Source organism: Streptomyces sp. UW30, assembly GCF_008042075.1.
GTDB lineage: Bacteria > Actinomycetota > Actinomycetes > Streptomycetales > Streptomycetaceae > Streptomyces.
Window position 1 is genome coordinate 1,670,518 of sequence record NZ_RDBN01000037.1, and the last position, 56,667, is coordinate 1,727,184.

At 71.6% G+C, this 56,667-nt stretch carries 53 protein-coding genes, 1 pseudogene and 1 riboswitch; of the genes and pseudogenes, 33 read left to right on the forward strand and 21 right to left on the reverse strand.

The window, feature by feature from the left end:
- Window positions 1-170 precede the first annotated feature (170 nt).
- Together EAO75_RS26370 and EAO75_RS26375 are read right to left on the reverse strand one after the other, a co-directional pair.
- On the reverse strand, window positions 171-1,958 hold the full coding sequence (locus EAO75_RS26370; protein ID WP_147997499.1) for an ABC transporter ATP-binding protein: 1,788 nt from the start codon (window positions 1,956-1,958) through the stop codon (window positions 171-173).
- Window positions 1,955-3,829, reverse strand: a complete 1,875-nt coding sequence (locus EAO75_RS26375; RefSeq protein WP_147997500.1) for an ABC transporter ATP-binding protein — start codon at window positions 3,827-3,829, stop codon at window positions 1,955-1,957. The genes EAO75_RS26370 and EAO75_RS26375 overlap by 4 nt, the downstream gene beginning before the upstream one ends.
- A gap of 190 nt (window positions 3,830-4,019) precedes the next feature.
- Between EAO75_RS26375 and EAO75_RS26380 the strand changes: the two genes are divergently transcribed.
- The 3 genes from EAO75_RS26380 (at window position 4,020) to EAO75_RS26390 (ending at window position 8,156) form a co-directional block, all read left to right on the forward strand.
- Window positions 4,020-4,772, forward strand: coding sequence for a L,D-transpeptidase family protein (locus tag EAO75_RS26380; protein WP_147997501.1), 753 nt, complete (start codon window positions 4,020-4,022; stop codon window positions 4,770-4,772).
- A 51-nt stretch (window positions 4,773-4,823) separates the two neighbouring features.
- A complete protein-coding gene (locus tag EAO75_RS26385) occupies window positions 4,824-6,524 on the forward strand; it encodes a peptide-N4-asparagine amidase (protein WP_147997502.1) in 1,701 nt (566 codons plus the stop codon).
- Window positions 6,525-6,698: 174 nt separating this feature from the next.
- Window positions 6,699-8,156, forward strand: a complete 1,458-nt coding sequence (locus EAO75_RS26390; RefSeq protein WP_147997503.1) for a cation:dicarboxylate symporter family transporter — start codon at window positions 6,699-6,701, stop codon at window positions 8,154-8,156.
- Between the two features lie 72 nt (window positions 8,157-8,228).
- Here the strand turns inward: EAO75_RS26390 and EAO75_RS26395 are convergent, their stop codons facing one another.
- A complete protein-coding gene (locus tag EAO75_RS26395) occupies window positions 8,229-8,678 on the reverse strand; it encodes a MarR family winged helix-turn-helix transcriptional regulator (RefSeq protein ID WP_147997504.1) in 450 nt (149 codons plus the stop codon).
- Between the two features lie 112 nt (window positions 8,679-8,790).
- On the opposite strand from EAO75_RS26395, the gene EAO75_RS26400 reads away from it, so the two are divergent.
- A complete protein-coding gene (locus EAO75_RS26400) occupies window positions 8,791-10,602 on the forward strand; it encodes an ABC transporter ATP-binding protein (RefSeq protein ID WP_147997505.1) in 1,812 nt (603 codons plus the stop codon).
- A gap of 43 nt (window positions 10,603-10,645) precedes the next feature.
- Window positions 10,646-11,497 carry an endolytic transglycosylase MltG gene (gene mltG, locus EAO75_RS26405; RefSeq protein WP_147997506.1) on the forward strand — a complete coding sequence of 284 codons (852 nt, stop codon included), beginning with the start codon at window positions 10,646-10,648 and terminating at the stop codon, window positions 11,495-11,497.
- Window positions 11,498-11,545: 48 nt separating this feature from the next.
- Here mltG and EAO75_RS26410 read toward each other — a convergent pair whose 3' ends face one another.
- The 5 genes from EAO75_RS26410 to EAO75_RS48665 all read right to left on the reverse strand — a co-directional run bounded on the left by EAO75_RS26410 (window position 11,546) and on the right by EAO75_RS48665 (window position 15,630).
- Window positions 11,546-12,631 (reverse strand): NAD(P)-binding domain-containing protein, encoded by a 1,086-nt coding sequence (locus tag EAO75_RS26410; RefSeq protein WP_147997507.1) that lies wholly within the window; start codon window positions 12,629-12,631, stop codon window positions 11,546-11,548.
- A gap of 96 nt (window positions 12,632-12,727) precedes the next feature.
- The gene (locus tag EAO75_RS26415; RefSeq protein WP_147997508.1) at window positions 12,728-13,744 is read right to left on the reverse strand and encodes an ABC transporter substrate-binding protein; all 1,017 of its coding nucleotides are present in this window, start codon (window positions 13,742-13,744) and stop codon (window positions 12,728-12,730) included.
- Between the two features lie 26 nt (window positions 13,745-13,770).
- Window positions 13,771-14,544 carry an ABC transporter ATP-binding protein gene (locus EAO75_RS26420; RefSeq protein WP_147997509.1) on the reverse strand — a complete coding sequence of 258 codons (774 nt, stop codon included), beginning with the start codon at window positions 14,542-14,544 and terminating at the stop codon, window positions 13,771-13,773.
- Window positions 14,517-15,404 carry an ABC transporter permease gene (locus tag EAO75_RS26425; RefSeq protein WP_147997510.1) on the reverse strand — a complete coding sequence of 296 codons (888 nt, stop codon included), beginning with the start codon at window positions 15,402-15,404 and terminating at the stop codon, window positions 14,517-14,519. The genes EAO75_RS26420 and EAO75_RS26425 overlap by 28 nt, the downstream gene beginning before the upstream one ends.
- Window positions 15,405-15,546: 142 nt before the next feature.
- Window positions 15,547-15,630 (reverse strand): putative leader peptide, encoded by an 84-nt coding sequence (locus tag EAO75_RS48665; protein ID WP_313884353.1) that lies wholly within the window; start codon window positions 15,628-15,630, stop codon window positions 15,547-15,549.
- 134 nt (window positions 15,631-15,764) lie between these two features.
- Between EAO75_RS48665 and EAO75_RS26430 the strand changes: the two genes are divergently transcribed.
- Together EAO75_RS26430 and EAO75_RS47620 are read left to right on the forward strand one after the other, a co-directional pair.
- Window positions 15,765-16,187: a secondary thiamine-phosphate synthase enzyme YjbQ gene (locus EAO75_RS26430; RefSeq protein ID WP_147997511.1), complete on the forward strand. Its 423-nt coding sequence runs from the start codon at window positions 15,765-15,767 to the stop codon at window positions 16,185-16,187.
- 48 nt (window positions 16,188-16,235) lie between these two features.
- On the forward strand, window positions 16,236-16,358 hold the full coding sequence (locus tag EAO75_RS47620) for a hypothetical protein (RefSeq protein ID WP_261989410.1): 123 nt from the start codon (window positions 16,236-16,238) through the stop codon (window positions 16,356-16,358).
- Window positions 16,359-16,382: 24 nt separating this feature from the next.
- Here the strand turns inward: EAO75_RS47620 and EAO75_RS26435 are convergent, their stop codons facing one another.
- Entirely contained in the window at window positions 16,383-16,943 is a 561-nt protein-coding gene (locus EAO75_RS26435; protein ID WP_261989411.1) for a hypothetical protein, read from the reverse strand.
- Between the two features lie 373 nt (window positions 16,944-17,316).
- Between EAO75_RS26435 and EAO75_RS26440 the strand changes: the two genes are divergently transcribed.
- On the forward strand, window positions 17,317-18,537 hold the full coding sequence (locus EAO75_RS26440; protein WP_261989412.1) for a PP2C family protein-serine/threonine phosphatase: 1,221 nt from the start codon (window positions 17,317-17,319) through the stop codon (window positions 18,535-18,537).
- A gap of 18 nt (window positions 18,538-18,555) precedes the next feature.
- Here EAO75_RS26440 and EAO75_RS26445 read toward each other — a convergent pair whose 3' ends face one another.
- The gene (locus EAO75_RS26445) at window positions 18,556-18,756 is read right to left on the reverse strand and encodes a hypothetical protein (RefSeq protein ID WP_147997512.1); all 201 of its coding nucleotides are present in this window, start codon (window positions 18,754-18,756) and stop codon (window positions 18,556-18,558) included.
- 92 nt (window positions 18,757-18,848) lie between these two features.
- On the opposite strand from EAO75_RS26445, the gene EAO75_RS26450 reads away from it, so the two are divergent.
- Entirely contained in the window at window positions 18,849-19,316 is a 468-nt protein-coding gene (locus tag EAO75_RS26450; protein ID WP_147997513.1) for a hypothetical protein, read from the forward strand.
- On the opposite strand, the gene EAO75_RS26455 is transcribed toward EAO75_RS26450, so the two are convergent.
- A complete protein-coding gene (locus EAO75_RS26455) occupies window positions 19,303-19,773 on the reverse strand; it encodes a hypothetical protein (protein ID WP_147997514.1) in 471 nt (156 codons plus the stop codon). The two genes, EAO75_RS26450 and EAO75_RS26455, sit on opposite strands and share 14 nt — an antisense overlap.
- Window positions 19,774-19,989: 216 nt before the next feature.
- Between EAO75_RS26455 and EAO75_RS26460 the strand changes: the two genes are divergently transcribed.
- The 14 genes from EAO75_RS26460 (at window position 19,990) to EAO75_RS26530 (ending at window position 34,644) form a co-directional block, all read left to right on the forward strand.
- A complete protein-coding gene (locus EAO75_RS26460) occupies window positions 19,990-20,607 on the forward strand; it encodes a DUF998 domain-containing protein (protein WP_147997515.1) in 618 nt (205 codons plus the stop codon).
- A gap of 64 nt (window positions 20,608-20,671) precedes the next feature.
- Window positions 20,672-20,932, forward strand: coding sequence for a hypothetical protein (locus EAO75_RS26465; RefSeq protein ID WP_147997516.1), 261 nt, complete (start codon window positions 20,672-20,674; stop codon window positions 20,930-20,932).
- A complete protein-coding gene (locus EAO75_RS26470; RefSeq protein WP_147997517.1) occupies window positions 20,932-23,259 on the forward strand; it encodes a heavy metal translocating P-type ATPase in 2,328 nt (775 codons plus the stop codon). The genes EAO75_RS26465 and EAO75_RS26470 overlap by 1 nt, the downstream gene beginning before the upstream one ends.
- Window positions 23,256-23,798 (forward strand): copper chaperone PCu(A)C, encoded by a 543-nt coding sequence (locus EAO75_RS26475; RefSeq protein WP_147997518.1) that lies wholly within the window; start codon window positions 23,256-23,258, stop codon window positions 23,796-23,798. The genes EAO75_RS26470 and EAO75_RS26475 overlap by 4 nt, the downstream gene beginning before the upstream one ends.
- Window positions 23,799-23,955: 157 nt before the next feature.
- Entirely contained in the window at window positions 23,956-24,648 is a 693-nt protein-coding gene (locus EAO75_RS46070; RefSeq protein ID WP_187284580.1) for a hypothetical protein, read from the forward strand.
- Window positions 24,649-24,897: 249 nt separating this feature from the next.
- Entirely contained in the window at window positions 24,898-25,572 is a 675-nt protein-coding gene (locus tag EAO75_RS26490; RefSeq protein WP_410092478.1) for a sigma-70 family RNA polymerase sigma factor, read from the forward strand.
- A gap of 113 nt (window positions 25,573-25,685) precedes the next feature.
- Window positions 25,686-26,756, forward strand: coding sequence for an ABC transporter substrate-binding protein (locus EAO75_RS26495; RefSeq protein WP_147997522.1), 1,071 nt, complete (start codon window positions 25,686-25,688; stop codon window positions 26,754-26,756).
- A gap of 2 nt (window positions 26,757-26,758) precedes the next feature.
- Entirely contained in the window at window positions 26,759-27,826 is a 1,068-nt protein-coding gene (locus tag EAO75_RS26500) for a FecCD family ABC transporter permease (RefSeq protein WP_187284581.1), read from the forward strand.
- A gap of 19 nt (window positions 27,827-27,845) precedes the next feature.
- Window positions 27,846-28,697 carry an ABC transporter ATP-binding protein gene (locus EAO75_RS26505; RefSeq protein WP_261989413.1) on the forward strand — a complete coding sequence of 284 codons (852 nt, stop codon included), beginning with the start codon at window positions 27,846-27,848 and terminating at the stop codon, window positions 28,695-28,697.
- A gap of 29 nt (window positions 28,698-28,726) precedes the next feature.
- Window positions 28,727-28,951, forward strand: coding sequence for a hypothetical protein (locus EAO75_RS26510; protein WP_147997523.1), 225 nt, complete (start codon window positions 28,727-28,729; stop codon window positions 28,949-28,951).
- A 112-nt stretch (window positions 28,952-29,063) separates the two neighbouring features.
- A complete protein-coding gene (locus tag EAO75_RS26515; protein WP_261989414.1) occupies window positions 29,064-30,416 on the forward strand; it encodes an MFS transporter in 1,353 nt (450 codons plus the stop codon).
- A 13-nt stretch (window positions 30,417-30,429) separates the two neighbouring features.
- The gene (gene asnB, locus EAO75_RS26520; RefSeq protein WP_147997524.1) at window positions 30,430-32,256 is read left to right on the forward strand and encodes an asparagine synthase (glutamine-hydrolyzing); all 1,827 of its coding nucleotides are present in this window, start codon (window positions 30,430-30,432) and stop codon (window positions 32,254-32,256) included.
- A gap of 15 nt (window positions 32,257-32,271) precedes the next feature.
- A complete protein-coding gene (locus EAO75_RS26525; protein WP_147997525.1) occupies window positions 32,272-33,516 on the forward strand; it encodes a cytochrome P450 family protein in 1,245 nt (414 codons plus the stop codon).
- A gap of 99 nt (window positions 33,517-33,615) precedes the next feature.
- Window positions 33,616-34,644, forward strand: a complete 1,029-nt coding sequence (locus EAO75_RS26530) for an L-tyrosine/L-tryptophan isonitrile synthase family protein (protein ID WP_147997526.1) — start codon at window positions 33,616-33,618, stop codon at window positions 34,642-34,644.
- Here EAO75_RS26530 and EAO75_RS26535 read toward each other — a convergent pair.
- From EAO75_RS26535 to EAO75_RS26545, 3 genes are read right to left on the reverse strand one after another with little or no spacing between them, the layout of a single operon-like run.
- Window positions 34,557-35,561, reverse strand: a complete 1,005-nt coding sequence (locus EAO75_RS26535) for an ABC transporter substrate-binding protein (protein WP_147997527.1) — start codon at window positions 35,559-35,561, stop codon at window positions 34,557-34,559. The two genes, EAO75_RS26530 and EAO75_RS26535, sit on opposite strands and share 88 nt — an antisense overlap.
- Window positions 35,546-36,328, reverse strand: a complete 783-nt coding sequence (locus tag EAO75_RS26540; RefSeq protein WP_147997528.1) for an ABC transporter ATP-binding protein — start codon at window positions 36,326-36,328, stop codon at window positions 35,546-35,548. Before EAO75_RS26540 ends, EAO75_RS26535 begins: the two co-directional genes overlap by 16 nt.
- A 2-nt stretch (window positions 36,329-36,330) precedes the next feature.
- On the reverse strand, window positions 36,331-37,305 hold the full coding sequence (locus tag EAO75_RS26545) for a FecCD family ABC transporter permease (RefSeq protein ID WP_410092487.1): 975 nt from the start codon (window positions 37,303-37,305) through the stop codon (window positions 36,331-36,333).
- Between the two features lie 224 nt (window positions 37,306-37,529).
- Window positions 37,530-37,613: riboswitch (cobalamin riboswitch) on the reverse strand.
- A 121-nt stretch (window positions 37,614-37,734) separates the two neighbouring features.
- On the opposite strand from EAO75_RS26545, the gene EAO75_RS26550 reads away from it, so the two are divergent.
- From EAO75_RS26550 to EAO75_RS26590, 9 genes and pseudogenes are all read left to right on the forward strand, one after another.
- Window positions 37,735-38,460: an ankyrin repeat domain-containing protein gene (locus EAO75_RS26550; RefSeq protein WP_147997529.1), complete on the forward strand. Its 726-nt coding sequence runs from the start codon at window positions 37,735-37,737 to the stop codon at window positions 38,458-38,460.
- 213 nt (window positions 38,461-38,673) lie between these two features.
- Window positions 38,674-40,071 carry an FAD-binding oxidoreductase gene (locus tag EAO75_RS26555; protein ID WP_187284583.1) on the forward strand — a complete coding sequence of 466 codons (1,398 nt, stop codon included), beginning with the start codon at window positions 38,674-38,676 and terminating at the stop codon, window positions 40,069-40,071.
- Window positions 40,072-40,278: 207 nt separating this feature from the next.
- A pseudogene (locus EAO75_RS26560) lies at window positions 40,279-40,728 on the forward strand (cytochrome); the annotation flags it as partial.
- Between the two features lie 198 nt (window positions 40,729-40,926).
- Entirely contained in the window at window positions 40,927-42,405 is a 1,479-nt protein-coding gene (locus EAO75_RS26565) for an MFS transporter (protein WP_147998085.1), read from the forward strand.
- A 61-nt stretch (window positions 42,406-42,466) separates the two neighbouring features.
- Window positions 42,467-43,660 carry an esterase-like activity of phytase family protein gene (locus EAO75_RS26570; protein ID WP_261989415.1) on the forward strand — a complete coding sequence of 398 codons (1,194 nt, stop codon included), beginning with the start codon at window positions 42,467-42,469 and terminating at the stop codon, window positions 43,658-43,660.
- A 96-nt stretch (window positions 43,661-43,756) separates the two neighbouring features.
- Window positions 43,757-44,185: a hypothetical protein gene (locus EAO75_RS26575; RefSeq protein ID WP_147997530.1), complete on the forward strand. Its 429-nt coding sequence runs from the start codon at window positions 43,757-43,759 to the stop codon at window positions 44,183-44,185.
- A 131-nt stretch (window positions 44,186-44,316) separates the two neighbouring features.
- Window positions 44,317-44,508: a putative ATP-grasp-modified RiPP gene (tgmA, locus tag EAO75_RS26580; protein WP_261989416.1), complete on the forward strand. Its 192-nt coding sequence runs from the start codon at window positions 44,317-44,319 to the stop codon at window positions 44,506-44,508.
- 14 nt (window positions 44,509-44,522) lie between these two features.
- Window positions 44,523-45,473: an MvdC/MvdD family ATP grasp protein gene (locus EAO75_RS26585; RefSeq protein WP_147997531.1), complete on the forward strand. Its 951-nt coding sequence runs from the start codon at window positions 44,523-44,525 to the stop codon at window positions 45,471-45,473.
- Window positions 45,474-45,569: 96 nt separating this feature from the next.
- Window positions 45,570-46,796, forward strand: coding sequence for a cytochrome P450 (locus EAO75_RS26590; RefSeq protein ID WP_147997532.1), 1,227 nt, complete (start codon window positions 45,570-45,572; stop codon window positions 46,794-46,796).
- Window positions 46,797-46,802: 6 nt separating this feature from the next.
- On the opposite strand, the gene EAO75_RS26595 is transcribed toward EAO75_RS26590, so the two are convergent.
- From EAO75_RS26595 to EAO75_RS26610, 4 genes are read right to left on the reverse strand one after another with little or no spacing between them, the layout of a single operon-like run.
- Window positions 46,803-47,669 carry a sugar phosphate isomerase/epimerase family protein gene (locus EAO75_RS26595; RefSeq protein ID WP_147997533.1) on the reverse strand — a complete coding sequence of 289 codons (867 nt, stop codon included), beginning with the start codon at window positions 47,667-47,669 and terminating at the stop codon, window positions 46,803-46,805.
- Complete coding sequence (locus EAO75_RS26600) at window positions 47,666-48,682, reverse strand: Gfo/Idh/MocA family oxidoreductase (RefSeq protein WP_147997534.1); 1,017 nt, start codon at window positions 48,680-48,682, stop codon at window positions 47,666-47,668. The genes EAO75_RS26595 and EAO75_RS26600 overlap by 4 nt, the downstream gene beginning before the upstream one ends.
- 57 nt (window positions 48,683-48,739) lie before the next feature.
- The gene (locus EAO75_RS26605) at window positions 48,740-50,164 is read right to left on the reverse strand and encodes a sugar porter family MFS transporter (RefSeq protein WP_147997535.1); all 1,425 of its coding nucleotides are present in this window, start codon (window positions 50,162-50,164) and stop codon (window positions 48,740-48,742) included.
- A gap of 11 nt (window positions 50,165-50,175) precedes the next feature.
- Window positions 50,176-51,138: a TIM barrel protein gene (locus EAO75_RS26610; protein WP_147997536.1), complete on the reverse strand. Its 963-nt coding sequence runs from the start codon at window positions 51,136-51,138 to the stop codon at window positions 50,176-50,178.
- A gap of 214 nt (window positions 51,139-51,352) precedes the next feature.
- Here EAO75_RS26610 and EAO75_RS26615 point away from each other — a divergent pair, with 214 nt between their 5' ends.
- Complete coding sequence (locus EAO75_RS26615; RefSeq protein ID WP_147998088.1) at window positions 51,353-52,357, forward strand: LacI family DNA-binding transcriptional regulator; 1,005 nt, start codon at window positions 51,353-51,355, stop codon at window positions 52,355-52,357.
- Window positions 52,358-52,426: 69 nt separating this feature from the next.
- Here the strand turns inward: EAO75_RS26615 and EAO75_RS26620 are convergent, their stop codons facing one another.
- The 3 genes from EAO75_RS26620 to EAO75_RS26630 form a co-directional block, all read right to left on the reverse strand.
- The gene (locus EAO75_RS26620; protein ID WP_147997537.1) at window positions 52,427-53,431 is read right to left on the reverse strand and encodes a sugar ABC transporter substrate-binding protein; all 1,005 of its coding nucleotides are present in this window, start codon (window positions 53,429-53,431) and stop codon (window positions 52,427-52,429) included.
- A gap of 308 nt (window positions 53,432-53,739) precedes the next feature.
- Window positions 53,740-55,155, reverse strand: a complete 1,416-nt coding sequence (locus EAO75_RS47625; RefSeq protein WP_261989417.1) for a C40 family peptidase — start codon at window positions 55,153-55,155, stop codon at window positions 53,740-53,742.
- Window positions 55,156-55,559: 404 nt separating this feature from the next.
- Complete coding sequence (locus tag EAO75_RS26630) at window positions 55,560-56,618, reverse strand: NAD-dependent epimerase/dehydratase family protein (protein ID WP_147997538.1); 1,059 nt, start codon at window positions 56,616-56,618, stop codon at window positions 55,560-55,562.
- Window positions 56,619-56,667 lie beyond the last annotated feature (49 nt).

The window sequence follows — 56,667 nt, forward strand, 5'->3', positions numbered from 1 at the left end:
CCTCCAACCGGGTCGGCCAAGGCTCTCCATCACCCAGTCATGGCAGTCGTCGGCTCCGGCGCCCCCGCCACCGAGGCGGGCACCAGCCCCGCGTCCGGCTCACGCGGCGCGTCGCGGTGACCGCCGGTGTGGTGGGGGCGGGGCCGGCGGCGGCGCTGATCGCCCCCCACTCACCCGTGCCACGACCGCCACAGCGCCGCATAGGCCCCGTCCGCCTCGACGAGTTCCTCATGGCTGCCCAGTTCGCTGATCCGGCCGTTTTCCACGACGGCGATGACGTCCGCGTCGTGAGCGGTGTGGAGGCGGTGGGCGATGGCGACGACCGTGCGGCCGTCGAGGACGCGGGCCAGGGAGCGCTCCAGGTGACGGGCGGCGCGCGGGTCGAGGAGGGACGTCGCCTCGTCCAGGACCAGGGTGTGCGGGTCGGCCAGCACCAGGCGGGCGAGGGCGATCTGCTGGGCCTGGGCCGGAGTGAGCGCGAAGCCGCCCGAGCCGACCTCGGTGTCGAGGCCGTCGTCGAGGGCACGTGCCCACGCGTCGGCGTCCACCGCGCCCAGTGCCGCCCACAGCTCGGCGTCGGTCGCGTCCGTGCGGGCCAGGAGCAGGTTGTCGCGCAGGGAGCCCACGAATACGTGGTGCTCCTGGTTGACCAGGGCCACATGGGAGCGGACCCGCTCGGCGGTCATCCGGGACAGTTCGGCCCCGCCGAGGGTGATCCGGCCGTCCCGGGGTGCGTAGATGCCGGCGAGCAGCCGGCCCAGCGTGGACTTGCCGGCGCCCGAGGGGCCGACCAGGGCCAGCCGGGTGCCGGGCGCGACCTCCAGGGAGACCTTGCGCAGCACGTCCACGCCCTCCAGGTAGCCGAAGTGCACCCGGTCGGCGTGCACGTCTCGGCCGTCGGGCGCGAGTTCGGTGTCCCCGGCGTCCGGCTCGATGTCCCGGACGCCGACCAGGCGGGCCAGCGACACCTGGGCCACCTGGAGCTCGTCGTACCAACGCAGGATCAGTCCCACCGGATCGACCAGCATCTGCGCGATCAGCGCACCGGTCGTCAGCTGACCGACCCCGATCCAGCCCTGAAGGACGAAGACACCGCCGATCATCAGGACGGACGCGAGGACGGTCACATGGGTGACGTTGACGATGGGGAAGAGCACCGACCGCAGCCAGAGGGTGTACCGCTCCCACGCGGTCCACTGCTTGACCCGCAGCTCCGAGAGTTCGACCCGGCGCCCGCCCAGGCGGTGAGCCTCGACGGTGTGCCCGGCGTCCACCGTCTCGGCGAGTGCGGCGGCCACGGCGGCGTACCCGGCGGCCTCCGAGCGGTAGGCGGCCGGTGCCCGCTTGAAGTACCAGCGACAGCCGATCACCAGCAGCGGCACGGCGAGCAGCACGGCGGCCGCGAGCGGCGGCGCGGTCACGATCAGCCCGCCGAGCAGCAGGGCCGCCCACACCACGCCGATCGCCAGCTGGGGCACCGCCTCGCGCATTGCGTTGGCCAGCCGGTCGATGTCCGTCGTGATCCGGGAGAGCAGGTCGCCCGTCCCGGCGCGTTCCAGGACACCGGGCGGCAGCCCGACCGACCGGACGAGGAAGTCCTCGCGCAGATCGGCCAGCATCCGCTCGCCGAGCATCGCCCCGCGCAGCCGTACCTGCCGTACGAACACGGCCTGGATGACGAGCGCGACCGCGAACAGCCCGAGGGTGAGCTCCAGATGGAGTTCGCGCTCGGGGACTGGGTCCGACACCCGTTCCACCAGTGCGCCCAGCAGCCAGGGCCCCGCCATCGAGGCCACCACGGCGACCGTGTTGACGGCGATGAGGAGCAGGAGGGCGCGGCGGTGCCGTCGGAACAGCTCCGCCACATAGGCGCGTACGGTCGCGGGAGCGCCGACCGGCAGGGTGTTCGCCGTCGTCGGGGCCGCCGGGTCGTACTCCGGTGGCGCAACGCCGATCATGCCGACTCCTCGATCTCTTCCAGTTCCTTCAGTACGTCGTCGAGCGCGGACCCCTTGGGCGGTCCGTCCTTGTGGGCGGTCTTCTCACCCGGAGCCTTGCGTAGAGACTCACCGAGAGCCTCGCTGCGGGCCGCCTCCTCCTCGGTCTCCCGGGTCACCACGGCCCGGTACCGGGGTTCGGCGTGCACCAGCTCGCGGTGCACGCCGACCGCCGCGACCTCGCCCTCGTGGACGAGGACGACCCGGTCGGCGAGGTCCAGGAGCAGGGGAGACGAGGTGAACACCACCGTCGTGCGCCCGGCCCGCAGGTTCCGCATGCCCTGCGCGATCCGTGCCTCCGTGTGCGAGTCGACGGCCGAGGTCGGCTCGTCCAGGACGAGCACACCCGGGTCCGTGATCAGCGACCGGGCGAGTGCCAGGCGCTGGCGCTGGCCCCCGGACAGGGACCGGCCGCGCTCGGTGATCCGCGCGTCCATCGGGTCCTCGGCGTCGAGCGACCCCTGGCCCAGTGCGGCCAGGACGTCCTCGCACTGTGCGGCCGACAGCGCCTCCTCGGCGCCGATGTCGCCCGACCTGGGCACGTCGAGCAGTTCGCGCAGCGTGCCGGAGAGCAGCACCGGATCCTTGTCCTGCACGAGGACGGCCGTACGGGCGCGGTCGAGCGGCAGCTCGTCGAGCGGGACGCCGCCCAGCAGTACCGAGGTGCCCTCCTCGGAGGGGTGTCCGCCCAGCCGTTCGGCCAGCCGCCCCGCCGCGTCCGGGTCGCCGCACACCACAGCGGTGAGCCGGCCCGCGGGCGCGAGGAGCCCGGTGGCCGGGTCGTACAGGTCGCCGGTCGGTACCTGCGCCCCGTCGCGGGATCCGCCGGTGTCGGTGGCCCGCTCCAGCGACAGCACGCGGGCGGCGCGCCGGGCCGAGGGCCGCGAGAAGGAGTAGGCCATGGCGATCTCTTCGAAGTGCCGCAGCGGATAGGTGAGGATCATGATCGAGCTGTAGACGGCGACCAGTTCACCGATGCTCACCCGGCCGTCGCGGGCCAGGTGGACGCCGTACCAGACCACCGCGATCAGCAGCAGACCCGGCATCAGCACCTGGATCGCCGAGATCAGGGACCACATCCGGGCGCTGCGCACGGCCGCGTGGCGTACCTCCTGGGAGGCGCGGCGGTAGCGGTCGAGGAAGAGTTCCTCGCCGCCGATGCCGCGCAGGACGCGCAGGCCGGCGACGGTGTCGGAGGCCAGCTCCGTGGCGCGGCCGGCCTTCTCGCGCTGGAGGTCGGCCCGCCGGGTCGCGCGGGGCAGCAGCGGCAGCACGGCGAAGGCGAGCACGGGCAGGCCCACGGCGACGACCGTCCCGAGAGCGGGCTGGTAGAAGACGAGGCCGACGCAGACCACCACGATGGTGACGGCCGCCGCTGTGAACCGTGACCAGGCCTCGACGAACCAACCGATCTTCTCGACGTCACCCGTGGAGACGGCAACCACCTCACCGGCCGCGACGCGCCGGGTCAGAGCCGAGCCCAACTGCGCGGTCTTGCGGGCCAGCACCTGCTGGACGCGGGCGGCGGCCGTGATCCAGTTGGTGACGGCGGTGCGGTGGAGGAAAGTCTCGCCGATCGCGTTGCCGGCGCAGCACAGGGCCAGGAGCCCGCCCGCGAGGGCGAGTCGCGTGCCCGAACGGTCGATGACGGCCTGCACGGCGACGCCGACACAGAACGGGAGCGCGGAGACGGACAGGAAGTGCAGGAGTCCCCAGGCCAGGGCCTTGAACTGGCCGCCCAGTTGGTTCCTGAAGAGCCACCACAGGAATCGGGGACCCGAGCGTGCGTCCGGCACGCCTGGGTCGGGGTACGGAAGGTCTTGAATCTGCATGACGTCCCAGTGGCTCGTGTCAGTGGGGGGAGGGATGGGGGTCGGTTGACGGACGCCTGCGCGGAACGGGCAGCGCACGGCGGCAGCAAACCGTGACAGGTTCGCGTCGCAGCGTGGCAGGACGCAAACGGTTTTCCATGAGGCCGCTCAGTTCCGGCCCCCGCGCCGAACGCGGTGCGACCATGGACCGATGCGGAGCGGCGGAACATGGCGCGCGACGGTCGCGACGGCGGCCCTCGGATCCCTGCTGGCGATCGCGACCCTGACCGCGTGCGACGGCGCACGGGACGGAGCGCGCGACGGCGCCGGTGCGGAGGCCGGCAAGTCCGCGCCCAAGCGCTCGGCCGCCGCCGATCCGACGCGCATCCCGGGCGTGGGCGACCGCTGGCAGCGACGCATCCCCGCCGACTCGCGCCAGGTCCTGGCGGTCTACGGCGAGGCCAAGGACTCCCCGGACGCCACCGCCGTGCTCTACACGAAGCACGGCACCACCTGGGAGCGCGTCCGCTCCTGGCCCGCGCACAACGGCAAGAGGGGCTGGACCACCGACCACCACGAGGGCGACAACCGCAGTCCCGTCGGCGTGTTCACGCTCAGCGACGCGGGCGGCGTACTGAAGAACCCCGGGGCCGGACTGCCGTACACGCGGTCGGCCGCCCTCGCGGCGCCGCGCTGGTGGGCGAAGTCGTACTGGCACGACTTCGATTACGTCATCGCCATCGACTACAACCGCGTCAAGGGCACGCCGCCCAACGACCCCACCCGCCCCGAGGGATACGACAAGGGCGGGAGCATCTGGCTGCACATGGACCACGGCAGCGGTACGTCGGCCTGCGTGAGTCTGTCCGAATCGGCGATGGAGCATCTGCTGCGCACGCTCGATCCGGACCGGCACCCGGTGGTGGTGATGGGGGACAGGGCCGACCTGAAAGCCTCACGCTGACGCGGAAGGCCGCATTGCGTCGGATGCACGACTCCCCGTAGAACACCGCCCATGAAGAGACGGATAGTCATGTCCATGCTTGCAGGGGCCACCCTCCTGGCGAGCACCCTCCTCGGAGCGGGCCCGGCCCCCGCGGCCCAACTCGCCGACATCCCCGCAGAGTTCGGCACCGACTGGCACGACCCCATCACCGCCGCCCCGCCCGTCACCAAGCCCGCCGGCACGTCCTGCCAGGTCACCGTCGCCGAGGCGCAGTTCCGCGACTTCACGCCGTTCAAGGGCACCTACACACCGCCCGACGGCTGCGGCGATCGCTGGCGCAAGGTCGTGCTGCGGATGGACGGCAAGGTCAAGGGCCGTCAGTACGACCGACTCGGCCATCTGCAGATCGGCGGGGTCGAAATCTTCCGCACGTCGACCCCGGAGCCGTCGCCCGACGGCATCGAGTGGTCCGTGGAGAAGGACGTCACGCGCTACAGCGACACCCTCCGCCGCGGCCAGGACGTCGAGATGCTCATCGGGAACGTCGTCGACGACACCTACACCGGAGTCATCGACGTCAAGGTCACGTTGACGTTCTACACCGGCCGCCCGGCGGCGACAGCCGACCGTCCCGCCGCCACCACGGACCGCCTCAACTCCTCGCCCGTGCCGCCGTCTCCGCCGACGTCGTCTCCGTCTTCGTCTCCGGCTCATGCCGCCACCCCCGACCGCGTCCTCACCCTCCACGACGGCACGCTCACCACCCCGCGCAACAGCGAACGCATGGTCGCCGAGGTGTACGCCACCGGCTCCGGCGGAGGCTGCGAGGAGTTCTGGTACCTGTCGGCGCCCGACCCGGCGCCCTACTCCTGCAAGGCGGCCGGCGGACCCTACCGCGAGGTGCAGATCAAGGTCGACGGCCAACTCGCCGGAATCGCCGCGCCGTTCCCGCACGTCTGGACCGGCGGCTGGTCCAACCCCTTCCTCTGGTACGTCACTCCGGGGCCGCGCGCCTTCGACGTCAAGCCGATCGAATACGACCTGACGCCCTTCGCCGGGCTCCTCAACGACGGCCGCCCGCATCGCGTCGACGTCTCCGTCGTCGGCGTCCCCGAGGGGCAGAGCGGCTGGAGCGCACCCGTGAACGTCCTCGTCTGGCAGGACGCGAAGCGCGCGCACGTCACCGGGACGCTCACCACGCACCAGGCCGGCGACCTCGCCAACTCCTCGACCTACAAGCCCGGTTCGGAGCACCGGGTGGACACCGAGGGCGGTCACGAGCTGACCGTCGCCGGGTACGTCGACACCTCGCACGGCCGGGTGACGACCACCGTGCGCCGCTCGCTCACCAACGGATCCGTGCACCGCTGGACCGACGGCGAGAACCTGGACGCCCTCGACGCGACCTGGACGGACGACCAGTCGGTCACCGTCGACGGACGCGGACCCGCCCGCACGACCCGCACCCAGCGGACGTACACGATGGACGGCTCGATCACGATCGGCGCGGGCGACCGACTGCGCACCGTGCTGACGCTCGGTGATCGTGTTGCCCTGGTGACGACCCAGGACGGGCGACGGACCGCGTGGTCGCGGCTCGACGACACCGTGGAGGGCGACGCCTCATGGACGCTGAACGTGCCGCGTGACCAGCGCCGCGCGGTCGGTACGACGAGCGAGCGCTACCGGTCGTACGGCTCAAGCGGTTGCTATGACCGTGCCCTGACCAGCGTTCAGGGAGTGCTCACCGAGGATCGAAGCCGCTGCTGAGGCGCGTTGTGTGCGACGCGTCACGCGGGGCGTGATTTACACGGAAGCAACACGGCGGTCTTGTGCGGGATCAACGTCACCCGCAGAGTGTTCGGACGGAATGCGCTTTCCGTATGGCAGAAGTCCCGGCTGTCCCAGGGGACTTCTGTGTGCCGTCGTCCCCAAGGAGTGCCCGTGCCGCCGTCCGTACCGTCCCTGCCGCGACGCGTCGCACGCATGCTGCGTACCTCTCTCTTCGCGCAGGTCGCCTGCGCGCTCGTGCTCGGAATCGTCGTCGGGAAGCTGTGGCCCGGGTTCGCCTCGGATCTGCAGCCTCTCGGCGACGGTTTCATCCGGCTCATCAAGACGATCATCTCGCCGCTCGTGTTCTGTGTGGTCGTCGTCGGCATCGCCAAGGCCGGTGATCTGAAGGCGTTCGGGCGCATCGGGCTGAAGGCCCTGATCTGGTTCGAGGTCGCCAGCACGCTCGCGCTGGTCATCGGCCTCCTCGCCGCCAACGTGGTCCAGCCCGGGGCCGGGATGCACGTCGACCCCTCCACGCTCGACGCCTCGGCCGTCGACGCGAAGACGGGGGGCGGACATCTGCCCTCGACGACCGAGTTCGCGCTGGAGGCGATCCCGACCTCCTTCATCGGTGCCTTCGCGGAGAACTCCCTGCTCCAAGTGCTCGTCCTGGCCTGCCTGGTGGGTGCGGCGCTGCTGCACCTCGGCCACACCAAGGTGCCGCAGGTCCTGCCCGCCATCGAGCAGGCCCAGGAGATCATCTTCGCGATCGTCGGCTTCGTGATGCGGCTGGCCCCGATCGCGGTGTTCGGCGCGATGGCCGTCCTGATCGGCAACTACGGACTCGGCGTGATCGAGACGTACGGCAAGCTGATCGTCCTGTGCTACCTGGCCGCCGCGCTGTTCATCGCGCTCCTCGCGCTCGCCCTGAAGGCGGTCACCGGGCTCAGCCTGTGGAAGTTCCTGCGCTACATCCGTGAGGAGATGCTGCTCGCGCTCGGCACCGCGTCCACCGAGTCGGTCCTGCCGCGGGTGATGCAGAAGCTGCGCAAGGCGGGGGCGCGTGACGACGCGGTGGGCCTGGTGCTGCCGACGGGCTACTCCTTCAACCTCGACGGCGCCTCGCTCTACCTGTCCATCGGCACGCTGTTCATCGCCCAGGCCGTGGGGGTGGACCTGAGCCTCGGTCAGCAGATCACCGTGGTCCTGGTGCTGATGCTGACCAGCAAGGGCATGGCGGGCATCCCCGGCTCGGCGTTCCTCGCCCTGTCCGCGACCGCGTCCTCGCTGGGCGCGATCCCGGCCGGCGCCGTCGCCCTGCTGCTCGGCGTGGACCGCATCATGGACTCGATGCGCGTCGTCACCAACCTGCTCGGCAACTGCGTCGCGGTCTTCGCGGTCGCCCGCTGGGAGGGCGCGCTGGACAGGGAACGGGCGAAGAAGGTCCTGGACGGGGAGATCGTGGTCGACCTGGAGGACGACGAGCCGGTCGGGAGCGAGGGTGGCAAGCCGGTCGGCGGCGAGGACGGGCAGCCGGTCGGAAGTGAGGACGAGCAGCCGGTCGGGGGTCAGGGCGGGCAGCCGGAGAAAGCGCAGCTCAAGAAGAAATCGGCCGCCGAAGCCGGCTGACGTCCGGCACAACCAGGGCCGCGGCCACCCCTCCAGCAACACGGAGCGGTGGCCGCGGCCCTTCGCGCTCGCTCAGCACCCCCGCGCACCGCCCCCGTCGATCAACGTGTCCAGCAGCTCCCCCAGCACCGACCGCTGTTCATCCGTCAGCGGCGCCAGGATCTCCTCGGCGGCCGACCGTCGCGCCCCGTGCAGCTCCCGCAAGGACTTGCGCCCGTCCTCGGTGAGCTCGATCCGGATCACCCGCCGGTTCGTCGGATCCGGCACCCGCCGTACCTTCCCGCTCGCCTCAAGACCGTCGACCAGCGTCGTCACCGCACGCGGGACCACCTCCAGGCGCTCGGCGAGGTCGGCCATCCGCGGCGGCGAGTCGTAGTGCGCGAGCGTGCGCAGCAGGCGGGACTGGGCCGGTGTGACGCCCAGGCCGCAGTCATGGAGGTGCCGTTTCTGGATCCGGTGCACCCGGCGGGTGAAGCGCAGCAGCTGCTCGGCGAGCGGGCCGTCGGGATCGGAGGTGGTCATGCGGGAACAATATCAGGACCATGTTCATTGTGAGCATAGGTAACAATGAGCTAAGCTCCGTCAGCGGCCCCGGGGGCCGTCTGCCCGCATCGCCACACCTCCGTAGGAGCCCATGCACCCCGACAGCGAACCCACCCTGACGCCACCCGCCGCGAAGAACGCGCAGCAGGAACAGCCCCGGCAGGTGCGCCGCATCCTGAAACTCTTCCGTCCCTACCACGGCCGCCTCGCCGTGGTCGGCCTCCTGGTCGGCGCCTCGTCACTGGTCGGCGTCGCCACGCCCTTCCTGCTCAAGGCGATCCTCGACGTCGCGATCCCCGAGGGGCGCACCGGCCTGCTCGGCCTGCTCGCGCTCGGCATGATCCTCAGCGCCGTCCTGAGCAGCGTGTTCGGCGTGCTGCAGACCCTGATCTCCACCACCGTCGGCCAGCGCGTCATGCACGACCTGCGCACCGCGGTCTACGGCCGCCTCCAGCGCATGTCGCTCGCCTTCTTCACCCGCACCCGCACCGGCGAGGTCCAGTCCCGCATCGCCAACGACATCGGCGGCATGCAGGCCACCGTCACCTCCACCGCGACGTCCCTGGTCTCCAACGTGACCAGCGTGGTCGCCACGATCGTCGCGATGATCGCCCTCGACTGGCGGCTGACCGTCGTCTCGCTGCTCCTGCTGCCGGTCTTCGTCTGGATCAGTCGCCGCGTCGGCAACGAACGCAAGAAGATCACCACCGAGCGCCAGAAGCAGATGGCCGCGATGGCCGCCACCGTCACCGAGTCGCTCTCGGTCAGCGGCATCCTGCTCGGCCGGACGATGGGCCGCTCCGACTCGCTGACCAAGGCGTTCGCCGACGAGTCCGAGCAGCTCGTCGACCTCGAGGTGCGGTCGAACATGGCCGGCCGCTGGCGCATGGCCGTCATCGCCATGGTCATGGCCGCCATGCCCGCCTTCATCTACTGGACCGCCGGCGTGGTCCTCGTGGCCGGTGGCCCCCAGGTCTCGATCGGCACGATCGTCGCGTTCGTCTCGCTCCAGCAGGGCCTGTTCCGCCCGGCGGTCAGCCTGCTGTCCACCGGCGTCCAGATCCAGGCCTCGCTCGCGCTCTTCCAGCGCATCTTCGAGTACCTCGACCTGCCCATCGACATCACCGAGCGGGACAACCCCGTCCGCCTGGACCGGGTCAAGGGCGAGGTCCGCTTCGAGAACGTCGAGTTCCGCTACGACGGCAAGAGCGGCCCGATCCTCGACGGCATCGACGTCACCGTCCCGGCCGGCGGCAGCCTCGCGGTCGTCGGCCCGACCGGCGCCGGGAAGTCGACGCTCGGCCATCTCGTGCCGCGGCTGTACGACGTGACGGACGGCCGGGTCACCCTCGACGGGGTGGACGTGCGCGACCTCGACTTCGACACCCTCGCCCGCGCGGTCGGCGTCGTCTCGCAGGAGACGTACCTCTTCCACGCCTCGGTCGCCGACAACCTGCGCTTCGCCAAGCCGGACGCCACCGAGGACGAGCTGCACGCGGCGGCCAAGGCCGCCCAGATCCACGACCACATCGCGTCCCTGCCCGACGGCTACGACACCGTCGTCGGCGAGCGCGGCCACCGCTTCTCCGGCGGTGAGAAGCAGCGTCTGGCCATCGCCCGCACCATCCTGCGCGACCCGCCGGTCCTCATCCTCGACGAGGCGACAAGCGCCCTGGACASCCGCACCGAGCAGGCCGTCCAGGAGGCCATCGACGCCCTGTCCGCCAACCGCACCACGGTCACCATCGCGCACCGGCTGTCCACCATTCGGGGCGCCGACCAGATCGTGGTGCTCGACGCGGGGCACGTGGCCGAACGGGGCACGCACGAGGAGCTGTTGGAGCGGGAGGGGCGCTATGCGGCGCTGGTCCGCCGCGACGCCCAACTGGAGCCGACGGGGTGACGATATGCCGGGTTTGTGACCATGTGCGGGTTACCGTTCCCGCATGTACTTCAACACTCCGCCACGGAGCACGATTCGACTGACGCGCCGGGGGCGTATGGCTCTCATCGCCGCCGGCGCCGTCGTGGCAGGCACCGCCGTGGCGGTGCCGCTGCTGGTCATGGGCGAGGAGGAGGCCGCGCGGCCCACCTCGCTGGTGATCCCGGAGGGCTGGCGGGCGAGCCAGGTCTACGCCGCCGTCGACAAAGCCCTCGCCCTGCCGTCCGGTACCACGAAGAAGTCCCTCGGCAAGCTCGATCTCAAGCTGCCGAACGACGCCGACGGCAACCCGGAGGGCTACCTCTTCCCGGCGACGTATCCCCTCGAACGGAACGGGAAGAAGGCGACGTCGGATTCGCTGCTGTCGGCCATGGTCGACACCGCCAACAAGAAGTTCGGCGGCGCCCCGATCGCCGCCGGGGCGCAGCGCAACGCCATGAACGTCTATCAGGCGGTCACGATCGCGAGCATCGTCCAGGCGGAGGCCGCCACCAAGGCGGACATGGGCAAGGTGGCGCGGGTCATCTTCAACCGCCTCGAACGCGGCATGCCGCTCCAGATGGACTCCACCATCAACTACGCCCTCAAGCGCTCCACGCTCAGGACGACCGAGGCGGACACCCGGATCGAGAGCCCGTACAACTCGTACCAGCGCATGGGCCTGCCGCCCACGCCGATCGACAACCCGGGCGACGACGCGATGCGCGCCGCGATCGGTCCGTCCGCCGGTGACTGGCTGTACTTCGTCACGGTCAAGCCGGGCGACACCCGCTTCACGGCCGACTACACGGAACACCAGCGCAACGTCGCCGAGTTCAACGCCCACCGGAAGGCGAGCCCGAAGGCGACCGGGTGAGCCGACGGGACGTCACGCGGATCCTGGTCCGGCCGGCCGGCCGCCGCGTCACGCGGCCACCGGCTCCTCGGCCAGCAGCCGCCTGATGTCCCGTACGGCCGCGCGGCCGGCCCGGTTGGCGCCGATCGTGCTGGCGGACGGGCCGTAGCCGACCAGGTGGACGCGAGGGTCGGCGATCGCGCGCGTCCCTTCCACCCGGATGCCGCCGCCCGGCTCGCGCAGGCGCAGCGGGGCCAGATGATCGATGGCGGCGCGGAAGCCGGTCGCCCACAGGATGATGTCGGCGTCCACCCGCTGCCCGTCGTTCCACTCCACGCCGTCCGGGGTGATCCGGTCGAACATGGGGCGGCGGTCCAGGACACCGTCCGCCAGCCCCTGCCGGATGGCGTCGTTCAGCGGCAGCCCCGTGACGGAGACCACACTCTTCGGCGGCAGGCCCTGCCGGACCCGCTCCTCCACGAGCGCGACCGCCGCCCGGCCCACGTCCTCGGTGAAGGGGCCCTCGCGGAACACCGGCGGGCGCCGGGTGACCCAGGTGGTGGCCGCCGCGAACGGGGCGATCTCCAGCAGATGCTGGGTGCCGGAGGCGCCGCCGCCCACGGCCACGACCCGCTGACCCGCGAACTCTCGCGGCCCGGGATACTGCGCCGTGTGCAACTGCCGGCCCCGGAAGGTCTCCTGCCCGGGGTAGCGCGGCACGAACGGCCGGTCCCAGGTGCCGGTCGCGTTGATCAGGGCCCGCGTGGCCCAGGTCCCCGCCGAGCTCTCGACGAGCAGCCGTCCGTCCGGGCCCTTGCGCACAGCACGCACCTCGACGGGCCGCCGCACCCGCAGGTCGAAGGTCTGCTCGTAGGTGTCGAAGTACTCCGCGATGACCTCCGACGACGGCCGCCCGGGGTCGGCGTCGGTCAGCTCCATCCCGGGCAGCGAGTGCATCCCGTGCACCTTGCCGTACGTCAGCGACGGCCACCTGAACTGCCAGGCGCCGCCCGGACCCGGGGAGTGGTCGAGGACGACGAAGTCACGGCCCGGCTCGAAACCGGTGCGCCGCAGGTGGTAGGCGCTGGACAGGCCCGCCTGTCCAGCGCCTATGACGACTACGTCGACCGCCTCGACCGCCTCAGCGTTGTTCACGCTTCTACCAACCACCTCGGGGGCGCGGATCTTCCCCCGAGCCCGTCCCTGTCGGCGCCCCTCCCGCACCGAAAGGGACAGTCCGCCCGGTGACCCCTACGAGGTGCGGGCCCGCGTGGTCGACGGCGGCAGGTCGCCGTTGTACCGCGTGTCCACGAAGTCGCCGAAGTCCACCTTCTTCGGGATGAGCTTCAGCTCGGTGAAGGTGTCGGCGATCTCCTGCTCGGAGGCGATGAGCGGCTTGTCCACCGCGACCGAGACCCGGGTGGCGTTGGTGCGCTTCACCGAGGCCAGCGCGACGTCGTAGGGCAGCCCGGTGTCCTTCGCCCAGACCTCGGCCCACTCCTCCTGGTGGTCGTACACCCACGTCGTGGCCCGCCGCAGCCGCTCCAGGTAGTCCTTGATGGCGGCGGCCTTCTTCTTGTCCTCAAGTGCGGAGGGCGCCGCCACCTGGAAGGTCAGCCCGTTGGTGACCCCGTCGCCGGTCGTCAGGATCCGGCCCTGCTCGGACAGCAGCACCTGCGAGGTGTACGGGTCCCACACGGCCCACGCATCGACCTTGCCGGCGGTGAACGCGGCCAGCGCGTCCGCCGGTTGCAGATACTTGACCTCGACGTCGCCCAGGCTCAGCCCGGCCGCCTTGAGGGACGCGACGAGCTGGTAGTTGGCGGAGGAGCCCTGGGCCACGGCGATCGACCTGCCCTTGAGCTGCTCGGGCTCGGTCAGCTTCGAGTCGTTCGGGACGAGGATCGCATCGCCCTTGGACGTACCCTTGAACGCGGCCACCGCGGTGATCTTCGAGCCCGCGCCCGCCGCGAAGACCGGCGGTGTGTTGCCGACGCCGCCGATGTCGACGGCCCCCGCGTTGACGGCCTCCAGCAGCGGCGGACCGGAGGTGAAGGTGGACCACTTGATCTTGTAGTCGAGGTTCTTGAGCTCTCCGGCGGCGCGCAGGACGGCCTCCGAACCACCCTTCTGGTCACCGACATTGAGCGTGAAGGAGCCCTGGCCGTCGATCCCTGTCGAGGTCTCGGCTGCCGAGTTCCCGCCGCAGGCGGTGAGCAGGAGCGCGAAGGGGAGGAGAAGCGCGGCGGGGACGAGGCGTTGTCGCATGGTGGTTCCGTTCCGGGGGAGGGTGATCAGGCGGCTTCGGCGGCGGTGTCGACGCCGAGGCGCTCCAGGAGTCCGGCGCGCAGTGCGGCGAACCGGGGGGCGGCGATGTCACGCGGGCGATCGAGGTCGATGCGCTGTTCGTGCGCGATCACCCCGTCGTCCATCACGAGGACGCGGTCGGCGAGGAGTACGGCTTCCTCGACGTCGTGCGTGACGAGCAGGACCGCGCAGCCGCGCCGCTGCCACAACTCGCCCACCAGGCGCTGCGCCTTGATGCGGGTGAGTGCGTCGAGCGCGCCGAACGGCTCGTCGAGCAGCAGCAGATCGGGCTCGCGGGCCAACGCCCGTGCGAGGGAGACGCGTTGGGCCTCGCCGCCGGAGAGGGTCTTGGGCCAGGCGTCCCTACGGTGGTCCAGGCCGACCTCCTTGAGCGCCTGCTCGGCGACCGCGCGTCCTGGCTTGCCGGGCAGGCCGAGCAGCACATTGCGCCACACCTTCTTCCACGGCATCAGCCGCGGCGCCTGGAAGGCGACGGCCTTGCGGCGCGGCACCAGGACGGTGCCCTCGATGTCGCGGTCGAGACCGGCGAGGATGCGCAGCAGGGTGGACTTGCCGCAGCCGCTGCGGCCGAGCAGGGCGACGAACTCGCCTGGACGCACGTCGAGTTGGAGCCGGTCGATGACGGCCCGCCCGTCGAAGGAGCGGGTGAGCCCGGCCACGTGCACGGCCTGCGTGCCCGCAGCGGGCTGGTCGGCCTGCGTGGCCTCGGGGATCACCGGCCGGTGAACGTCGGTCGCCATTGCAGCAGCAGCCTTTCGAGGGAGCGGACGATGAAGTCGGCGAGCAGGCCGAGGAAGGCGTAGACGATCAGGCAGACCACGATCACGTCGGTCCGCAGGAAGTCGCGCGCCTGCACCATCAGGAACCCGATGCCGGAGTCGGCGTTGACCTGCTCGGCGAAGACGAGGGCCAGCCAGGCGATGCCGAGTGAGTAGCGCAGGCCGGTCAGGGCGCCCGGCAGCGCGCCGGGCAGTACGACGTGCCGCACGAGCCCCCACCGGGACAGCCCGAGGGACTCCCCGGCCTCGATCAACTGGGCGTCCACGCCACGGATGCCGGCGTAGACGTTGAGGTAGAGCGGGAACGTCACGCCGAGCGTGATGATGGCGGTCTTGGGTGCCTCGCCGATCCCGAACCAGATGATGAACAGCGGGATCAGCCCGACGAAGGGCACGGTCCGCAGCATCTGCACGGGCGCGTCCACGATGTCCTCGCCGATCCGGAACAGGCCCGAGACCAGGGCGAGTCCGGTCCCGACGAGAGTGCCGAGCGCCAGCCCGGCGGCGACGCGCTGAAGGGACGTCCCCATGGCCGAGGCAAGCGAGCCGTCGGCGATCATGTCGCCCGCGACCTGGGCGATACGGCCGGGCGAGGCGAGGACGTCGGAGGTCAACACGCCGGTGGCGCTCAGCAGTTGCCACAGGATCAGCAGCAGGACGGGGCCGGTGGTGCGGCGCAGCCAGCGGGGGACGCGGGTTCGGCGGGAGGAGGTGGGGACGATGGGTTCGAGGTCGGGCGAGGCGACCTTCGGGCTGTCGCTGCCGGGTATTTCGGAAATATCCGGCTCAAGAGAGCCGGGTGGGGCATGGCTGATGCTCATGAGTGCTCCACGGGGGAGAGCGGCCGGTGAGGAGATGTGCGCGAGCGCCGCCGCGCCGGATGCCGGTCAGGGCATCAGACGCGGGGGCGCAAGGAAGCGGGGGAGAGCTCGGGAGAACTCGGGAGAGTGAGAGAGAAGGGCGTCAGCGGCCGCGGCGACACGCGGCGGAGGCCACCCGCAGCAGGTCGATGTGACCGCGCGTGGTGAGCAGGGCTGAACGCAACATGCCGCAGAAAGTAGCCAGATGGCGCGGCGGTGGTCAATGGCGTCTCGCGAAGTGGACCCTGCGTATCACGGCTCGACGCTCACGCGGCGGTCTCCTCGCCCGCGAACCCCGTCGTATCGGCGAGGATGGAGGGCATGTCAGACGCCTTCACCACCCGACTTCTGAACGTCACCTCCGGCTCCTCGGAGAGGGTCGTGGATCTCACCCGCGACTGTGAGGCCTTCCTGCGGGAGGCGGCGGCGGGCCGCGACGGTCTGCTGAACGTCTTCGTGCCGCACGCGACGGCCGGTGTCGCGATCATCGAGACGGGCGCCGGCAGCGACGACGACCTCCTGGCCACCCTGCACACCCTCCTGCCCGCCGACGACCGCTGGCAGCACCGCCACGGCAGCCCCGGCCACGGCCGCGACCACGTCCTCCCGGCGATCGTCCCGCCCCACGCGACACTGCCGGTGGTCGCCGGGCGCCTTGAGCTCGGGACCTGGCAGTCGGTGTGTCTCGTGGACACCAACCGGGACAACCCCGACCGGCAGGTGCGGTTGAGCTTCCTGGGGTGAAGCCACGGCCCGGCGTGGCGGCCGGCCTGTCCCCGGCCACGATGAGCGGTGACGGACGTCGACGTCACCGCGGTGCCGCTGGACCTCTGGCAGCGGACGATCGGCATCACGCTGACGCTTCAACTGACGGACGGGCAGGGTGACTTGAGGCCGACCAGGGTTCTCCGGTGACATCGGTGGGGCACGGCCCGGCCGTCACGGCCGTACGCGGCCTCCCGCCGCGCACTGCCGCACCAGCTGCGCACCCTCGACCGGCCGCTCGGCCGGCGCGGTTCGGTCGGGTGCGGCGGGCGCGCCGTGTCCTTGGAGGCGGGACAGTTCGCTCGCGCAGCGCTGAAGAGCCACCTCCAGGACCTCCGGCATGTTCAGGGTGCCGGTGCCGTCCGGCGGGACGAGCCAGCGCAGCGCACCCCAGCGGCAGTGCGGGGCGGGCGCGGCGATCCACGTCCGCGCACCGAGCAGGCGCACCCCGGTGCCGATCCACACCGTCTGCGGCTCCGGGGGCAGCAGGAAGCCCACGTGACGGCGCCGGGCGTCCAGCAGGCAGGGGCCCGGGTCCAGCAGCGGCAGCTCGTCCAGGAGGTCGGCGACCCGCAGTCCCAGCTGCTCCGGCACGATCAGCACGTCCCAGAACCGCCCGGCCTCCAGCAGCGCCACCCCCGTGCTGCCGTTCTGCCACTCCTCCTTGCAGGCGCCCGGGTCCTCCGAGGCCGCGGCCAGCCACTCCATCGACCTCGTCCACTCCGTGAGTGCCATAAAGAGCCTCCCTGTGGTGCGCTGACGCCCGGTTGATGCCTTAGTGCACCGGGTGGCAGGTGCTGCGGCCATACGGCGGGAGCTCAATTCCCCGTATGGGGTGAGCGCCCGCGCGTCAAACAGGCAGGTAGCAGGGCGTGCGCCCCCTCACTGACGGAGTACGCCGGAGCTGGTGGAGAGCGCCCGCAGCGCCCGGCGCCGCCCGTGCCCGCGGGTCACCACCCGTACGCTGTCCGTGCTCGCGCCCCACGCGGCGACCCCACCGGGTCGTGTCGGGGGCCGGGCAATCTGTGCGTTGCCTGTGAAGTTTTGTCACCGTTTTAGGGTGTTTGGTGTGGTGCGCTGGTTCCAGTCGTTTCCTAGACCGCCGCGGGTGGGGCGCGTCGCTCCCGGCGGTGTGCCCGAGCAGGACCTCGTCGTGCCGTCCCGGCTCGCCGTGCTGCGTACCGCACTGGCCAGGATCGGCACCACGCTGGACGAGGTCCTCACCTGCGCGGAGCTGACCCGCGAGGCGGTCCGGCAGGTCGGCGGAGCAGCGGCGGTGCTGCGCGTCGGCGAGGCCGTGGCGCAGTACGAGGCCGTCAAGGGCGATGCCGCGCTGCTGCCCGGCGTCCCCTGGGCCATGGCCGCGGCGCGGGAGGCGATCGCGCCGGGAGAGGCCGCGTCCCCGATCCACTTCGCCGCGGTCGGCGGTGCCCGACCCGCGCTCTGCGTTCCCCTCACCACCGACGGCCACCCCTATGGCGGCCTGGTCTGTGCCCGCGGCCGCGATGCCTTCACCGCGGCGGAGGCAGAACTCCTCGGCCTCCTCGCCGAACGAGCCGCCTCCCACATCCGGCACGCCCGCGAGCACGAGCGGGTCAGCGGCATCGTCGGCGACCTCCAGCGCGCCCTGCTCGCCGAGCCGGGCCGTCCGCACCCGAACCTGGACGTCGCCATCCGCTACATGCCCGTCGGGCCGAGCGCCCTGGTCGGGGGCGACTGGTGCGAGACCGTCCGGCTGCACTTCGGACGGACGCTGCTCGTCGTCGGCGACGTCATGGGGCACGGCCTGGAGGCGGCCGTGGACATGACCGCGTACCGCTCCTCGCTGCGCTACATCGCCTCCGCCGACCTCCCCCCGCACCGGGTGCTGCGCCAGCTCGACGACAGTGCGTCCACGGACCCGGACCGCAGGCCGGCCACCTGTCTGATCGCGCGCGTCGACCCCAACCGCGGCCAGGTCACCCTGGCCAGCGCCGGCCACCTGCCCCCGGCCGTGATCGACGGGCAGGGCCGCACCTCACTGCTGCCGGTGCCGGTCGGCCCGCCCCTGGGCACGGGCCTCGGCGGCTATGAGCCGGCCACCTACCGGCTGGACCCGTCCCAGACGCTGGTGCTGTTCACCGACGGCCTCGTCGAGCACCGGGGCGAGGACATCGACCACTCCCTGGACCGGCTGGCCGGCCTCGACTTCGGGGCCGCCAGGGGGGTCGAGCAGGTCATCGACACCGTCCTCGCCCGCCTCGACGCCAAGCGCGCGGAGGACGACGTCGCCGTACTCGCCGCGCAGCTGCACGAGCGCGTCCTGCGCGGCGACGGTGAGGGTCCCTGAGAGGGCTCGCCGGCGGCATCACCAGTCGTCGCGGTCGTGCGCACCCGAGACGTAGGGGTCGTGCCGTCGTGCCGGCGACTTGGCCGGCCGCGCCGCTGGTGGCAGGCTCGCCTCCCGCAGTGCGTCGCACCACGGGCAGTCGACGGTGTCCTCGCTGTCGTTCCCGTCCCATCGGGTTGCTCCTGTCTCGGTCGAGGGCGAGCGGGGTGCGTCGGGCACGCATGACTCCATCCGGGTTGTGTCCTCACTCGACTGGGTGGTGGTGGAGGCGTCCGGCGTACCACCGGCGCACGCCTCGGCGTTGCTCCGGCATGGACAGCACTGATTCGGCGCGGCGCGTCCTCGGCGGCGATGGCGCACCCGTGTCGTACGTCGTACCGGTCACCGGCGTCCGAAGCCAGCCGTCGATCTACGCGGCCCTGGTTGCGGAGTGGCGTGCCAAAGGGCGCACCGTGCCGGGGCGCCGCGACACGTTGTGGGACCTTCTCGTGGCCGCCGACGACCAAGGGCGTGCCATCACCTCCTGGGCCGTCGGCCGGTGCGCCGGCCTGACCCCGGCCGTCGCCACCGAACCGGCGGACGAGCGGCGCGCCCACACGGAGGAGCGGCCAGCCCAAGAGGACGAGGGACTCGCCCAAGGGGACGAGCAGCCCACCCATGCGGCTGAGCGCGTCCCGGCGATCGTCGTCCCCCGGGGCCTTCCCGGGCCGCTGTTCGTGTGGGAGGGCAGTGGGAGCGGCGGCCGCGTCGGCGTGGCCGACCCGCTCACCGCCGACTGACTCCCGCCGGGACGGCGGGCGCGCCGCCGGCCTCGTGCAGCGCGAGCCGCACGACGTCGGGGTCGTACAGGGCGCCGGTCCCGTCGGGTGGCAGCAGCCACTCCATCCGCCAGCCGCTGGAGCGGTAGGGCGGCGGTACGGCGACCCACGATCCCCGGCGGGCATGGCGGACTCCCGGCCATGCCCATCCGGTGACCGGAGCGGGCGGAATGAAGAAGCCGACCCGGCGCGCCCCGCAGTTCATCAGAACCGGGCCGGACGCCGGCGGCTCCGTGCGTCTCAGGAGATCCAGGGTGCTCAGGCCGAGGCGCTCGGGGACGCTGAGTACGTCCCACACCCGGCCGGCCTCCAGCAGTACCGCGTCCGCGCCCTGGTCCCACAGCCGCTTGCACGACCGCGGATCCGTCGCGGCCGCCGCGAGCCACTCGACGGCCTGCTTGCCCATGGCGCGCTGCATGTCCCACTCCCCGAAATCTCGGCTCCACCCCCGTTGGGGCCCCTCATGCTGGTGGATATTTCTAGGTGCGGGAAGGGGTGGCGTGGCCTGGCGTTTGAGGTGATCCGTACGACTTTCGCAGGGACGTTCGGCTGCGGCGAAGGTCTGCCCTCCCTGTGCTCGGGCGTCTGCGTGTAGCTGACGGGATAGCCGTTTAGGACGATTTACGGTGTCTTGATGCGACTCGTGCCGAGATGGGCCTTGCTTTCGTCGGGCGCTGCGCCTGTCGTGCTGATCGGCGGGTGGACGGTCGCGGCGAGGCTGCAAGGCCCCGCCTACGACCCCGTCACGCAGACGATCAGCGTCCTGGCGGCCTACGGCGCCGCGGGATTCTGGGTGATGACCGTGGCGTTCGGCGCACTGGGCGTCTGCCATCTGTTCACCGCGCTGGGCCTGCGGGCGGCCGCGCTCCCGGGGCGTGTGGCGCTGGCCGCCGGGGGAGTGACGGCCTGTGTGGTGGCGCTGATCCCGCCCCCGAGCAGCGGAGGGTCCCTGCGCCACGGCGCGGTCGCCACGGTCGGCTTCGCGCTCCTCGCCCTGTGGCCGGTGCTGGCCGCGGTTCGCCGGGGCACCCCACCCTGGGGGCTCAGGCTCGTACCGTCCGTAGCGGCCACCCTGCTGATGTTGGTCAGCGCCGCCTGGTTCCTGATCGAGATGCGCTACGACGGCGCCGTCGGCGTCGCCGAACGCTTTGTGACGTCCGTTCAGGCCCTGTGGCCCTTCGTGGTCGTCGCCACGTGCCTGCGCCGGCGTCGCGACGACGGGGCCCGCCCCCTGACCGAAATGGCGGACTAGGTCCGGGAACTCCCGGCCCCGCGGGCCCGACTCCTGTAGCGGTACGTACCTCAGGAGGCCGGTGATGAAAGAACCCCAGCAGTCCTCTCGCGGGGCGGACGCGGTGCTGCGCGCACTCGCGCCACCGCCCGCCCTCTGCGGGTTCCTGCTGCTGCTCGCCCTGATCTTCACGGCGTCGTACGCCGTCGGAGCCGTCTCCGGGCCCGTCGCGCCCGGCATGCACGGCCCCGGAACGAGCGGCGACGGCGGCGGCACGGACACCGGGGACACCGGGGACATGGGGGACATGGGGGACATGGACATGCGGCACGGGAGCGGCAGCTGATGGCCACCGAACCGGCACCCCCGATGACCACCACGGACCTGACCGTCGGCGGGATGACCTGCGCGGCCTGTGTACGGCGGGTGGAGAAGAAGCTCGCGAAACTGGAGGGCGTGACCGCGACGGTCAATCTCGCCACCGGGCGCGCCCGGGTGAGCCATCCACCGGAAGTCCGTCCCGAGGAACTCGTCGCGACCGTCGAACAGGCCGGATACACGGCCGCCCTGCCCGAGCCGCCGAAGAGGCCGGAGCGCCGCGACGATGGGGCGAGCGGGGGCGGACGGGAGTCCGAGGACGACCGGTCGGAGCGGGACCGGCTGCTGGTCACGGCACTGCTCGCGCTGCCGGTGCTCGTGCTGTCGATGGTGCCCGCCTGGCAGTTCCGCAACTGGCAGTGGCTCTGCTTCGTGCTGGCCGCGCCGGTCGCCGTGTGGAGTTCCTGGCCGTTCCACGTGCGGGCGGTGCGCGGGCTGCGTCACTCGACGGCGACGATGGACACACTGGTCTCCCTCGGCGTCGCGGCGTCCTTCTCCTGGTCGGCGTACGCCCTGTTCCTCGGGGGTGCGGGCGCACCCGGGATGCGCATGCCGTTCAGCCTGCTGCCCTCCGCCCCGGACGGCGTGGCGCACGTCTACCTGGAAGCGGCCGTCGGCGTCCCGCTGTTCGTGCTGGCCGGCCGGTTCCTGGAGGCGCGGGCACGCCACGGCACCGGGGCGGCGCTGCGCTCACTCGCCCGGCTCGCCGCCAAGGAAGTGTCGGTACGGGAGGACGGCGTCGAACGCCTCGTCGCCATCGAGGAGTTGACGGTCGGGCAGATCTTCGTCGTACGGCCCGGCGAGCGGGTCGCCACCGACGGTGAGGTGGCTGAGGGCAACTCCGCCGTGGACCTGTCGCTGGTCACCGGGGAGAGCGACCCGGTCGAGGTCGGGCCCGGCTCCGCGGTGGTGGGCGGCGCCGTCAACGAGGGTGGGATGCTGCTGGTGCGGGCCACGGCCGTGGGCGCGGACACCCAACTGGCCCGGATCGCACGGCTGGTGACGGACGCCCAGGCCGGCAAGGCGCGAGCGCAGCGGCTGGCCGACGCCGTGGCCGGGGTGTTCGTGCCCGCGGTGCTGGCGCTGGCCGTCACCGTGCTCGGGTTCTGGCTGGGGGCGGGGGCCGATCCGCAGGCGGCGATCACCGCCTGTGTGGCCGTCCTGGTCGTGGCGTGCCCCTGCGCGCTGGGCCTGGCGATCCCGACCGCGCTGATGGCGGCCACCGGACGCGGCGCGCAACTCGGCGTCCTGGTCCGGGGCCCGCAGGCCCTGGAGGGCCTCCAGCACATCGACACCGTCGTCCTCGACAAGACCGGCACCCTCACCTCCGGGCACATGACCGTCACCCGCGTCACGGCCGTGCCCGGCGGGCTCGGCAAGGACGCCGTGCTGCGGCTGGCCGGTGCCGTGGAACAGGGCTCGGAACATCCGCTGGGACGCGCGATCGTCGCGTACGCCCGCAGGACCCTGCCCGAGCGCGAGGCGTTGCCCGAGGTGCGGGACTTCCGCGCGCGGGCGGGCCGGGGCGTGCGCGGCGACGTCGAGGGGCGACTCGTCGAAGTCCTCGCACCGGACGAGGAGTTGCCGACGGCGCTGGCGGACGCCCTCCCGGCGGCGGAGGCGGCCGCGCACACTCCCGTCGTCGTCCGCGTCGACGGCGCCGCGCAGGCGCTGATCGAGATCGGGGACGTCGTACGCCCCGGCAGCTACCGGGCCGTGGACCGGCTGCGGCGCCTCGGCGTGCACCCGGTGCTCGCCACCGGCGACCACGAGGCACCGGCCCGCGCCGTCGCCCGCGCCCTCGGCATCGAGGAGGTGCACGCGCGCCGCACACCCGAGGACAAGGCGGACCTCGTACGGGAGTTGAGGGCACAGGGCCGCCGGGTCGCGGTCGTCGGCGACGGCGTCAACGACGCGGCCGCGCTGGCCGGCGCCGACCTCGGCATCGCCATGGGCACCGGCACGGACGTGGCGATCGGCGCCGCGGACGTGACCCTGGTGCGCGGGGACATCGAGGCTCTCGGGGACGCGGTCCGGCTCGCCCGGCGCACCCTGGGCACGATCCGCGCCAATCTGCTGTGGGCCTTCGGCTACAACCTGGTGACCGTGCCGCTCGCCATGGTCGGCCTGCTCAACCCCATGGTTGCCGCGGTGGCCATGTCGGCGAGCTCCTTGCTCGTGGTGGGCAACAGCCTGCGGTTGCGGGCCTGGCAGCCGGCACCCGCTCGCAGCCGTGAGCACGCCGGAGTCGAGGGACGGACGCTCGCCATCGCCGACGGAGGTCGTACCCGATGACCCTTCCCACAGCCGAGCGAGCGGCAGGACCCCTGTCCTGGCGCCCGACCCGCCGTCGGGTCGCCGACGGGCTGCTCGCCGCGCTCGCGCCGATCGCCGCCTGCGCCGTCGCGCTGGGCGGCCTGACCACCTGGGTCGGCACCGGCAACGCGGGCAGCCCGGCGCGGATCGCGGTCGCCGATGGGCGGGTCTTCCTGCCGTACGGCGACGCCCGGGACACCGCCGCGTTCTTCCGGATCACCAACTCCGGGGGCGCGGACGACCGGCTGCTGAAGGTGACGTCGCCCGAGGTCCAGGGCGAGGCGACACTCAGCCGCCACCGCATGATGAGCGGCAACGCGGCGTCCGCGCGGACGGTGGACTCGGCGCGCGTCCCGGCCGGCGGCGGCCTCGCCATGTCCCCGTACGGACTGGACGTGACCCTGCGGGCCGATCCGGCATGGCAGGCGGGCACCTATGTGCCGTTCACCCTCCACTTCGAGCGTGGCGGGCGGATCGAGGTACAGGCGGCGGTGGTCCGCCCCGGCGAGGGTGAGTGAGGCCGGCCTCACATCTCCACTTGTCGGTCGACGTGTGCGCCGGGTTCCCTCCGGCCGATGTGTCCTGTATCACTCTTCTGGGCTTGAGTGCGGTAAGGGGGTGTTGTGCGTACCCACCCGTGACGAGTGGGCCCAGGATGCGAGGATGAGGGCCGTCATGACTGCTGGGTGGGGTGTGCGCACGATACGGGCCGCGGTGTTCGCGTCCGTCTGTGTGCTGCTCGCCGCCCTCGGCCACGTCCTCATGTCGGGGCAGACGGTGCCCTGGTGGACGCTTGCGGCCGGTGCCGTCCTGACGGGCGGCGCGGGATGGTGCCTGGCGGGCCGGGAGCGCGGACTGCCCCTGGTGGTGTCCGTCGTGGTCGCCGCCCAGGGTGGGCTGCACACAGCGTTCGAGTACGCCCAGTCCTCCACCGCCACCGCACAGGACATGAGCTCCATGTCCTCGCACCCAGGCTCCATGGATCCCATGTCCGTGGACGCCATGAGTTCCGTGAATTCCATGGGTTCCGTGGGTTCCATGTCCATGGGGCACATGGGTACGGAGCACATGGACATGGGTCACCAGATGGGTGGCACATCCTCGCTCGGCATGTTCGCCGCCCACACCCTCGCCGCGCTGCTGTGCGGCCTGTGGCTGGGCCACGGTGAGCGTGCCGCGTTCCGCATCCTGCGGGCCGTCGCCGGATGGCTGGCCGCCCCGCTGCGGCTGTCCCTCGCCCTGCCCGCGCCACCGCACCGTCCACGGCTCAGCCCGCGGCGCGGTCGCTCCGACCGGGCGCCACGGCTGCTCCCCCTCGTCCACACGATCACCTCTCGGGGGCCTCCGGCCGGGATCGCTGTCATCTGAGACAGCCGGTTCCCCGAGGCGTACGGACACGGACGCCGACTCGTCGACAGCCGCGAAGGCGTCGAGCCGTCGAGTCGTCGACGCCGACCGTGCCTCGGGCCTCGGCCGTACCTGCCGTACGGCCGTGTCCCTTGCTTCCCCGGAACTCCCCGGCACGGCGTGCCCGTACGTCTCACGCAGCCATGCCGGCGCCGACACCGTCGGTGCCCGCCTGTGTGCCGGAGTCCGGACTACCTGAGAAGGAACCAGGTGATCACTCCTGCCCTGCCCTCCTCACGCGCGACCCGCGTGAGGCACACGAAGGCGGACAACAGCTCCACGACCGCCTCCCGCGACGAGTCGACGACCGCGTGGGCGCTGGCGGCCGGCGGCGGTGACCCGGACGCGACCGACCGTTTCGTCCGCGCGCTGCACCGCGACGTCGTGCGCTACGTGGCGCATCTGTCCGCCGATCCGCAGGCCGCCGACGACCTGGCGCAGGACACGTTCCTGCGGGCGCTCGGCAGCCTGCACCGGTTCGAGGGCCGTTCCTCGGCGCGGGCGTGGCTGCTGTCCATCGCGCGGCGCGCGGTGATCGACAGTCACCGCTATGCGGCCGCCCGGCCGCGGCTGTACGACACCGACGACTGGACGCTGATGGCGGAACGCGCCCAGCCGGCCGGCCTGCCCGGCTTCGACGACGGCATCGCGCTGCTCGACCTGCTGGAAGCGCTGCCCGACGAGCGCCGCGAGGCGTTCGTCCTGACCCAGATGGTGGGCCTGCCGTACGCGGAGGCGGCCGAGATGAGCGACTGCCCCGTCGGGACGGTCCGCTCGCGCGTGGCCCGCGCCCGGGCGACCCTCGTCGAGCTGCTGGCGGAGGCCGAGACCGAGGTCGCGGACGATGCCGTGGCCATGGCCGAACCGGCCGTCGTGGCGGCCTGACCGGAACCCGGTGTCGGTTCCCCCTGCCGGGAACTGACACCGGGTTCGCCCCGACTACTGGATCGGGCGGCGGATCTCCGCCCTTGCGTCCAGTGGATCCAGGGGAGTTTTCGATGCGTTCTCGTGTGGGGCGGGCCATGACGGCCGCGGTGCTCGGCGGCCTGCTGGCGTCAGGCTGCGGCAGCGGGAACAGCGACGGCGACAACGCGAGCCCCGCCGCCGGCAAGGGCGACTCCGGCGGCTACCCGGTCACCGTCACCGACTGCACCGGCGCCGGGACCACCTTCACCTCGGCCCCGAAGAACATCGTCACGAGCAACGCCTCCAGCCTGGAACTGCTGTTGCGGCTGGGTGCCGGTGACAGGGTCGTGGGCACCGGCTTCCCGCCCGGCAAGGGCACCCTCCCGGGCGAACTCGACACGCAGGCACAGCAGGTGAAGGTGCTCGGCGACACCGTGATCCCCAAGGAGAAACTCCTCGGCTCCGGCGCCGACCTGTACATCGACACCTTCGCCTCGATGAACATGGGCGGCGGGATGGGGGACGCGCCGACCGAGGAGGAGTTCAAGGCGGCCGGCATCAAGCACACCTTCCTGAAGTCCACGGCGTGCGCCGCCATGAGTAAGAGTCCGGTCACCGACCTGTCCGCCGTCGAGGACGACATCACCTCCCTCGGCGCGGTCACGGGCACGAGCGCGAAGGCGAAGGAACTGGTCGACGGCATGAAGCAGAAGGTGGACGCCGTCCGTAAGGCCGTGGCCGGCACGCCCGAGAGCGAGCGGCCGACCTACTTCTTCTTCGACTACGACGCCGGCACCAAGCAGCCCATGGCCGTCTGCAACCGCCAGCTCGCCCACGCGGTCATCACGCTCGCCGGGGCCCGCAACGCGTTCGCCGACTGCGACGGCGACTACAAGCAGGTCGGCTGGGAGGACGTGATCGCGAAGAACCCGGACTGGATCCAGCTCGGCGTACGCAACCGGGGCAGTGAGGCCGCGAACAAGAAGGCGTTCGACGAGGTGCAGAAGTGGCTGGAGTCCAACTCCGCCACCAAGGGCCTGAACGCCGTCAAGGAGGGCCACTTCCTGCGTATCGGCTCCGAGCGGACCACCATCGCCGGGGTCGAGAACGCCGACACCGTCGAGGAGATCGCGAAGACGCTCTACCCGGGCAAGGTCGGCTGACCGTGACGTCCTTGCTGTCGCGGCGCGAGACGGCTCCGCAGGCACGCACGGCGCGCGTCGGGTTGCTGGCGTCGGTACTGGGCGTCGTGCTCCTGGCCGCGCTGACGGCCGCCGTGGCCTGGGGCTCGACGTCCGTCCCGCCCGCAGAGGTGTGGAGCGTGGTGTGGCACCGGCTGTCCGGCGATACGCCACGTCCGGGCACGAACGACCTGATCGTCTGGCAACTCCGCGTCCCGCGCGCCCTGTTGGCGGCCCTCGTCGGAGCCGGGCTCGGTCTCGTCGGCACGGCGGTGCAGGCGCTGGTGCGCAACCCGCTGGCCGATCCGTACCTCCTGGGCATCTCCAACGGTGCCTCCCTCGGCGCGGTCGCCGCGATCGTGCTCGGGGTCGGGGCCGGTGGCGCGCTGGGGCTCGGGCTGTCCGGGGCGGCCTTCGCCGGAGCCCTGGCCACCTTCGCGCTCGTGTGGGCCGTGGCCCGCAGGGGCGGTGGGTTCGCGCCGCTTCGGCTGGTGCTGGCCGGGGTGGCGATCGGACAGTTCCTCTCCGGGTTCACCAGCTATCTCGTGCTCCAGGCCGGCGACGAGCAGCAGACCCACAGCGTGCTGTTCTGGCTCATGGGCAGCCTCAGCGGCGCGAACTGGGACCTGCTGGCCGTCCCGGCGGTCGCGGTACCGGCCGGGTGGCTGTGCCTCCAGGCGCGTGCCCGGGGCCTGAACGCCCTCCTGATGGGCGACGAGACCGCGGCCGGGCTCGGCATCGACGTCACCCGGCTGCGACGCGAACTGTTCACGGTGACCAGCGTGCTCACCGGTGTCCTGGTGGCCGTCTCGGGCGCGATCGCGTTCGTCGCGCTGATGGTGCCGCACGTCTGCCGCCTGGTCGTCGGCGGGGACCACCGCCGCCTGCTGCCCGTCTCGGCACTGTTCGGGGCGCTGCTCCTGGTCGTGGTCGACATCGTCTGCCGTACGGCCATGGACACGCAGGAACTGCCGGTCGGCGTCGTGACCTCGCTGATCGGTGCTCCGGCCATGCTCTATCTGCTGGACCGGCGCCTGGGGAGCGGCAGTTGAGGATCTCGGGGAGCGCAACTTGAGGATCGACATCGAGGACCTGCACGTCGCGTACGCCGGCCGCACGGTCGTCTCCGGCGCCCGACTCATCGCGGCTCAGGGCGAGATCACCGGCCTCGTCGGGCCGAACGGCAGCGGCAAGTCCACACTCCTGCGCACCGTCTACCGGCATCTGAAGCCGGCCGCCGGCCGGGTCCTGCTGTCCGGCACCGACCTGCGCAGACTGAGCCCCGCCGAGGCGGCCCGCCATGTCGCGGCGCTCCCGCAGGAGCGGGGCGACGACTTCGAGCTGACCGTCCGCGAGGTCGTCGCCATGGGCCGTACGCCCTACAAGCGGGCCTTCGCCGGGGAGGACAGCACCGACCGGGACGTCGTCGCCCGCGCCCTCGCGGACGTCGGCATGGAGCGGCACACCGCGCGCCGGTTCACGGAACTGTCCGGCGGGGAGCGCCAACGCGTCCTGCTGGCCCGCGCCTTCGCCCAGCAGCCGGACGTCCTGGTCCTGGACGAGCCCACCAACCACCTCGACATCCGCCACCAGGTCGAACTGCTCGCCCTGCTCCGGGCGGGACGCCGGACGACCCTGGTGTCGCTGCACGACCTCAACGCCGCCGCCTCCGTCTGCGACCGGCTGCACGTCCTGCACGACGGCCAGGTGGTCGCCTCCGGTTCACCCCGCGAGGTGCTGCGACCGGCACTGCTGGCCGAGGTGTTCGGCGTACGGGCGACCGTCGTGGACCATCCGCTGACCGGCGACCCGCTGATCGCCTTCGATCATCGGGCCCCGGCCGACGGGCCGGACGGCACGGGCGTCCCCAAGTCGGCCCCGAGCGCTGTCTCGGGGGCTGGTCCCGGGCGCTCACATCGGTGAGCGCCCACGATCGCGAAGGGTTACGAACTATGAGCGACATCCAAGGCATTGGCGGCCTGGACCCGGTGGCCACCTTCTGCGGCGACTGCGACTGCGGCTGCCCGCAACTCTTCGTCGACCCCGGCGCCCCGGCCGAGCGCCGGGTGGTCCTCACGGACGACTTCGGACAACGGGTGCAGATGAGCGCGGACCAGTTCTCGTCGCTGGTCGCGGAGGCCAAGTCCGGCAAGCTGGACGGCATCGCCACGGCCTGACTCCGCAATTCATCATATTTCCGGCCACGCTCGGGAACTCGGCCCCGGGCGCTCCCGACCTCTGGAACGAGGCTGTCGACCGCAGTCGATCGTGAGGGGGAGGGGCGCGAGGGTGAAGGACCGCTGGGTTCTCGTGGCCGTGGCGGGCGCGCTGTCGTTCGTGGCCATGCTCGACATGAACATCGTCAACGTGGCGCTGGCCGACATCTCCGCCGGCCTGCACGTCTCGGCCACGACGGCACAGTGGGCGGCACTGGCCTACCAACTCCCGGTCGTCGCCCTGCTGTTGCCGGTCGGCCGGTGGCTGGACGGCATGGGCACCCGGCCCGCGCTGCTGGCGGCGACCGGTGGCTTCGCGCTGTTCGGTGCTCTTGCCGCACTGGCCCCCTGGGCGGCCTGGCTGATCGTGGCCCGGATCGGACAGGGCATGTGCGCGGCGGTGCTGTTCGTGCTGATGCCGGTGCTGGTGATCCGCGCCGTACGGCCCGCCGCCCGCGGCCGGGCGATGAGCGTGCCCGCGACGCTCGGCCCGCTCGGCGCGATGACCGGCCCTGCGGTGGGCGGGCTGCTCCTCGACCACCTGGGCTGGCGCTGGGTCTTCCTGGTCAAGATCCCGTTCTGTCTGCTGGCCCTCGCCCTGGCCTGGAAGGCGATGCCCGAGGACGGAGCGTGGCGCGCGCCGGATCGGCGGTTCCTGGCTGACACGCTGCTCGTGGGCGGGGGACTGGCCATGCTGCTGCTCGCCTTCACGCTGGGATCCGGGCGACCGCCGTGGGTGCTGCTCGCGCTCGCCGCGCCGGTGCCGCTGTGGTGGTGGCTGCGCGGGCCCGGCGGCCGTCCGGTGACCGGAGTCCTGCGGGCGGCGGGGCTGTTCCGGGCGCATGGCGCGGTCCTCGCGCTGGCCGCCGGGTTCGCCGCGATGCACTACGTGGTCGCCCTGCACCTCCAGCGGGACGAGGGAGTCAGCGCCACCGCGACCGGGCTGACCGTGCTCGCCTTCCCGCTCGGCATGGGGCTGGCCGGACCGCTCGGAGGCCGGCTCGCGGACCGGTACGGCCTCCGGCCCGTCGCGGTCACCGGCGCCGCCCTCACCGCCGCCGGCCTCCTCCTGCTGATCCCGCTCGGCGACGACTGGTCGCCGCCCGACGTGGCCTGGCGGCTGGCGCTGGCCGGCCTCGGCATGGGCCTGAGCGGCGGCCCGACACAGGCCCTAGTCATGGGCGCCGCCCCGGCGGAGCGGACCGCCACCGTCGGCTCCACGGTGCAGGTCGCCCGCAGCCTCGGCTTCACCATCGGCCCCGCCCTGGCCACCGCCGCCTGGGCCCTGGCCGGTTCCGGCGACGGCGCGCGGGCCGGGCTGACGCTTGCCGCACTGGCCGCCTGCCTGGCCGTACCCCTGCTCGCGCTGCCCGGCCGGCCGGCCGCCGCCGTGCCCGAGCCGACCGACGACACCGTCTCGACCTGATCCAGGAGTTCCCATGTGTGGAATCACCGGCTGGGCGTCCTTCCACCGCGACGCCCGCACCCAGGCCCCGGTTATCGAGGCCATGACCGCCGAGCTCGCCCCGCGCGGCCCCGACGCCGGGGGCGTGTGGCTGGGCGAGCATGCCGCAATCGGCCACCGCCGCCTGTCCGTCATCGACCTCGAAGGCGGCGCACAGCCGATGACCGACCGGCCGCACGAGCCGACGGCCGTGCTGAGTTACAGCGGCGAGGTCTACAACCACCACGAACTGCGAGCCGAACTCCGGGGCCGCGGGCACGCCTTTTGCACCCGCAGCGACACCGAGGTCGTGCTGCGCGCCTACGCCGAGTGGGGCGAGGCGGTCGCCGACCACCTCGACGGCATGTTCGCGTTCGCCGTCTGGGACGAGCGCGCCCAGCGGCTGCTCCTCGTCCGCGACCGGCTCGGCGTCAAACCGCTGTACTGGGCGGCCGTCGACGGCGGGCTCGCCTTCGCCTCCGAGCCCAAGGCGCTCTTCCGGCACCCCGGGATACGGCCCCGGGTGGACGCGGACGGACTCCGGGAGGCGTACAGCCTGCTGTTCAACACCGGGCCGACCGTATGGTCCGGCGTACGGGAGGTGGAGCCGGGCGGCCTGCTCGTCCTGGACCGGGACGGCATCCGCGAACGCCGCTACTGGCAACTGGAGGCCGGCGCGCACACCGATGACCGGGACGCGACCGTCGCACACGTCAACGATCTGGTGAGCAACGCCGCCCGCGGCCAACTCGAAGCGGACGTCCCCCTGTGCAGTCTCCTCTCCGGCGGCATCGACTCCACCGTCCTGACCGCCCTGCTCGCCGACGAACTCCGGCTGCGCGAGGGCCCGGACGCCCGGATCCGCTCCTACGCCGTCGACTACAGCGACCAGGCCGAGCAGTTCACCGGTGACGTCCTGCGCACCGGCCACGACACCCCGTACGCCATCGAGGCGGGCGCGTTCATCGGCACCGACCACAGCACGGTCGTACTGGACCCGCGCGCCCTGCTCGACCTTGAACACCGCAAGGCCGTCGTCGTGGCCCGCGACTCGCCGATCGGCGTCGGCGACATGGACACGTCCCTCTACCTCCTGTTCGGGGAGATACGGAAGCACTCCACCGTCGCCCTGTCCGGCGAAGCCGCCGACGAGGTCTTCGGCGGCTACCCCTGGTTCCACCACCCCGAGGCACTCGCGGCCTCGACCTTCCCCTGGCTGCTCGTCACCGGCGACGAGGCCGCCATGCCGCTCAACCCCGAACTCGACCTGCGCATCGCCGAGTTCCGCGACGACACCTACCGCACCGCCCTGGCCGCCGTGCCCCACCTCGACGGCGAGAGTCCGGTCGAGCACCGGCAACGCGAGATGCAGCACCTGTCCCTGACCCGCTGGCTGCGCCAACTCCTGCACCGCAAGGACCGGTTGAGCATGGCGCAGGGACTGGAGGTCCGCGTCCCGTACTGCGACCACCGGCTCGTCCAGTACGCCTTCGACGCGCCTTGGGCGCTGAAGAGCTTCGACGGCCGGGAGAAGAGCCTGCTGCGCGCCGCCGGAGCGGGACTGGCCCCCGACTCGGTGCTGCACCGACCCAAGAACCACTACCCGGCCACCCACCACCCCGACTACAACCGCGGCCTGCAGAACCTCGCCCGTGACGCCCTGTCCGACGAGCGGGTCCGGGGGCTGGCCGACGAGACCCGGATCAAGCCCTGCCTCGACACCCCGCCCGAGCGCCTGGAGTGGGGCCACCGCCTCCGCCTCGAACGCGTCGTCGACCTCGCCCTGTGGCTGGACCACCACCAGCCCGAACTCGCCCTCTGAGGAGCGCCACCACCCATGACCACCCAGGAGCAGCAGCCACTCACCGAACCGGTGCCGCTGATGGGCTGCCCGTACAAGGCCGACCCCTATCCGCTGTACGAGCGGATGCGCGAGGCCGGGCCGGTCCACCAGGTCCTCTTCCCCAGCGGGGTACAGGCGTGGCTCGTCACCGGATACGACGCCGCCCACGAAGCGCTGAACGACGACCGGCTCGGCAAGAACCACGAGCGGGGCAACGACCGCTGGCGGGCCCGCGCCTCGATCATGCCCGAGCCGCAGCACTCCCGCCTCCAGGTCCATCTCCTCCACCAGGACCCGCCGAAGCACACGCACATGCGGCGCTTTGTCACGGACGCCTTCACGCCGCGCCGCGTCGAGCGGCTGACGCCCCGCTTCCAGGAGCTGGCCGACGCCCTCGTCGACGCTCTTGCGGACACCGGCCCCGCCGACCTCGTCGCCGGGTTCGCCGCCCGCTTCCCCTTCCAGGTCCTCGCCGAAGTCATCGGACTGCCACAGGAGTTGGCGGCCCGCTTCGACCGCGACTGGGGCAAGGTCGTCCAGCCGGTCGGGCCCACGGACCCGGGGCGGCCCGCGTACGAAGCCCGACTGCACGGCCTGCAGAGCTATATCGCCGAGGTGGTCGCGCACAAGCGGGAGCACGGGGACGGCGATCTGCTCGGCCGTCTGGTCGAGGCCCGCGACCGGGGCGAACTCTCCCAGGAAGAGCTGGACTCGATGATCTTCCAGCTGCTGGTCGCCGGCCAGGAACCGGTCACGAACCAGATCACCACGGCCCTGATCGCCCTGTTCCGCCACCCCGACCAGCTCGCCCGGCTGCGTGACGACCCGGGCCTCATGCCTCGCGCGGTCGAGGAACTCCTGCGCCACGACAGCGCCTTCGAGCTCACCACCTGGCGTTTCTTCGACCAGGACAGCGACCTGCACGGCACCGAGGTCCCGGCCGGGGACTCCGTGATCGTCTCCCTGTGCGCCGCGAACCGCGACCCACGCCGCTTCCCCGACCCCGACGCCCTCGATCTCGACCGCAGCCCCAACCCCCACCTCGCCTTCGGCCACGGCATCCACTTCTGCCCCGGCGCCGCCCTCGCCCGCGCCGAACTCCGCATCGCCCTCGGCACCCTGCTGACACGGCTCCCCGGACTGCACCTCGCCATCAGGGACGAGGACATCGAATGGATCCCGGCCGTCCTGGGCCGCGGCACGAACCACCTGCCCGTCGGCTACGACCGACGGCTGTGACCCCGYCAGCCGCCTGACCCACCCACTTCACCGGCAGCGCCCGGCCCCCCTGCCGAGGCGCCATGCCGCCCTGCCCGCACGCCCCCCTGGAGGAGCGACATGCTGCTGACCACCGCACCGGACACCCTCCCCGAGACCACCGCCACCCGGATCCTGAACCTGCTCCTGCCGCACCACCGCACCACCGACGAGGACCGCGCCCCGGCCGAGGCCTTCCCGTGCCAGCTGCGCCGGATCGCCGACTTCGTCCGAGAGGACGCCCCCGTCGTCCTCACCCTGCCCGGCTTCCCCTGCAAGTCCCCCAACCCGGCCAAGACCCTGGGCCACCTGCCCGACATGGGAGAACGCCTCTCCCTCGCCTTCCTCGACACACTGTGCACGCAGATCGAGAGGATCCACCCGCCCGGGGCCCGCGTCGTCATCTGCTCCGACGGCCATGTCTTCGGCGACCTGATCCGTGTCCCCGACCACCACATCGACGCCTACGCCGACGAACTGCGCGCGCTCATCAGGGAGTCGGACCTGAGCCACCTGTCCGTCTTCGACCTGCGCGACGTCCTCGGCGACCTCCCCCACGACACCAAGCGCGCCCACGTCCACGACCGCTACGCCCCCACCCTGGAGGCCCTGCGCACCGAGGTCCGCACCGACGCCCCCACCGTCGCGCTGTACCGGGGCATCACCCGCTTCCTCGTCGAGGACACGGCCGGCTTCAGCGGCACCCGCTCCGCCCTCCAACGCGAGTGCCGCAGCCGGGCGTACGGCGTCATCCAGCGCAGCCGGGCCTGGGGCGAGCTGATCGCCGAGCACCATCCGCGCGCCGTACGCCTGTCGATACACCCCCAGCCGGCCGGTGCCCCCAAGTTCGGCATCCGGCTCCTCGACGCCCCCGACGCCTGGACCACCCCCTGGCACTCCACGGCCCTGCGCGAGCCCGACGGCACCTGGATGCTCATGCCCCGCGCCAGGGCGCAGCTACTCGGCCGCCTGGTCCACCGGGACGGCAGACCGAGCCACTTCGAACGCCAACGCACCGACGATCACCGCTCGTCGGCGACCTCCCGCAGATACGCGCCGAGCCGCTCGACGGCCGACGGGTTGCGGGGGCTCTCGACCAGGTCGACGTAGTCCAGGACGAAGATCCGCTTGTGCTTGACGGCGGAGACGTGGCGCAGCGGCCCGTAGGAGAGCAGGAACTTCCGCTTCTGCTCGGCGCTCACATCGCCGTAGTCGCAGATCACGATGACGTCCGGGTCCCGCTCCACGACGCTCTCCCAGCCCACGGTGGTCCAGGAGTCCTCGACGTCGTGCATGAGGTTGGTCCCGCCGGCCTCGGTGATGATCTGCTCGGGGGCGGCGTAGCGGCCGGATGTGAAGGGCTGGTCCTGCCCGCTGTCGTACAGGAACACCTTCGGCCGGTCCGCACCCTTGGGGGCCCGGTCGTGCACCTCGGCGATCCGCTTCCTGAAGCCGGCGATCAGCGCGGCGGCCCGCCGCTCGACGTCGAACAGCTTCCCGAGGTTGGTGAGGTCGGTGTACAGGGCCTGAAGGGGCGGCATGATGCCGCGCGCGTTCTCCGTACGGCCGTTGCGGCAGGACTCGGTGAGGACGTACGAGGGGATGCCGAGCTTGTTCAGCGCGTCGGGCGTGAAGCCGCCTTCCTCGCGGAAGCCGTAGTTCCAGCCGGCGAAGACCAGGTCGGCGCGGGCGTCGAGGACGTTCTCCCTGGTGAGCTGGTCCTTCGACAGCCACTTCACCTTCTCGTAGCCGTCCTTCCACGGCACACCCGCCAGGTCGCCCTTGTCGTCGGGCATGGCGAACCCGGCCATGCGGTCCTCCAGACCGAGCGCGAACATCAGCTCGGTGATGCCGACGTCGTTGGTGACCACGCGTTCGGGGACCTTGTCGAAGGTGACCTTGCGGCCGCAGTTGGTGAGGGTGACCGCGGAGGACTTGGTCTCCGCCGCCTTCTCCACCGTGGCTCCACAGCCGGTCGCGGTGACGGTCGCGGCGAGGCAGAGGGCGGTGGCTATGAGCTTGCGCATGTGGGTCCTTGGGGGAGGAGGTCGAACAGGAGCTGGACCGCGCCGGTCTCCGGATGCCGTACCGGATGGGCGCGGACCCCGAACACGTCGGCGAGCAGCGTGGGCCGGAGGACGTCGTGCGGCGGGCCCGAGGCGACGATCCGGCCGCCGGCGACGACGTACAGGACGTCGCAGTGCGCGGCGGCCAGGTTGAGGTCGTGCAGGGCGGCCAGCAAGGTCAGTCCGCTGGAGCGCACCAGGGACAGCACGTCCAACTGGTGGGCGATGTCCAGGTGGTTGGTGGGCTCGTCCAGGACGAGCACCCTCGGCTGCTGGGCGAGCGCCCGCGCGATGAGCACGCGCTGCTTCTCGCCGCCGGACAGGGCGAGGAAGCCCCGCTCGGCGAGATGGGCGACGCCGGTGCGCTCCATGGCGGCGCCGCAGATCTCCCGGTCGGAGGCGGCCGTACGGCCGGTGTGCGGCAGCCGTCCCATGGCCACGACCTCGGCGACGGTGAAGTCGAACTCGGCCGACGACTCCTGCGGCAGCGCGGCCAGCACCCGGGCCGCCGCCCTGGGCGCCATCGCGTGCACGTCGTCCCCGTCCAGCCGCACCACGCCCCCGGCCGGCCGCAGCGCCCGGTACACACAGCGCAGCAGCGTGGACTTGCCGCTGCCGTTGGGGCCGACGAGCCCGACGAACGCCCCGCTGTCCACGGCGAGTCGGATGTCGTCGACCAGCCGCGCGCCGGCCGCCTCGACCGTGACTCCCTCGATGTCGAGCCGCATGCTCACCGGCCCCCGAACGCATAGCCGCCGCGCCGCATCAGCAGCACGAACGCGGGCACCCCGACGACGGCCGTGATCACGCCGACGGGCAGTTCGGCGGGGGCGAGCAGCAGTCGGGACAGCAGGTCCGCCCACACCAGCAGCACCGCCCCGGCGAGCGGCGCCACGGCCAGCACCCGCCGGTGATCGGCGCCCACCAGCATCCGTACGACATGCGGCACCATCAGCCCGACGAACCCGATGGCCCCGCTGACCGCCACCACGGTTCCGGTCACGGCGGCGGTGACCAGGAACAACTCCCTGCGCAGCCGCGCCGGTTGGACGCCGAGCGCCGCGGACGTCTCGTCCCCCATGGCGAGCGCGTTGAGCGTCTCGGCCCGCAGCCGCAGCCAGGCCCACCCGGCCGCCACGGTCACCGCGGCGAGCGGCACCTGCGCCCAGGTCGCGCCGCCCAGACTGCCCAGCAGCCACATCATCGCCGACCGGGCCGCCTCGCCGCGGGCCGCGCCGAACACCATGACGGTGGTGACGGCCTCGAAGCCGTACGCCAAAGCCGTCCCGGTCAGGATCAGCCGCAGCGGGGTGAGCCCGTGCGGCGACCGGGCCACGGCATACACCAGCGCCGTGGCCGCGAGCGCCGACGCGAAGGCGGACAGGGACAGCGCCCATACCCCCAGCCCCGCGAACACGCCCAGCAGGATCACGGCGTTGGCGCCCACCGCGGCGCCCGAGGAGATGCCCAGCACGAACGGATCGGCGAGCGCGTTGCGCACCATCGCCTGCACCGCCACCCCGACGGCCGCGAGCCCGGCCCCGACGACCGCGCCGAGCACTACGCGCGGCAGCCGGATCTCCCAGACGATCGTGTACGCGGCGACGTCCCGGGCGTCGATGCTCCCGCCGGTCAGCCCGGCCCCGAGCAGCCGCAGGACATCCGCCCACCCGATCCCGGCGGCCCCGAGCCCCACGCCGCACATCAGCGACACGAGCAGCAGCAGGGCCAGCCCCAGGACGAGCGGCAGCACGGGGAGGCGTGACGTACGGGATATCGGTGTCCGTGTCGGACTTGGGTGCACGGGCGGGCGGTCCTTCGCCTGGGGCCGCCTGTGAACGTGGAGCAGGAGACAGCCCGTACGACCGTGCCGGTCGCGCGGTCCCCTCTCGCAGTCCGCGGCGAGCATCAACGGGTCGCACCGACCACGGGCGATCGGGCTCGCGCGACGGACCACGAGGGCCGTCGCACACACCGTTGCGGGTCAGCGCCGGATTCTCACCGGACTTCCCCCGGGGAAGGCCCGGGGAGCGTAACAGACAGGGTTGCGCGGCAGGTGGGAGAGGGGCGGCTGCGGCGGCGTTGTCAGTGGGGTGTGTTATCCAGGTGGGGAGGGGATCTGGGAGGTGGCCCGATGCTGATCGACACGACCGCTCCGTCGGCCCGTGCCGCGGTGGAGGCGATCAGGACCGGCAACGTGACGGCGTTGCAGGACCTGCTCACCGCGCATCCGGGGCTGGCCACGGCGCGGGTGGGCGATATGAAGACCGCGCGGCCTCTGCTGCACATCGTCACCGACTGGCCCGGGCACCTGCCCGACGGTCCGCGAACGGTGACCGCGCTGGTCGCCGCGGGCGCGGACGTGAACGCCCGGTTCACCGGCGCGCACCGCGAGACCGCGCTGCACTGGGCGGCCAGCTGCGACGACGTGCCCGTGCTGGACGCCCTGCTCGACCTGGGCGCGGACATCGAGGCCGACGGCGGCGTCATCGGCGACGGGACGCCACTGGCGGACGCGGTGGCCTTCGGGCAGTGGAAGTGCGCCCGGCGCCTGGTGGAGCGGGGCGCACGGATGACCCTGTGGCAGGCCGCCGCCCTCGGCGAAGCCGACCGGGTCGCCGCCTTCTTCACCTCCGAGTCCGACCACCCTGCCGCCGAGGACGTCTCCGCCGCGCTGTGGTGCGCCTGCCACGGCGGGCAGCACCGGACGGCCGACTACCTGCTGCGACGCGGCGGTGACATCAACTGGATCGGCCACGACCGGCTGACCGCACTGGACGCCGCCCACCGCGAGGGTCACGACAGCCTGGTCACCTGGCTGCGCGAGCAGGGGGCGAAGTCCGCCGAGGAGTTGGAATGATGCCGTGCGGGGAGCGCGCATCCGACGTGCGGGCGCACGCCTCGGGGTGAAGACTGGGAGATGGCGGGGCCGCTGCGTCCTGCCGACATCGACACGTTGATACATCGACACGAGGTGCGAACGGATCCGCGCACCACGCCCCCGCAGCCCGCCCGGACGTCAGGCGCCCTCATCCGTCCGCGGCTCGCCGTCCCCATACAGAGGGAGCCGGCCATGGGCGGAATCAACGGAACAGCACTGGAAGGCCTGCGCGAGGGGCTGCGGGGACCCGTCATCACCCCGCGCGACCCGGGCTACGACGAAGCCCGCGCGATCTACAACGCCGGGATCGACCGGCGCCCAGCGGCCATCGCGCAGTGCGTGGACGTCGCGGACGTGCGAAGCGTGATCTCCGTCGCCAGGGACACCGGAGCCACGCTCGCGGTGCGCGGCGGCGGCCACAGCGGACCCGGGCTGTGCATGATCGACGACGCGCTCGTCCTCGACCTGTCGACCATGCGCGGGGTGCGCGTGGACCCGGGCACGATGACCGCGCAGGTGGCCGGCGGAGCGCAGCTGGGCGACCTGGACCACGCGGCCGACACCTTCGGTCTTGGCGTGCCGGCCGGCATCATCTCGATGACCGGCGTGGGCGGGCTCACGCTCGGCGGCGGCCATGGTCATCTGACCCGCAAGTACGGGCTGACCATCGACAGCCTGCTGTCCGCCGACGTCGTCCTGGCCGACGGTACGTTCGTCACCGCCTCCGAGGACGAGCACCCCGACCTGTTCTGGGCGCTGCGGGGCGGCGGCGGGAACTTCGGCGTCGTCAGCTCCTTCACCTTCCGGCTGCACCCGGTGGGCACGGTCGGCGTCGCGGTGACGGTGTGGCCGGTCGACCGCACCCCGGAAGTGCTGCGCTGGTACCGGGAGTTCCTGCCCGCCGCGCCGCAGGACCTCAACGGGTTCTTCACCCTGCTCACCATCCCGCCCGGACCGCCGTTCCCCGAGCCGATCCACGGGCAGAAGATGTGCGGCGTCGTCTGGTGCTACACCGGCGACCCGGCCGACGACAGCCTGGAGCAGGCGCTGACCCCGGTGAACGAACCGGCGCCGCCCGCCTTCCACTTCACCACGCCCATGCCGTACCCCGCCCTGCAGGGCATGTTCGACGAGCTGATCCCGAAGGGCTACCAGTGGTACTGGCGCGGCGACTTCTTCGACGAGATCTCCGACGCCTCGATCGACGTACACCACAAGTACGGCGAGAACCTCCCCACCGAACTGTCCCTGATGCACCTGTATCCCGTGGACGCCGAGGCCCACCGGGTCGGCGCCGACGACACGGCCTGGGCCTACCGGGACGCCAAGTGGTCCGGAGTGATCGCCGGGGTCGACCCGGACCCCGCCAACGCCGACCTGATCCGGCAGTGGTGCGTCGACTACTGGAGCGACCTGCACCCGCACTCCATGGGCGGCTCCTACATCAACTTCATCGGCGAAGGAGAGGGCACGGACCGCGTCCGGGCCACCTACCGCGGCCACTACGACCGGCTGGCCGCGACCAAGCACACCTACGACCCGGACAACTTCTTCCACGCCAACCAGAACATCCCGCCGACCGCCGGCTGACGTCCGTCGCTCCCTTCGTGCACCCGTGAGCAGCGCCTGGGGTAGGGCCCCCAGGGCTGTTCGGCTACTGACCGGTAGTGCGCCGGTGCGGGGAGTGTCGGAGGGCGGCAGGACCATGGAATCCCAGGTGGGCGAGGGCGAATCCGTGGACGTCGACGGCAGCCGCCTGGAGGAGTTGACGCCCGAACCGCTGCCGACGCGCGACTACGAGACCCGCCCCTCGCTCGTCTACGAGCGGCTCAGGCCGCCGCGCACGCCGACCCCGTCTTCGCCGACCATGTCGCGACCGGCAGCACGATCAGCACCCGGGCACATCTGTCCTGGGGCGCGGGCCCCCGCCAGTGCCCGGCCCGCGAGCACGCGTCCACCGTCGCGGCGGTCGGCGTGGGGCGGCTCTTCGAGCGGTTCTCCCATCTGGAGCTCGCCCTGCCCGCCGACCAACTCCCGTGGCGCTCCTCGCCGTTCATGCGCGGCCTGCGCTCACTGCCCGTGCGGTACGAACTTGCTCCGGTGCCGGAGCGGCCGGGGACGTTCCCACCGCCGGCGGTCCCGAGGCCCGAGCCGGAGAGCGTGGAGCCGGTGCTGCCGGACCGGTCCGCCCGGCAGCGCTCGTCGCTGTGGCGCTGTCTCACGAGCCTGATCCGCGGCGGTCGCTGACCTGGGCATGCCCATGGGACCGGGCCCGGCTCCGTGATCGACTGGAGGCCGGTACGGCACCGGCGTACCGTCGAATGGTGGCGGGAACCAGCCATCTGACCTCCGCCACGGCGCGATGCCATGAGCAATCCTGAGCAGACACCCGAAGCGCAGGCCACCCCGCAGAAGACGGAGCAGGGCAACGGCCGCGGCAGCGGTATGGCGCTGTTCGTCATCGCGTCCTGCCAGCTGATGGTGGTGCTCGACATCACCATCGTGAACATCGCCCTGCCGGACATCCAGAGCTCGCTCGACTTCTCCACGACGAGCCTGTCCTGGGTGGTCAACGCCTACACGCTCACCTTCGGCGGACTGCTGCTGCTCGGCGGCAGGATGGGCGACATCCTCGGCAGACGGCGGGTGTTCATCTTCGGTGTCCTGCTCTTCGTCCTCGCCTCGTTGCTCGGCGGACTGTCCCAGAACTCCTGGCAACTCCTCGCCGCCCGCGCCCTGCAAGGCGTCGGTGGCGCCATCGCGTCGCCGACCTCCCTCGCGCTGATCAGCACGACCTTCCGCGAAGGGCCCGAACGCAACCGGGCGTTCGGTGTCTTCGCCGCGGTCTCGGCGGGCGGCGGCGCGATCGGGCTGCTGGCGGGCGGCATGCTGGTCGAGTGGCTCAACTGGCGCTGGGTGCTGTTCGTCAACGTGCCCATCGGGCTGCTGATCGTGCTCGCCACCCCGCGCTGGATCCGGGAGTCCGAGCGCCACCCCGGGCACTTCGACATCGCCGGCGCGCTGACCTCCACCATCGGCATGGTGCTGCTGGTGTACGGGTTCATCCGGGCCGCGCAGGACGGCTGGCGGGACCCGTTCACGCTGGCCGCGTTCGGCGCGGCCGTCGTCTTCCTGCTGTTGTTCGTCCTGGTCGAGCAGCGTTCCAAGCAGCCGATCACACCGCTGCACATGTTCGCGGACCGCAACCGGGCGGGCACGTACGGCATGATGCTCAGCCTGGCCGCCGCGATCTTCGGCATGTTCTTCTTCCTCACGCTCTTCGTGCAGGACGTGCTCAACTTCAGCCCGCTCCAGGCCGGCCTGGCCTTCCTGCCGGTGAGCGCGGTCATCGCGGTGGGCGCGGGGATCGCCTCGCAGCTCCTGCCCAAGTACGGGCCCAAACCGTTCATGGTGACGGGCGCGATCCTGGCCGCCGCGGGCCTGTCCTGGCTGACCCTCACCGATGTCCACTCCACCTATCTGGGCAGCATCCTGGGCCCGATGCTCGTCTTCAGTCTGGGCATGGGCATGGAGTTCGTGTCCCTGACCCTGATGGCGCTGTCCAACGTGACCAACCGCGAGACCGGCGCCGCCTCGGGGCTGCTCAACGCCACCCAGCAGGTGGGCGGTTCCCTCGGGCTGTCCATCCTGGTCACCACGTTCGGTACGGCCAGCAACAACGAGGCCGACAAACAGATCCCCGCCTTCCTGTCCCAGGCGACCCCGGTGGAACGGCTGCGCTTCGAACGCACCGGTCAGCTTCCGTCGCAGTACGCCGACGAGATCCTCACCTCGGGAGTCTCCTCCGCCTTCATCGTGGCCGCGATCTTCACGGGCATCGCCGCGGTGATCGCCCTGCTCGTCATCCAGGTCCGCCCCTCGGACCTGGAGCGGCTCCAGGGCGGTGGGATGCCGACGCCCTGAGATTCGGGCTGGACGTCTGTCGTTGGCGCATCCGTCACTCGGTGCTCTTACTGTGCGCGCCATGAGAAGAATTTCGATCATGGTCAGTGCCGCGGTGCTGACCGCCGGCCTCGCGTCCCCCGCGGTGGCCCATCCGGGCGGACACACCTTCGGCCGGGCCACGCTGACGGGCTTCGCGTCGCTGCCGGCCGAGACGTTCGTGCCGGGCAGCGAGCCGTCCGGCGCCGCCATCGGTGCGGGCCCCTTCAACGGGATCGCGGCGCCCTTCGCGCACCAGCCGGTGCAGGGCTTCAGCGGTGTCGTGAACCGGCGTGACGGCACCTTCGACGTGCTGTCGGACAACGGCTACGGCAACAAGGCCAACAGCGCCGACTTCCTGCTCCGCGTCCACCGCATCGAGCCGGACACGCGCACCGGTAAGGTCGCGGTGCTCGGTGGGTTCAACCTGAGCGACCCCTACCACCACGTGCCGTTCGCGCTGACGCGGGCCGACCGGGTGCTCACCGGCGCCGACTTCGACGTCGAGTCGATCCAGCGGATGCCCGACGGAACGTACTGGATCGGCGACGAGTTCGGCCCCTGGCTGCTGCACTTCTCCGCCAAGGGCCGCCTGCTGCAGGCCCCGATCGCGCTCGACGGCGTGCAGGCCCCGGAGAACCCGTACCTGAACGGCGCCCAGCCGACCATAGCGAGCAGCAAGGGCTTCGAGGGCCTGGTCCGTTCCGTGGACGGCCGTCACCTCTACCCGCTCCTCGAAGGCACGGTGAACGGCGACACCCCCGGTGATCTGCGGTTCAGCGAGTTCGATGTGCGCAAGGGCACGTACACCGGGACGCGGTTCGTCTACCGCCTGGAGTCGACCGCGAACGCCATCGGCGACGCCATCGCCGTCGACCGGCACCGGTTCCTGGTCATCGAGCGCGACGGCGGACAGGGCGACACGGCCAAGTTCAAGCGCGTCTACCTCGCCGACACCCGGGACCGCGACGGCGACGGCCTGATGGACAAGACCCTGGTCGCCGACCTGCTGGACATCGCCAACCCCAAGGGGCTCGGCGGCTTCGGGGAGACGTTCCGCTTCCCGTTCCAGACGATCGAGGACGTGAACCTCGTCGACGACCGCACCCTCGCGGTCCTGAACGACAACAACTTCCCCTTCTCCTCGGGCCGTACGGCCGGCAAGGCCGACGACAACGAGTTCATCACCATCCGGCTCTCGGCCCCGCTGCACGCGGACAAGCGCGCGTTCCGCTGACGGCTGTGACGCGGCCGGCCGGTCGAGGGGGCGACCGGTCCGGCCGCGGGGCGCTCGACCGGGGCGCGCCGCAGCGGCCGGTCCTATGATCGGCCCGTGGACACAGCCGACCGCGATGCCCAGCGCCTGCCCATCGCCCAGTGGAGTGCCGCGGAGCGGCTCAGGAAACTGGCGTACAGCCTGTACCTGGAACACCAACCGGACATCGGCTGGCGCGAGTTCGCCAGGTACGGCGCCATTGCGGGGTCCCAGGTCCTGGCTGTGACTCTCGATCTCAAGGACGGCCGTGAGATGTTGTGCAGCCTGGTGATCGGGATGTCTCCGGAGGCGTTCTCCGTCGAGTCGGACATCGGCGTCGACGATCCGGAGGCCGACAACGGCTTCCGCTACCTGCTGGAGATCCCGGAGTCCTTCGCCCACTCGCTCGACGAGTTCATTGCGCTGATCGACCGTCAGCTGGATCAACTCGCCGAAGCGGCACCGCGGTTGTTGCGGGAACTGCGATCGGGCACGTCGATGGGATGACCTTTCAGGCCTATGGGTTCCCTGTGAAGGGTGTGACGACGTTCACGCCGATGTGGCGGAAAGTGATGAATTCCTTACGCAAGCCGCGCGTAAGTGACGGTAATTCGCACACGCTTCATAGGAGGTTTAAAGTGCAACCGTTCACCCTCAAGTACGCCCACCCCAAAGGGATTTCGTCGGCGCTGACGCCGTATCACTTCGACCCGGCCCGGCAGCTGAACATGCTGCCCGACGGCCGCCCCGCCGTCAGTGACCCGGACCTGCTGCTCGCGGCCGGCACGACGACGTCCACCGCCGGGTCCGCGACCCACTTCGACGACTGACGAACCCGCCGCGCATGACGGTTCTGATCCTGACGTCCGAAGAGGACGTGACCGCGGACATGGTGGTGGCCAGGCTGCATTCCACGGGGACGCCCGTGATGCGGCTGGACCCCGCCGACCTGCCGGGCAAGGCGGTGCTGTCCGCCGACTACGCCCACGGCGACTTCGACGGCCATCTGTCGGTCAACGGACATGTGCTCAGCATGAGCGGCCTGCGCTCCATCTGGGTGCGCAGACCCGGCGAGCCGGCCGCACACGCGGCCGACCCCTCGCCGTGGCTGACCGCCGAGACCCGGCAGGCGCTGTACGGGATGCTCCACTCCGCCGCCGCACGGTGGATGAACCACCCGCGCAACGCCGACCAGGCCCGGCTGAAGCCCTGGCAGCTGAGGGTCGCCCACCTCAGTGGCTTCGCCGTGCCGCCGACGGTCTTCACCACGGCACCCCGGCTGGCCCGGGAGTTCACCGAGGCGTACCGGGACGTCGTGGTGAAGTCCGCSTCGGGGCCGCCGCCCGGAGACCCCGCGCTGGCGCTGCCCACCACCCTGATCGGCCCCGACGCGGACTTCACCGCCGTCGCGGCCGGGCCCGCGCTGCTCCAGCGGTACGTACCGAAGCGCGCCGACATCCGGCTGACCTCCGTCGGCCCCCGGATGTTCGCCGCCCGCAAGACGGCCGAACCCGGCCAGGTCGACGGGCGGTTCGGCGAAACCGGGCACGGCTGGCAGCCGGTCCCGGTCCCCGAACGCATCGGCAAGTCGGTGCACGAGTACGTCACTCTGGCCGGACTGGCGTACGCCGCCTTCGATTTCGCCGAGGACATGGACGGCATCTGGTGGTTCCTGGAGTGCAACCAGGGCGGCCAGTTCGGCTTCGTCGAGCTGGAGACCGGACAGCCGATCGCGGAGGAGGTCGCCCTGTGGCTGGCGCAGACACGACGCCGTGAGGGACAGTCCCTGCCTTGACTACGTTGATGAGTACCGGTCGGCCCGCGCCCGCGAGCCCGTTCCGGGCCATGGGCGCGGCGACCGGGCGGACAGCGCAGAACGGGAGGACACGCGATGACCACGCGGCGGACGATCGCGCCGGAAGAGCTCGACACGCTGAACCTGGCCGATCCCCGGATGCACGCCGAGAGCGACCTGTCGGCCGTGTGGCGCCACTTGAGGGAGCTTGCGCCGGTCCACTGGAATCCGGCGACCGGCACGGCCCCGGGCTTCTGGGTGGTGACCCGGCACGCCGACGTCACCTCCGTCTACCGCGACAGCGCCCGCTTCACCTCCGAGGGCGGCAACGTCCTGGAGACCCTGCTCGCCGGCGGCGACACCGCGACCGGGCGCATGCTCGCCATCACCGACGGGGAGAAGCACGCGGGGCTGCGCCGCGTGCTGATGTCGGCGTTCTCGCCGCGGGCGCTGGAGCCGATCGTGGAGAGCGTGCGGCGCACGGTGACACGGCTGCTGGGCGACGCGTTGGAGAGGGGCACGTGTGACTTCGCCGCCGACGTGGCGGCCGGGATACCTCTGGGCGCCATCTGTGACCTGCTGGGTGTGCCCGACCGTGACCGGGCCTATGTGCTGAGCCTGACGTCCTCGGCGCTGGGCTCGCACGACGCCGACAGCACGGCGGCCGACGCGTGGATCGCCAGGAACGAGATCCTGCTCTACTTCGCGGGCCTCGCCCGCGACCGGCGCGGCAGCGGCCACTCGGACGTCATCGCGCTGCTGGCGGGCAGCGAGGTGAACGGGCTGCCCTTGGACGACGACGAGATCATGCTCAACTGCTACAGCCTGATCCTCGGCGGCGACGAGACGGCCCGCCTGTCCATGGCCGGTGCCGCACTCGCCCTGCTGGAGCACCCCGACCAGTGGCAGGCCCTGAAGCGCGGTGACGCCGCCATCGACACGGCCGTCGAGGAGATCCTGCGCTGGACCACCCCCGCCCTGCACTCGGGGCGCACCGCGACGACCGACACCGAGGTCGGTGGCCGGCCGGTCAAGGAGGGGGAGATCGTGACGGTCTGGAACGCCTCCGCCAACCGCGACGAGCGAGTCTTCGAGGCCCCGGCCGAACTGCGGCTGGACCGAACCCCCAACAAGCACGTCACCTTCGCCTACGGCCCCCACTTCTGCCTCGGCGCCTACTTGGCCCGCGCGGAGATCGCGGCCGTACTCGCCGGGCTGCGCGACCTCGTCGCGGAGATGGAGCAGACGGGCCCTGCGAAGCCCGTCTACTCCAACTTCCTCAGCGGCCTCGGCGCGCTGCCGCTCTCGCTCAAGGCCGCCTGAACTCCCTTATCGCGCAAGCTCCTTGCGGATGCGGTCCAGCATGAACGCCGAGGACTCCTTCGCCCGCTCCTCCCAGGCGAAGACACAGGCCGTGGCGACGCCGTCGAAGTTCAGTTCGCGCAGGGTGCCGAAGAAGGCATCCCAGTCGACCTCGCCCTGCCCGATGTCCAGGTGCTGGTGGATACGGGCCGGGGTGCCGGGCGGGTTGAGGATGTAGCGCAGGCCGGACGAGCCCTTGTGGTTGAAGGAGTCCGCGATGTGTACGTGCCGGAGCTTGTCACCGGCGTGGCGCATCATCGCCGCGATGTCCGCCTTCGGGTCGGTGCCCGAGAGGTGGAAGGAGTGCGGGGCACAGTAGAGGTAGTTCACCCACGGCTTGTTGATCGCGCGGACCAGGTCGACCGCGGGGGTGTTCTCCTCGCAGAAGTCGTCCGGATGGGCCTCCAGGTTCAGCGCGATGCCCTCGCGCTCGAACACCGGGAGCAGTTCCTCCAGCGAGCGCCAGAAGGCGGCCTCGCTCTCGGCGGCGCGCTCCGGGCGGCCGTTGAACTCGCTGTTCATCAGCGGACAGCCGAGGTCGGAGGTGATCTCGATCATCCGCTTCCAGTAGCGGACGGCCGCCTGCCGCTCCGTCTCGTCCGGCGAGGACCACTTGTACAGCGGCAGCACGGAGGACAGCCGGACGCCGTGCGTGCGCAGGGAGTTCCTCAGCTCGGCGATCCGCTCGTCGTCGGCCCGCGGGTGCAGGAAGAACGGCATGAAGTCGTCACGGGGCGACAACTCGATGTACTCGTAGCCGAGTTCGGCGACCGTGCGCACCATCGCGTCGATGGGCAGCGCACGGAACATGTAAGGGTCGAGGGCGATCTTCACGCGGCACCTCCGTAGAAGGCGGGGCGGGGCTTGAGGTCGGTGGCGACGACGCGGCCCGACTCCAGGGCCTCGACCGTCGCCGCGGTGATGACGGTGGCGGCATAGCCGTCCCACGCCGAGGGCCCGGTGGGCGCGTCGTCGGCGGCGATGCCGGCGATCCACTCGCGGAACTCGGTGTCGAAGGCATCCCGGAAGCGGCCCACCCAGTCCGTCAGCACCTCGGTGCTGTGCTGAGCGGCGGTGCGCACCCCGACCGCGGCCGGGTCGGGCAGCCGGACGAGGCCCTCCTCACCGACGGCCTCGCACTGGATGTCGTAGCCGTACTGGCAGTTGACGAAGACCTCCAGGTCGATCCGGACGCCCTTGGCGGTCTCGAAGAGCATGATCTGCGGGTCCTTCAGGTGCGCGAGCCGCTTGCTCGTGGCGCGCGGGGTGATCACCTGAGTCGAGACGATCTCGTCGTCCAGCAGCCAGCGCAGCACGTCGACCTCGTGCACCGCCGTGTCCAGGGCGGCCATCGCGGAGGTGTACGACTCCGGAACGGTCGGATTGCGGTGGGCACAGTGCACGATCAGCGGCTCGCCGATCCGGCCGGAGTCGATGACCTGCTTCAGCTGCCGGTAGCCGGCGTCATAGCGGCGCATGAAGCCGACCTGGACCAGACGGCGGCCGTGCGCGGTCTCCGCCTCGACGATCCGCAGGCAGTCCTGCGCGGTGGTGGCCAGCGGCTTCTCGCAGAACACCGGCTTCCCGGCGGCGATGGCGTTCAGCACGTGCTCGGCGTGGGTCGGGCCCCAGGACGTCACGAGGACGGCGTCGACGTCGTCCGCCGCGATCAACTCGGCCCCATCGGCGAACACCAGGGCGCCGACCGGCGCCGCCGCCTGATCGGCACGGGCGGCGTCGATGTCGGTGACCGCGGTGACGCGGGCGCCGGTGACAGTGTCGGTCAGCCGCCGGATGTGCTCCTTGCCGATCCAGCCGGCGCCGATGACGCCTACGCGCACAGTCATGAGTGATGGTCCTTTCTGCGATCCCCGGCCGCGACGGATCCGGGAAACAGGAGGTGTTCAGGAGAAGCGCGCCCGGAGTTCGGCTTCGAGGGTTTCGAGCGAGCGGCCCTTCGTCTCGGGGACGTAGAGCTTCACGAAGGTGAGCGAGAAGATGCCCGCCACCACGAACAGGAAGAAGGTGTGGGAGATCCCGATGCCGGAGACCAGCGACGGGAAGACCAGTCCGATCACGAAGTTGGTCAGCCACAGCACCACCGCCGCGACTCCCATACCGAAGCCGCGCATCCGCATCGGGAAGATCTCCGACAGCATCAGCCAGGTCACCGGCGAGATCGCGCCCTGCTGGAAGGCGAGGAAGGTGACGGTCATGGCGAGCACGGCGTAGGCACGGCCGTCACCGGCCGGCAGCACCAGCGAGAAGACGCCGATCAGCAACAGGGCGACGGTGGTGCCGACCTGACCGACCATCAGCATGGGGCGCCGGTTCACCCGGCCGAGCAGCCAGATGCCGACGAAGGTGGCCAGCACCGAGATCACACCGTTGGCGATGTTGGCGGTCAGCGCGCTGTCGGAGGCGAAGCCGGCGTCGGTGAGGATCTGGGTGCCGTAGTACATGATCGTGTTCACGCCGGTGATCTGCTGCACGATCGCGATGCCGAAGCCGATGAGCATCAGCTTGCGGATCCACGGGGTGGCCTTCATGTCCTGCCAGCCGCCGAGCCGCTCCTGGTCCTCCTTGACGGCGAGCGCGGACACCTCGGCGAGCTCGGCCTCGGCGCGCTGCTGGGAGCGCACCTGCTTGAGCACCTCCAGGGCCTCGCCGAAGCGGGTCCGGGAGGCGAGCCAGCGCGGGCTCTCCGGCATGACCAGCATGCCGAACCACAGCGCGACGGCCGGGATCGTGGCGATGACCAGCATCCAGCGCCACACCCCGCCGGACTCGCCGCCCACCTGCGCGATGATCGCGTTGGAGGTGAACGCCAGCAACTGGCCGCTGACGATCATCAGTTCGTTACGGGTGACCAGCGCCCCGCGCCGCTCCGCGGGGGAGACCTCGGCGAGGTACACGGGCACGGTCACCGAGGCGCCGCCCACCGCGAGGCCGAGCACGAACCGGGCGACGACCATGACGGCGGTCGTCGGCGCCAGCGTGCAGCCGAGTGCGCCGATGAAGAACAGCACCGCGAGGGTGAGGATCGTGCGGCGCCGCCCGCGCGCGTCCGACAACCGCCCGCCCACGACGGCACCGAGGGCCGCGCCCAGCAGCAGCGAACTGGTGACCATGCCCTCGGTGACCGCGGTCAGACCGAGGTCGTCGGTCATGTACGGCAGGGCGCCGTTGATGACGCCGGTGTCGTAGCCGAAGAGCAGTCCGCCGAAGGTGGCGATGACGGTGATGAGCCGCAGTCGGCGCGACACCTCCGGCGGGGCGTCGTCCGCGACCGAGGGCGGGGTCTTCGTCCTGTCGTCCCTGACGTCCATGGGCCCTCTCCTCACCGGTCGTCGAGCGTCTTGAGGGCCGGACGTCGCGTCCCGGTCAGGCCGCAGCCCGCCAGGTGCTCACGCGTGCTCACGGCGATGGGCAGCGGCACCTCGGGCGCGCACGGGTACAGGTCCTGCTCGACGATCACGAACAACTCGGCGTCCAGCCGGGCCAGTTCGGCCACCACGTCGGCGGGCCGCGGCACACCGGCGGGCGGCGACACGCACACACCGCGCTTGACGGCCTCGCCGAACGACAGGTCCTGCGCCGCGACCTGGCGGAGGATCTCCGGGTCCATCTGCTTGATGTGCACGTACCCGACGCGCTCGCCGTAGCGCCGGATCAGGTCGACGTTGTCGCCGCCGCCGTAGGCGACGTGACCGGTGTCCAGGCACAGGTTGGTCCAGCGGGAGTCGGACTCGTTCAGCAGCCGCTCGATCTCCGGCTGGGTCTGGATGTGGCTGTCCGCGTGCGGGTGGATCACCAGGCGCACGTCGTACTCGTCGAGCAGCAGCCTGCCGAGCCGGTCGGCGGCCTTGCCGAAGCCCGCCCACTGCTCGGCGGTCAGTTCCGGGGACTCGGTGAACGCGCCGCTCTTCTCGTCCCGGTACATCGGCGGGATGAAGACCAGGTGGTGGGCGCCGGCCGCGGCGGTCAGCTCGGCGACCCGCCGGACGTGGGCGAGCATCTCGTCCCAGGCCTCGGGCCGGTGCAGCGCGCCGAAGGCGGTGCCGCCGCAGACCTTGAGGCCGCGTGCGTCGAGCTCCTCCTCGAGCTGCCGCGGGTCGGTGGGGAGGTAGCCGTACGGCCCGAGCTCCAGCCACTCGTACCCCGCCGCGGCGAGCTCGTCGAGGAAGCGGGCGTACGGGACCTGCTGGTCGTCCTCCGGGAACCAGACGCCCCACGAGTCGGGGGCCGAGCCCAGGCACAGGTTTCCCGCGATGGTGCGGAGCGAGGTTGGCGCTGTTGCCATGACAAGTCCTTCGGGGAGGGGACGGACGTCAGTGGACGTATCCGCGAACATGTTTCTGTCGCGCTCTACTAGCGCGCTCTAGTCCGAGTACGATGACCCTGGTCCAAATGTCATGTCAATAGCTTGTTGCCGGAAGATTTCGCGGCCTCGTTAAGGTGAACGGCGTCGAAGGGTGGGTTCACAGGTGGATGCGTCAGGCCGTCAGCGGCCCACGATGGCGGACGTCGCCGAGAAGGCCGGCGTCTCCCGGGCGCTCGTCTCGATCGTCTTCCGGGATCTGCCGGGCGCCGGTCGCGAGACCCGCGAACGGGTCCTGCGCGTCGCCGACGAGATCGGCTACCGCCCGGACAACGCGGCCCGGCTGCTCGCCCGTGGCCGCAGCCGCACGCTCGGCGTGATGTTCATCGTCCACCAGACCTTCCACACCGACCTGATCGCGGGCATCTACCCGGAGGCCGAGCGGCTCGGCTACGACGTCCTGCTCTCCGGGACCACCCCCGGCCGCGGCGAGTCCAAGGCGATCGAGGCGCTGCTCAGCCACCGCTGCGAGGGGCTGATCCTGCTCGCCCCCGACGCCGAGCCGGGCTACCTCGACGCGCTCGGACGCCGTGCGGCGACCGTGTCGGTCGCCCGTCGCGCGCCCGGCGCCCACGTGGACTTCGTGCACAGCGCCGAAGGCAAGGGTGTGCGCCAGGCCATGGACCATCTCGTGGAGCTGGGCCACCGCCGAATCGTGCACATCGACGGCGGCCGCGGTCCCGGATCGGCCGAGCGGCGGCGCGCCTACCGGGCCGCGATGCGCCGGCACGGACTGACGGACGAGCAGCGGGTGATTCCCGGCACCCACACCGAGGAGTCGGGCATCGAGACGGGCCGCCTGCTGCTGGCGGAGCGCGGCCAGGGGGTGCCCCTGCCCACGGCGGTCCTCGCGGGCAACGACCGGTGTGCCATGGGCCTGCTGATGACCCTGACGAGGGCCGGTGTCGAGGTCCCGCGCGACATGTCCGTTGTCGGCTACGACGACAGCCATCTGTCCCATCTGATGCCGATCGGCCTGACCACCGTCCGCCAGGACGCCGTCCTCATGGCCGAGCACGCCGTGCGCTTCGCAGTGGAGCGGCTGGAGGACCCGGAACTCCAGCCGCGCGAGGCCGTGTTGGACCCCAAGCTCGTCGTCCGGGGCACGAGCGGGCCGGCCCCGCAGGAGCCGGCCCACTGACAAAGCAGCGGCGAGGCCGGCCGCGCCCCGTCGCGGTCACGGCCGGCCTCGCCTGTCCCCTGTACGCGCCTAGCGCGTGCCCTTCGCGGCGAACTCGGCGACCGCGTCGACGTTTTCCTTGGTGATGAAGGCGGGCCCGGTCAGCACCGGAGCGGTGCCGCCGCCGCTGAAATTGCCGTTGGTCCGGTACAGCCACAGCGAGTCGACCGCCAGGTAGCCCTGGAGGTAGGGCTGCTGGTCGACGGCGAACTCGACCTTGCCGTCCTGGACTGCCGTCACCAGCTCCTTGTTGAGGTCGAACGTCGCGACCTTGGCCGTGCTGCCCGCGTCGGACACCGACTGCACGGCGGTCAGCGCGAACGGGGCGCCGAGCGTGACCACCTGGTCGATGGAGGAGTCCTGTTGGAGCTTGGCGGTGATCGTCGACTTCACGGACGGCATGTCCGTGCCGTTGACGTAGAGGATGTCCGTCTTGCCCTTGAACCCCTTCTTCAGACCGGCGCACCGGGCTTCCAGGGCGACGTGGCCCTGCTCCTGGATGACGCAGACGGCGTGCTTGGCGCCGGTTTCGCCCAGTCGCTCGCCGAACGCCGCACCGGCGATGTTCTCGTCCTGCCCGAAGTACTCGAGCATGCCGAGGTCCTTCCAGTTGTCCAGGCCGGCGTTGAAGCCGACGACCGGGATGCCGGCCGCCGTGGCCTTGCCGATGACGGCCTTCATCGCGCTCGGCTTGGCCGCGGTGAGGGCGATGCCGTCGACCTTCTGGTCGATGGCGTTCTGCACCAGGTTGGCCTGGTTGCCGGCGCTCGGGTCGCTGGAGTAGACGAGCTTGACGTTGTCCTTGGCGGCGGCGGCCTCGGCGCCCTTGCGGATCAGGTCCCAGAAAGTGTCACCGGGCGCCGCGTGCGTGATCATGGCCACGGTCATCCGGGGAGTCGTGGCCTTGCCCGCCGAGGCGTCCGTGACGCCCTCCTCGGACTTCTTCCCGCCGGAGCCACTGGAGCATCCGGCGGCGAACAGGGTGGCGGCCAAAGTGGCGGCCGTCAGGCCGGCGGCTCGATGGTGTCTGCGCATGTCCCATGCACCTCGCTGTGCTGATCGGGGCGGGTTCTCAGGTGGGGGGAGGTTCACGGGTACCGCCCGCTGGATAACGGCTGGAGCGCTCCACTAGCGCGCTCTAGTGGCAGGAACTATGCGGCGGTCCACAGGTGATGMCAATGGGTATGTCAGGACGTATCGACAAAGCCGAGGTGGGGCGGTGGTGCGTCAGTCGCCGCGGTGGGCACGGCGCACCGTCGCGGGCGACGACACAGGACCACCCCGCCTCGGACGAGACGGGGTGGTGGTGACGCGGTGGTGACCGCCGGTGGCCGGCGTTCGGCTCAGGCGGGCCGTATCACGCTGTGGATCGCCGCTTCTCCGGCGTAGTGGATGGATTCCTCGCGGATGAGTGCCCCGGGTCCCGGGGCGTGGATCATCATGCCGTTCCCGGAGTAGATCCCGACGTGCCCGGCGTGGAAGAGGACCAGGTCACCGGGGTCGACATAGGTGAGAGCGATGCCCTGCCCCGCCGTCGCCTGCTCCGGGGCCGTGCGCGGGAGGGTGATGCCGGCGGCCTTCCAGGCGGCCTGGGTGAGGCCGGGACCGTCGAACGCCTCCGGCCCGGTCGTGCCCCAGACACAGGGCTTGCCCAACTGTGCACGGGCGAACTCCAGGGCCCGCAGGGCGCGCGTGTCCTGCGACCCCGTCGCCGTGAGGGCGGTACTGATGGCGGTCGCCGGGGGCGCGGCGGTGGTGGTGCCGACGATCGGGTCCGTGGCGGGGATGGCGAAGGTGTCCGTTTCCAGGGCCGTTGGGGAGGTCGGCCAGGCCGCCGCGCCGGGCGGGACCGTGGTGAGGTCGGCGGCCGACTGCGCTTGCAGGGCCTGCCACTGGTCGTCGGCCGAGGGCAGTGCCTGTGGCTGGGCCGGCGTGGCACTCCAGGTGTCGGCTGCGGGCAGGGCGGCGACGGCCGTCGGCGGAGCGCTCTGCCGCATGGCGTACACGGACAGCAGCTCGCGGGCCCGGTCGAGCTTGCGTCGGCTCTGCTCCTTGGTCGTCCGCAGGCCCGACCGCTGCTGCGGATCGGCCGCCGGTGCGACGGCCGGGGCGGCCGGGAAACCGGGAGCGGTCGAGGCGGGCAGGGCGGGCACGGCCGGGAGGACCTGGGTGGCCTGGACATCCCCCTGCGGGGCCGCGGGCGCGGGCGGCAGCGCGGCGACGGGGCCTGCGGTCAGCTCGGCAACAGCAGCCCTCCCGGCGGCCGGAGCGGACGTCAACTCGGCGGCCGGCGCGGCGGTCAGCTCCAGCGGTGCGCGACCGGACAGCTCCCGCGCCGGGGCGAGGTCCTGCGTCGCACGCGCGGGCCTGCGCGCTGCGGGACGGTCCGGCGTTCTGTCGCGCGGCAGCACGGCCGGCACGGTCGGACCGCGCTTTGCACGCGCCAGGTCGAACCACTGCTGGGTGACGCTGTCGAGCGCGGGGTCGTCCCGCCCGATGTCGCTCGCCCGGGCCCCGACGGCAGATGCAGGTCCGGCGCCCTCCGGCCGGGCGTCGCGCCCCCGTGGTCCCGTCGACGAGGCGCGGGTGGCGTTGAAGGTTCCCGAGTCGGTCTCGGCCCGGTCGTAGAGGGAGGTGACCCGGCGGCTGACTTCCTCGCGGCTGGGTGCCTCGTCAGCGGACGAGGGGGCGGCGCCCGCCGTCTGGCCGAGCAGCGCCACCGAGGTGAGAGCCGCCGACGCGAATGCGGAGTTGCGCATGCCGGGCAGGCTGAGAGCCCCCGGCCGCGCGGTGCCTTCCGGCGCCATGGGCGACGTACTCCTTCCGTACTCCGCCTACCGAGTGAGCGGTGGGGGTACCCCCAGGCCGTTCAGGCCCTGGGGGAGGGTTCGGGCGGTGGAATCCGGAAGGTGTGCCCTACGGCCCTGCCCCGCAGGGCAGTTGGCCGATTCACCCCAAGTTCGGTTGGGTCCCCGGCTCCGATGAACCAGTGCGGTGCACCGGACTCGGCGGAGGCCGCGCGTCCCGGCGGGGTTCGCCGGAGTTCGTCGTGCGGCCTGATCCGTAACCTAGCCAACTTGTGCGCCTCCCGTGAAGGTTGAGGCGTTAAATGTCCGATACGTTTCTGTGACCTTCGACGCTTACGGGGGAGCGGCGGCCGGGTTCACTTCGCGGTGCGCCTGCGCCGCCACGCTTCGTAGTGATCCAGGACCGTCTGCTCGATCGGGCGGTAGGTGATGCCCAGTTCGCTCACGCTCCGGCTGTTGTCCACCCGGAACCGGATGCCGAGGTGTTTGCGGATGTAATCCTGCGTCAGGCCGAAGGCCGGGCCCAGGATCCGTACCGGCCAGTGCGGGAGCGCGGTGCGCGGGAGGCGGAGGTCACGGGGATACCGGGTCCGCAGGATGCTGGACATCTCGTGGAACGACGTCATGGTCTCGGCGGCGACGATGTAACGGCCCCTCGCGTCCGGGTTCTCGGCCGCCGCGATGTGCGCGTCGGCCACGTCGCGCACGTCCGCCGTGGCGAAGCTGAAGTCCGGGGCGCCGTAGAAGAAGTAGCCCTTGAACAGCTCCTGAAGCAGGAACAGGCTGCCGGACTCGGAGGCGGGTGTCAGGGACGGGCCCAGGACGAGGCCGGGGTTGACCGACACCAGGCGCCAGCGGCCCTGGGCGGCCTCCGCTTCCCGGGCGGCGCGCTCCGCGACCGTCTTGGCGTAGTGGTACGGGTTGTGCTCCACCGTGCTGGTGGTGTTGAAGTACCGCTCCGAGAGCACCGCGTCGTCCATCTTCAGGACGTCCGCGTAGTCACCGAAGATCGTGCCCACGGTGGAGGTGAGGACCACCCTGTCCACGGTGGGTGTCCGTTCGACGGCCGCCAGCACATTGCGTGTGCCGAGCAGCGCCGGGTCGACCATCTCCCGGCGGCCGTCCTTGATCTTCTCCGGCATACGGAACGGTGACGCCACATGGAACACCGTCCGGCAGCCGGTCATCGCCTCGTCGAAGGCACCCTCGGACAGCAGGTCGGCCTCGAACAGGGACAGTCGGCCGGGATGCGCCTCCTGCATCTCCCGCAGCGGCCGCACCTTGGCGGTGGCGGCCGTGCTGCGCACGGTGGCGTGGACCCGGTGGCCGCGCTCCAGGAGCCGCCGCACCAGATGACTCCCGACGAACCCACTCCCGCCGGTCACCAACACGGCTGCCGAACCGTCAGAACCCACGCCCTCACCCCTCACGTCGTGCGGTCGGGGGTCACCTTATGGCGCACGG

Coding starts and splice junctions, on each gene's coding strand:
- EAO75_RS26605 (WP_147997535.1), bottom strand. CDS start 50,164: ATGGACGTCAGGGACGACAGGACGAAGACCCCGCCCTCGGTCGCGGAC.
- EAO75_RS26530 (WP_147997526.1), top strand. CDS start 33,616: ATGCTGCTGACCACCGCACCGGACACCCTCCCCGAGACCACCGCCACC.
- mltG (WP_147997506.1), top strand. CDS start 10,646: ATGTACTTCAACACTCCGCCACGGAGCACGATTCGACTGACGCGCCGG.
- EAO75_RS26395 (WP_147997504.1), bottom strand. CDS start 8,678: ATGACCACCTCCGATCCCGACGGCCCGCTCGCCGAGCAGCTGCTGCGC.
- EAO75_RS26555 (WP_187284583.1), top strand. CDS start 38,674: ATGGGCGGAATCAACGGAACAGCACTGGAAGGCCTGCGCGAGGGGCTG.
- asnB (WP_147997524.1), top strand. CDS start 30,430: ATGTGTGGAATCACCGGCTGGGCGTCCTTCCACCGCGACGCCCGCACC.
- EAO75_RS26590 (WP_147997532.1), top strand. CDS start 45,570: ATGACCACGCGGCGGACGATCGCGCCGGAAGAGCTCGACACGCTGAAC.
- EAO75_RS26565 (WP_147998085.1), top strand. CDS start 40,927: ATGGCGCTGTTCGTCATCGCGTCCTGCCAGCTGATGGTGGTGCTCGAC.
- EAO75_RS26470 (WP_147997517.1), top strand. CDS start 20,932: ATGGCCACCGAACCGGCACCCCCGATGACCACCACGGACCTGACCGTC.
- EAO75_RS26615 (WP_147998088.1), top strand. CDS start 51,353: ATGGCGGACGTCGCCGAGAAGGCCGGCGTCTCCCGGGCGCTCGTCTCG.
- EAO75_RS26620 (WP_147997537.1), bottom strand. CDS start 53,431: ATGCGCAGACACCATCGAGCCGCCGGCCTGACGGCCGCCACTTTGGCC.
- EAO75_RS26455 (WP_147997514.1), bottom strand. CDS start 19,773: ATGCAGCGCGCCATGGGCAAGCAGGCCGTCGAGTGGCTCGCGGCGGCC.
- EAO75_RS26460 (WP_147997515.1), top strand. CDS start 19,990: ATGCGACTCGTGCCGAGATGGGCCTTGCTTTCGTCGGGCGCTGCGCCT.
- EAO75_RS26430 (WP_147997511.1), top strand. CDS start 15,765: ATGTCAGACGCCTTCACCACCCGACTTCTGAACGTCACCTCCGGCTCC.
- EAO75_RS26385 (WP_147997502.1), top strand. CDS start 4,824: ATGAAGAGACGGATAGTCATGTCCATGCTTGCAGGGGCCACCCTCCTG.
- EAO75_RS26535 (WP_147997527.1), bottom strand. CDS start 35,561: ATGCGCAAGCTCATAGCCACCGCCCTCTGCCTCGCCGCGACCGTCACC.
- EAO75_RS26415 (WP_147997508.1), bottom strand. CDS start 13,744: ATGCGACAACGCCTCGTCCCCGCCGCGCTTCTCCTCCCCTTCGCGCTC.
- EAO75_RS26420 (WP_147997509.1), bottom strand. CDS start 14,544: ATGGCGACCGACGTTCACCGGCCGGTGATCCCCGAGGCCACGCAGGCC.
- EAO75_RS26425 (WP_147997510.1), bottom strand. CDS start 15,404: ATGAGCATCAGCCATGCCCCACCCGGCTCTCTTGAGCCGGATATTTCC.
- EAO75_RS26370 (WP_147997499.1), bottom strand. CDS start 1,958: ATGATCGGCGTTGCGCCACCGGAGTACGACCCGGCGGCCCCGACGACG.
- EAO75_RS47625 (WP_261989417.1), bottom strand. CDS start 55,155: ATGCGCAACTCCGCATTCGCGTCGGCGGCTCTCACCTCGGTGGCGCTG.
- EAO75_RS26610 (WP_147997536.1), bottom strand. CDS start 51,138: ATGGCAACAGCGCCAACCTCGCTCCGCACCATCGCGGGAAACCTGTGC.
- EAO75_RS26475 (WP_147997518.1), top strand. CDS start 23,256: ATGACCCTTCCCACAGCCGAGCGAGCGGCAGGACCCCTGTCCTGGCGC.
- EAO75_RS26435 (WP_261989411.1), bottom strand. CDS start 16,943: ATGGCACTCACGGAGTGGACGAGGTCGATGGAGTGGCTGGCCGCGGCC.
- EAO75_RS26570 (WP_261989415.1), top strand. CDS start 42,467: ATGAGAAGAATTTCGATCATGGTCAGTGCCGCGGTGCTGACCGCCGGC.
- EAO75_RS46070 (WP_187284580.1), top strand. CDS start 23,956: ATGACTGCTGGGTGGGGTGTGCGCACGATACGGGCCGCGGTGTTCGCG.
- EAO75_RS48665 (WP_313884353.1), bottom strand. CDS start 15,630: ATGTTGCGTTCAGCCCTGCTCACCACGCGCGGTCACATCGACCTGCTG.
- EAO75_RS26600 (WP_147997534.1), bottom strand. CDS start 48,682: ATGACTGTGCGCGTAGGCGTCATCGGCGCCGGCTGGATCGGCAAGGAG.
- EAO75_RS26375 (WP_147997500.1), bottom strand. CDS start 3,829: ATGCAGATTCAAGACCTTCCGTACCCCGACCCAGGCGTGCCGGACGCA.
- EAO75_RS26550 (WP_147997529.1), top strand. CDS start 37,735: ATGCTGATCGACACGACCGCTCCGTCGGCCCGTGCCGCGGTGGAGGCG.
- EAO75_RS26380 (WP_147997501.1), top strand. CDS start 4,020: ATGCGGAGCGGCGGAACATGGCGCGCGACGGTCGCGACGGCGGCCCTC.
- EAO75_RS26540 (WP_147997528.1), bottom strand. CDS start 36,328: ATGCGGCTCGACATCGAGGGAGTCACGGTCGAGGCGGCCGGCGCGCGG.
- EAO75_RS26495 (WP_147997522.1), top strand. CDS start 25,686: ATGCGTTCTCGTGTGGGGCGGGCCATGACGGCCGCGGTGCTCGGCGGC.
- EAO75_RS26450 (WP_147997513.1), top strand. CDS start 18,849: ATGGACAGCACTGATTCGGCGCGGCGCGTCCTCGGCGGCGATGGCGCA.
- EAO75_RS26545 (WP_410092487.1), bottom strand. CDS start 37,305: ATGTGCGGCGTGGGGCTCGGGGCCGCCGGGATCGGGTGGGCGGATGTC.
- EAO75_RS26465 (WP_147997516.1), top strand. CDS start 20,672: ATGAAAGAACCCCAGCAGTCCTCTCGCGGGGCGGACGCGGTGCTGCGC.
- EAO75_RS26510 (WP_147997523.1), top strand. CDS start 28,727: ATGAGCGACATCCAAGGCATTGGCGGCCTGGACCCGGTGGCCACCTTC.
- EAO75_RS26525 (WP_147997525.1), top strand. CDS start 32,272: ATGACCACCCAGGAGCAGCAGCCACTCACCGAACCGGTGCCGCTGATG.